The organism is Stenotrophomonas sp. STEN014 (assembly GCF_056760315.1).
In genome coordinates, this window is the sequence record NZ_JBRREN010000004.1 from 54418 (window position 1) to 111237 (window position 56820).

General features: G+C 66.0%; 50 protein-coding genes and 1 tRNA gene (2 of these 51 cut by a window edge). 31 read left to right on the top strand and 20 right to left on the bottom strand.

What is annotated here, in order from left to right; genetic code table 11:
- The 7 genes from leuS to ACVOMC_RS06945 form a co-directional block, all read left to right on the top strand.
- Window positions 1–2377: the 3' portion of a leucine--tRNA ligase gene (gene leuS / locus ACVOMC_RS06915; protein ID WP_481523377.1), read on the top strand. Its footprint begins 266 nt before the window's first position; only the last 2377 of its 2643 coding nucleotides appear in the window; its start codon lies off the left edge, out of view; its stop codon occupies window positions 2375–2377.
- An 88-nt stretch (window positions 2378–2465) separates the two neighbouring features.
- Window positions 2466–3041, top strand: coding sequence for an LPS-assembly lipoprotein LptE (locus tag ACVOMC_RS06920; RefSeq protein ID WP_481523378.1), 576 nt, complete (start codon window positions 2466–2468; stop codon window positions 3039–3041).
- A gap of 43 nt (window positions 3042–3084) precedes the next feature.
- Window positions 3085–4128, top strand: coding sequence for a DNA polymerase III subunit delta (holA, locus tag ACVOMC_RS06925; RefSeq protein ID WP_481523379.1), 1044 nt, complete (start codon window positions 3085–3087; stop codon window positions 4126–4128).
- Window position 4129: 1 nt separating this feature from the next.
- Window positions 4130–4819 (top strand): nicotinate-nucleotide adenylyltransferase, encoded by a 690-nt coding sequence (gene nadD / locus ACVOMC_RS06930; protein ID WP_481523380.1) that lies wholly within the window; start codon window positions 4130–4132, stop codon window positions 4817–4819.
- Window positions 4820–4877: 58 nt separating this feature from the next.
- On the top strand, window positions 4878–5300 hold the full coding sequence (gene rsfS, locus ACVOMC_RS06935) for a ribosome silencing factor (RefSeq protein ID WP_481523381.1): 423 nt from the start codon (window positions 4878–4880) through the stop codon (window positions 5298–5300).
- Window positions 5301–5386: 86 nt separating this feature from the next.
- On the top strand, window positions 5387–5857 hold the full coding sequence (gene rlmH, locus ACVOMC_RS06940; protein ID WP_481523382.1) for a 23S rRNA (pseudouridine(1915)-N(3))-methyltransferase RlmH: 471 nt from the start codon (window positions 5387–5389) through the stop codon (window positions 5855–5857).
- A gap of 24 nt (window positions 5858–5881) precedes the next feature.
- Window positions 5882–5958: transfer RNA gene (locus tag ACVOMC_RS06945), tRNA-Asn, on the top strand.
- A gap of 74 nt (window positions 5959–6032) precedes the next feature.
- On the opposite strand, the gene ACVOMC_RS06950 is transcribed toward ACVOMC_RS06945, so the two are convergent.
- Entirely contained in the window at window positions 6033–6704 is a 672-nt protein-coding gene (locus ACVOMC_RS06950; protein WP_481523383.1) for an energy transducer TonB, read from the bottom strand.
- A gap of 262 nt (window positions 6705–6966) precedes the next feature.
- Window positions 6967–7704, bottom strand: coding sequence for an SIMPL domain-containing protein (locus ACVOMC_RS06955; RefSeq protein ID WP_481523384.1), 738 nt, complete (start codon window positions 7702–7704; stop codon window positions 6967–6969).
- A gap of 132 nt (window positions 7705–7836) precedes the next feature.
- Between ACVOMC_RS06955 and ACVOMC_RS06960 the strand changes: the two genes are divergently transcribed.
- Genes ACVOMC_RS06960 through tldD form a run of 4 tightly spaced genes read left to right on the top strand, consistent with a single transcriptional unit; the run spans window position 7837 to window position 15275 of the window.
- A complete protein-coding gene (locus ACVOMC_RS06960; protein WP_481523571.1) occupies window positions 7837–8430 on the top strand; it encodes a Maf family nucleotide pyrophosphatase in 594 nt (197 codons plus the stop codon).
- Window positions 8431–8435: 5 nt separating this feature from the next.
- Window positions 8436–9926: a ribonuclease G gene (rng, locus tag ACVOMC_RS06965; protein ID WP_481523385.1), complete on the top strand. Its 1491-nt coding sequence runs from the start codon at window positions 8436–8438 to the stop codon at window positions 9924–9926.
- Window positions 9927–9965: 39 nt separating this feature from the next.
- Window positions 9966–13781 (top strand): YhdP family protein, encoded by a 3816-nt coding sequence (locus tag ACVOMC_RS06970; RefSeq protein WP_481523386.1) that lies wholly within the window; start codon window positions 9966–9968, stop codon window positions 13779–13781.
- A gap of 48 nt (window positions 13782–13829) precedes the next feature.
- Entirely contained in the window at window positions 13830–15275 is a 1446-nt protein-coding gene (gene tldD, locus ACVOMC_RS06975) for a metalloprotease TldD (protein WP_481523387.1), read from the top strand.
- Between the two features lie 71 nt (window positions 15276–15346).
- On the opposite strand, the gene yjgA is transcribed toward tldD, so the two are convergent.
- On the bottom strand, window positions 15347–15934 hold the full coding sequence (gene yjgA / locus ACVOMC_RS06980; protein ID WP_481523388.1) for a ribosome biogenesis factor YjgA: 588 nt from the start codon (window positions 15932–15934) through the stop codon (window positions 15347–15349).
- 65 nt (window positions 15935–15999) lie between these two features.
- Here yjgA and pmbA point away from each other — a divergent pair, with 65 nt between their 5' ends.
- Both pmbA and ACVOMC_RS06990 read left to right on the top strand, forming a co-directional pair.
- A complete protein-coding gene (gene pmbA, locus ACVOMC_RS06985; RefSeq protein ID WP_481523389.1) occupies window positions 16000–17367 on the top strand; it encodes a metalloprotease PmbA in 1368 nt (455 codons plus the stop codon).
- An 82-nt stretch (window positions 17368–17449) separates the two neighbouring features.
- Entirely contained in the window at window positions 17450–17827 is a 378-nt protein-coding gene (locus ACVOMC_RS06990; protein ID WP_054660612.1) for a DUF4870 domain-containing protein, read from the top strand.
- A gap of 65 nt (window positions 17828–17892) precedes the next feature.
- Here the strand turns inward: ACVOMC_RS06990 and ACVOMC_RS06995 are convergent, their stop codons facing one another.
- From ACVOMC_RS06995 to ACVOMC_RS07015, 5 genes are all read right to left on the bottom strand, one after another.
- Complete coding sequence (locus tag ACVOMC_RS06995) at window positions 17893–18771, bottom strand: polyprenyl synthetase family protein (protein ID WP_481523390.1); 879 nt, start codon at window positions 18769–18771, stop codon at window positions 17893–17895.
- Window positions 18761–19021 carry an exodeoxyribonuclease VII small subunit gene (locus ACVOMC_RS07000; RefSeq protein WP_054660940.1) on the bottom strand — a complete coding sequence of 87 codons (261 nt, stop codon included), beginning with the start codon at window positions 19019–19021 and terminating at the stop codon, window positions 18761–18763. Before ACVOMC_RS07000 ends, ACVOMC_RS06995 begins: the two co-directional genes overlap by 11 nt.
- Window positions 19022–19052: 31 nt before the next feature.
- Complete coding sequence (tilS, locus tag ACVOMC_RS07005; protein WP_481523391.1) at window positions 19053–20351, bottom strand: tRNA lysidine(34) synthetase TilS; 1299 nt, start codon at window positions 20349–20351, stop codon at window positions 19053–19055.
- A 66-nt stretch (window positions 20352–20417) separates the two neighbouring features.
- Window positions 20418–20747 carry a hypothetical protein gene (locus ACVOMC_RS07010; RefSeq protein WP_481523392.1) on the bottom strand — a complete coding sequence of 110 codons (330 nt, stop codon included), beginning with the start codon at window positions 20745–20747 and terminating at the stop codon, window positions 20418–20420.
- A gap of 126 nt (window positions 20748–20873) precedes the next feature.
- On the bottom strand, window positions 20874–22583 hold the full coding sequence (locus ACVOMC_RS07015; RefSeq protein WP_481523393.1) for an alkaline phosphatase: 1710 nt from the start codon (window positions 22581–22583) through the stop codon (window positions 20874–20876).
- A 150-nt stretch (window positions 22584–22733) separates the two neighbouring features.
- Between ACVOMC_RS07015 and ACVOMC_RS07020 the strand changes: the two genes are divergently transcribed.
- The 7 genes from ACVOMC_RS07020 (at window position 22734) to ACVOMC_RS07050 (ending at window position 30297) form a co-directional block, all read left to right on the top strand.
- Complete coding sequence (locus ACVOMC_RS07020; RefSeq protein WP_054659707.1) at window positions 22734–24062, top strand: dicarboxylate/amino acid:cation symporter; 1329 nt, start codon at window positions 22734–22736, stop codon at window positions 24060–24062.
- Window positions 24063–24887: 825 nt separating this feature from the next.
- The gene (locus ACVOMC_RS07025; protein ID WP_481523394.1) at window positions 24888–25415 is read left to right on the top strand and encodes a hypothetical protein; all 528 of its coding nucleotides are present in this window, start codon (window positions 24888–24890) and stop codon (window positions 25413–25415) included.
- A gap of 11 nt (window positions 25416–25426) precedes the next feature.
- On the top strand, window positions 25427–26059 hold the full coding sequence (locus ACVOMC_RS07030) for a hypothetical protein (RefSeq protein ID WP_481523572.1): 633 nt from the start codon (window positions 25427–25429) through the stop codon (window positions 26057–26059).
- Window positions 26060–26105: 46 nt separating this feature from the next.
- A complete protein-coding gene (locus tag ACVOMC_RS07035; protein ID WP_054658629.1) occupies window positions 26106–27317 on the top strand; it encodes a hypothetical protein in 1212 nt (403 codons plus the stop codon).
- Between the two features lie 137 nt (window positions 27318–27454).
- On the top strand, window positions 27455–28153 hold the full coding sequence (locus tag ACVOMC_RS07040) for a C39 family peptidase (RefSeq protein ID WP_054658631.1): 699 nt from the start codon (window positions 27455–27457) through the stop codon (window positions 28151–28153).
- A 12-nt stretch (window positions 28154–28165) separates the two neighbouring features.
- On the top strand, window positions 28166–28936 hold the full coding sequence (locus tag ACVOMC_RS07045) for a hypothetical protein (protein ID WP_481523395.1): 771 nt from the start codon (window positions 28166–28168) through the stop codon (window positions 28934–28936).
- 62 nt (window positions 28937–28998) lie between these two features.
- The gene (locus ACVOMC_RS07050) at window positions 28999–30297 is read left to right on the top strand and encodes a transporter (protein ID WP_481523396.1); all 1299 of its coding nucleotides are present in this window, start codon (window positions 28999–29001) and stop codon (window positions 30295–30297) included.
- Window positions 30298–30306: 9 nt separating this feature from the next.
- Here the strand turns inward: ACVOMC_RS07050 and ACVOMC_RS07055 are convergent, their stop codons facing one another.
- From ACVOMC_RS07055 to ACVOMC_RS07065, 3 genes are all read right to left on the bottom strand, one after another.
- Window positions 30307–31650, bottom strand: coding sequence for a sigma-54 interaction domain-containing protein (locus ACVOMC_RS07055; protein WP_481523397.1), 1344 nt, complete (start codon window positions 31648–31650; stop codon window positions 30307–30309).
- A gap of 189 nt (window positions 31651–31839) precedes the next feature.
- Window positions 31840–32586 carry a C40 family peptidase gene (locus tag ACVOMC_RS07060; RefSeq protein ID WP_083468449.1) on the bottom strand — a complete coding sequence of 249 codons (747 nt, stop codon included), beginning with the start codon at window positions 32584–32586 and terminating at the stop codon, window positions 31840–31842.
- Window positions 32587–32692: 106 nt separating this feature from the next.
- Window positions 32693–33223, bottom strand: coding sequence for a C40 family peptidase (locus ACVOMC_RS07065; protein ID WP_481523398.1), 531 nt, complete (start codon window positions 33221–33223; stop codon window positions 32693–32695).
- Window positions 33224–33333: 110 nt separating this feature from the next.
- Between ACVOMC_RS07065 and ACVOMC_RS07070 the strand changes: the two genes are divergently transcribed.
- The 6 genes from ACVOMC_RS07070 (at window position 33334) to ACVOMC_RS07095 (ending at window position 38997) form a co-directional block, all read left to right on the top strand.
- Window positions 33334–33813: an FKBP-type peptidyl-prolyl cis-trans isomerase gene (locus ACVOMC_RS07070; RefSeq protein WP_481523399.1), complete on the top strand. Its 480-nt coding sequence runs from the start codon at window positions 33334–33336 to the stop codon at window positions 33811–33813.
- 192 nt (window positions 33814–34005) lie between these two features.
- Window positions 34006–35241 carry a DUF418 domain-containing protein gene (locus ACVOMC_RS07075; RefSeq protein ID WP_481523400.1) on the top strand — a complete coding sequence of 412 codons (1236 nt, stop codon included), beginning with the start codon at window positions 34006–34008 and terminating at the stop codon, window positions 35239–35241.
- Between the two features lie 289 nt (window positions 35242–35530).
- On the top strand, window positions 35531–36883 hold the full coding sequence (gene gorA, locus ACVOMC_RS07080; RefSeq protein WP_481523401.1) for a glutathione-disulfide reductase: 1353 nt from the start codon (window positions 35531–35533) through the stop codon (window positions 36881–36883).
- 127 nt (window positions 36884–37010) lie between these two features.
- Window positions 37011–37940 carry a DMT family transporter gene (locus ACVOMC_RS07085; protein WP_481523402.1) on the top strand — a complete coding sequence of 310 codons (930 nt, stop codon included), beginning with the start codon at window positions 37011–37013 and terminating at the stop codon, window positions 37938–37940.
- The gene (locus tag ACVOMC_RS07090; protein WP_481523403.1) at window positions 37937–38281 is read left to right on the top strand and encodes an MGMT family protein; all 345 of its coding nucleotides are present in this window, start codon (window positions 37937–37939) and stop codon (window positions 38279–38281) included. The genes ACVOMC_RS07085 and ACVOMC_RS07090 overlap by 4 nt, the downstream gene beginning before the upstream one ends.
- Window positions 38282–38322: 41 nt before the next feature.
- Complete coding sequence (locus ACVOMC_RS07095; protein ID WP_481523404.1) at window positions 38323–38997, top strand: rhomboid family intramembrane serine protease; 675 nt, start codon at window positions 38323–38325, stop codon at window positions 38995–38997.
- Between the two features lie 67 nt (window positions 38998–39064).
- On the opposite strand, the gene ACVOMC_RS07100 is transcribed toward ACVOMC_RS07095, so the two are convergent.
- A complete protein-coding gene (locus ACVOMC_RS07100; protein WP_481523405.1) occupies window positions 39065–41071 on the bottom strand; it encodes a M13-type metalloendopeptidase in 2007 nt (668 codons plus the stop codon).
- A gap of 178 nt (window positions 41072–41249) precedes the next feature.
- Entirely contained in the window at window positions 41250–43343 is a 2094-nt protein-coding gene (locus ACVOMC_RS07105; RefSeq protein ID WP_199398878.1) for a M13 family metallopeptidase, read from the bottom strand.
- Window positions 43344–43502: 159 nt separating this feature from the next.
- Between ACVOMC_RS07105 and ACVOMC_RS07110 the strand changes: the two genes are divergently transcribed.
- On the top strand, window positions 43503–45110 hold the full coding sequence (locus ACVOMC_RS07110; RefSeq protein ID WP_481523406.1) for a phytoene desaturase family protein: 1608 nt from the start codon (window positions 43503–43505) through the stop codon (window positions 45108–45110).
- A gap of 31 nt (window positions 45111–45141) precedes the next feature.
- On the opposite strand, the gene ACVOMC_RS07115 is transcribed toward ACVOMC_RS07110, so the two are convergent.
- The 3 genes from ACVOMC_RS07115 to ACVOMC_RS07125 form a co-directional block, all read right to left on the bottom strand.
- Window positions 45142–45966, bottom strand: coding sequence for a hypothetical protein (locus ACVOMC_RS07115; RefSeq protein WP_481523407.1), 825 nt, complete (start codon window positions 45964–45966; stop codon window positions 45142–45144).
- Window positions 45967–46127: 161 nt separating this feature from the next.
- Window positions 46128–48131, bottom strand: a complete 2004-nt coding sequence (locus tag ACVOMC_RS07120) for an alpha/beta hydrolase family protein (RefSeq protein WP_481523408.1) — start codon at window positions 48129–48131, stop codon at window positions 46128–46130.
- 81 nt (window positions 48132–48212) lie between these two features.
- Window positions 48213–51062: a TonB-dependent receptor domain-containing protein gene (locus ACVOMC_RS07125; protein ID WP_054657681.1), complete on the bottom strand. Its 2850-nt coding sequence runs from the start codon at window positions 51060–51062 to the stop codon at window positions 48213–48215.
- 158 nt (window positions 51063–51220) lie between these two features.
- Here ACVOMC_RS07125 and apbC point away from each other — a divergent pair, with 158 nt between their 5' ends.
- Window positions 51221–52081, top strand: a complete 861-nt coding sequence (gene apbC, locus ACVOMC_RS07130) for an iron-sulfur cluster carrier protein ApbC (RefSeq protein ID WP_481523409.1) — start codon at window positions 51221–51223, stop codon at window positions 52079–52081.
- A 149-nt stretch (window positions 52082–52230) separates the two neighbouring features.
- A complete protein-coding gene (gene dcd, locus ACVOMC_RS07135; RefSeq protein ID WP_054657685.1) occupies window positions 52231–52803 on the top strand; it encodes a dCTP deaminase in 573 nt (190 codons plus the stop codon).
- A 72-nt stretch (window positions 52804–52875) separates the two neighbouring features.
- Here dcd and ACVOMC_RS07140 read toward each other — a convergent pair whose 3' ends face one another.
- The 3 genes from ACVOMC_RS07140 to ACVOMC_RS07150 are packed head-to-tail and all read right to left on the bottom strand — an operon-like array spanning window position 52876 to window position 54151.
- Complete coding sequence (locus tag ACVOMC_RS07140) at window positions 52876–53043, bottom strand: LiaI-LiaF-like domain-containing protein (protein ID WP_089153126.1); 168 nt, start codon at window positions 53041–53043, stop codon at window positions 52876–52878.
- Window positions 53044–53072: 29 nt separating this feature from the next.
- Window positions 53073–53495: an HIT family protein gene (locus ACVOMC_RS07145; protein ID WP_481523410.1), complete on the bottom strand. Its 423-nt coding sequence runs from the start codon at window positions 53493–53495 to the stop codon at window positions 53073–53075.
- Window positions 53492–54151, bottom strand: coding sequence for a dienelactone hydrolase family protein (locus ACVOMC_RS07150; protein WP_481523411.1), 660 nt, complete (start codon window positions 54149–54151; stop codon window positions 53492–53494). The genes ACVOMC_RS07145 and ACVOMC_RS07150 overlap by 4 nt, the downstream gene beginning before the upstream one ends.
- Before the next feature lie 141 nt (window positions 54152–54292).
- Between ACVOMC_RS07150 and rimO the strand changes: the two genes are divergently transcribed.
- Together rimO and ACVOMC_RS07160 are read left to right on the top strand one after the other, a co-directional pair.
- Window positions 54293–55654: a 30S ribosomal protein S12 methylthiotransferase RimO gene (gene rimO, locus ACVOMC_RS07155; protein WP_481523412.1), complete on the top strand. Its 1362-nt coding sequence runs from the start codon at window positions 54293–54295 to the stop codon at window positions 55652–55654.
- The gene (locus tag ACVOMC_RS07160; RefSeq protein ID WP_481523413.1) at window positions 55651–56484 is read left to right on the top strand and encodes a DUF3025 domain-containing protein; all 834 of its coding nucleotides are present in this window, start codon (window positions 55651–55653) and stop codon (window positions 56482–56484) included. The genes rimO and ACVOMC_RS07160 overlap by 4 nt, the downstream gene beginning before the upstream one ends.
- Before the next feature lie 100 nt (window positions 56485–56584).
- Here ACVOMC_RS07160 and ACVOMC_RS07165 read toward each other — a convergent pair whose 3' ends face one another.
- A protein-coding gene (locus ACVOMC_RS07165; protein WP_481523414.1) for a DegV family protein crosses the window boundary here: on the bottom strand, window positions 56585–56820 show its 3' end. The gene runs 775 nt beyond the window's last position; the window shows 236 of its 1011 coding nt (coding positions 776–1011); the start codon falls outside the window, past its right edge; it ends in the stop codon at window positions 56585–56587.

The window sequence follows — 56820 nt, forward strand, 5'->3', positions numbered from 1 at the left end:
GGCCGAGAACGCGGCGATCAAGAACAAGACCGCGCCGGCCAAGTGGACCTACAAGAACATCGACCACATGCGCAGCCAGCTCAAATCGCTGGGCTATGCGATCGACTGGTCGCGCGAGTTCGCCACCTGCACGCCGGAGTACTACGTCCACGAGCAGCGCATGTTCACCCGCCTGATGCGCAAGGGCCTGGCCTACCGCCGCAACTCGGTGGTGAATTGGGATCCGGTGGACAACACCGTGCTGGCCAACGAGCAGGTCATCGACGGCCGCGGCTGGCGTTCCGGCGCGCTGGTGGAAAAGCGCGAGATCCCGCAGTGGTTCCTGCGCATCACCGATTACGCCCAGGAACTGCTGGACGGCCTGGATGAACTGCCGGGCTGGCCGGAGTCGGTCAAGACCATGCAACGCAACTGGATTGGCCGTTCCGAAGGCCTGGAAATCCAGTTCGACGTGCGCGATGTCGACGGCAGCGCGCTGGACCCGCTGCGCGTGTTCACCACCCGTCCGGACACGGTAATGGGCGTGAGCTTCGTCTCCATTGCCGGCGAGCATCCGCTGGCCATGCATGCGGCCAAGAGCAACCCGCAGCTGGCCGCCCTGCTGGCCGAGCTGAAACAGGGCGGTGTCTCCGAGGCCGAGCTGGAAACCCAGGAAAAACGTGGCATGGACACCGGCCTGAAGGCCATCCATCCGGTCAGCGGCGAGCAGGTGCCGGTGTGGGTCGCCAACTTCGTGCTGATGGGCTACGGCACCGGCGCGGTGATGGCGGTGCCGGGCCATGACCAGCGCGATTTCGAATTCGCAAGCAAGTACAACCTGCCCAAGAAGCAGGTCATTGCGCTGAAGTCGCCCAGGAACGACGACGAGCGCACCTACGATGCGGACCGCTGGCAGGACTGGTACGGCGACAAGAGCCGCGAGACCGAGCTGGTCAATTCGGCCGAGTTCGACGGCCTGGACTTCCAGGGCGCGTTCGAGGCGCTGGCCGAGCGTTTCGAGCGCAAGGGCCAGGGGCAGCGCCGGGTGAACTACCGTCTGCGCGACTGGGGTGTGAGCCGCCAGCGCTACTGGGGCTGCCCGATCCCGGTGATCTACTGCGACAAGTGCGGCGCGGTGCCGGTGCCGGAAGACCAGCTGCCGGTGGTTCTGCCGGAGGACGTGACCCTGCTGGGCACCGGTTCGCCGATCAAGGCCGATCCGGAGTGGCGCAAGACCAGCTGTCCGGAGTGCGGCGGCGCGGCCGAGCGCGAGACCGACACCTTCGACACCTTCATGGAGTCCAGCTGGTATTACGCCCGTTACACCTCGCCCGGTGCCCGGGACGCGGTGGACAAGCGCGGCAACTACTGGCTGCCCGTGGACCAGTACATCGGCGGCATCGAGCACGCGATCCTGCACCTGATGTACTTCCGTTTCTTCCACAAACTGCTGCGCGACGCACGCATGGTGGACAGCAACGAGCCGGCGCAGAACCTGCTGTGCCAGGGCATGGTGATCGCCGATACCTATTACCGGCCGAATCCGGACGGTTCCAAGGACTGGATCAACCCGGCCGACGTCCACGTCGAGCGGGACGAGCGCGGCCGCATCATCGGCGCCACGCTGATCGCCGACGGCCAGCCGGTGGTGGTCGGCGGCTCGGAGAAGATGTCCAAGTCCAAGAACAACGGCGTCGATCCGCAGGCGATGGTGGGCAAGTACGGTGCCGATACGGTGCGTCTGTTCTCGATGTTCGCCGCACCGCCGGAGCAGTCGCTGGAATGGAACGAGGCCGGTGTCGATGGCATGGCGCGTTTCCTGCGCCGGCTGTGGGCGCAGGTGCACAAGCACGTGGCCGACGGCGCCGCACCGGTGCTGGACGTGGCCGCACTCACCGCCGAGCAGAAGGCGGTGCGCCGCAAGACCCACGAGACGATCGGCAAGGTCGGTGACGACTACGGTCGCCGCCACGCCTTCAACACCGCCATCGCCGCGGTGATGGAGCTGCTCAACTCGCTGTCCAAGTTCAACGACGACAGCGCACAGGGCCGCGCGGTACGCCAGGAAGCGCTACAGGCGACGGTGCTGATGCTCAATCCAATCACCCCGCATGCCTGCCATGCGATGTGGCAGCTGCTGGGCCATGCCGAAACGCTGCTGGAAGACCAGCCGTTCCCGCAGGTCGATCCGGCCGCGCTGGTCAAGGATGCGCTGACGCTGGCGGTACAGGTCAACGGCAAGTTGCGCGGCACCATCGAGGTGGCGGCCGACGCGGCGCGCGACCAGATTGAAGCCGCTGCCCTGGCCGAACCGAACGCGGCCAAGTTCCTGGAAGGGATGACGATCCGCAAGGTCATCATCGTCCCGGGCAAGATCGTCAACATCGTTGCCGGTTGAACCCGGCGGATCTCAAGTGCTGTTCACGCGGCATCAGGCAGGCTCCCTGCCTGTTGCCGCTCCCGGCCGGCTCCGCCAGACTGTGCCCATGACCCGATATCTGATCGCCCTGATTCTCGCCGCAAGTCTCTCTGGCTGCGGTTTCCATCTGCGCAACACGCTCACCTTGCCCGCCGATACGCCGGCGGTGAAAGTGGAGTCCTCGGTGCGCTACAGCGAGCTGGTGAAGCTGCTCAACCGTGGCCTGCGGGCGTCGGGCGCGACGGTTGTAGAAGAGGATCAGGCCACGCCCTCGGCCGACAGCAGCGGGGTTGCCCGTCTGCAGGTCCGCTCGGAGCGCTGGGGCGATCTTCCGATCGCCATCGATGCGCAGGGCCGTGCGCAGGAGTTCAGCCTGCGCTATGCGGTGATCTTCAGCTTCTCGCGTCCGGATGGCTCGGTGATCGTGCCCGAGCAGGCGATCGAACTGTCGCGTGACTATGTCTCGCCGCCGGAAGACGCCACCGGCACCACCACCGAACGTGAAATCCTGGCCGATGAACTGCGCCGGGAAATGGCTGCCTCGATCCTGCGCCGTATCGACAGCGTGGTCCGTGCCGATCTGGAAAAAGCGCGCGCCAAACCGGAAGCCAGCGGCGCCGATGACGCCAACGGGGCAGGCTGAGGCCGTGCTTCGCAGGGGCAACGCATCGGCCGGGTGCCACTAGATGGAACTGCGCCCTGAACAGTTGGCAAGCCAGGCGGCCTCGCAGCCGCTGGCGCCTGTCTACCTGATTGCCGGACCCGAATTGCTGCGCGTGCTGGAAGCGGCCGATGCGGTACGCGCACGGGCGCGCGCCGACGGCATTGGCGAGCGCGAGGTGTTCGATGCCGATGGGCGCGATTTCGACTGGGGCCAGCTGGCGTCCAGTTTCAATGCGCCGAGTCTGTTCAGCGCCCGCCGCCTGGTCGAGCTGCGCCTGCCTACCGGCAAGCCGGGCAAGGAGGGCGCCGAGGTCATCAGCGATTTCTGCGCGCAGCCGCCGGCCGATGTGGTGCTGCTGATCACCGCCGGCGAATGGAGCAAGGCGCATCAGGGCAAGTGGGCCGAGGCGGTCAGCAAGGCCGGTGTGCTGTCGGTGGCCTGGGCGATCAAGCCGCACGAGCTGGGTGACTGGATCGAGCGGCGTCTGCGCTCCAAGGGATTGCGTGCCGATGCTGCTGCCGTGCAACGCCTGAGTGAGCGGGTGGAAGGCAATCTGCTGGCGGCCGCGCAGGAGATCGACAAGCTGGCATTGCTAGCCGACGGGCAGGCGCTGGACGTGGCGAAGATGGAGTCGCTGGTGGCCGATGCGGCCCGCTACGACGTTTTCCGGCTCAGCGAGGCGGCGTTTTCCGGCCAGCCGCAGGCGGTGCTGCGCATGCTCGCCGGGCTGCGGGCCGAGGGCGAAGTGGTCGCGGCGCTGATGCCGATCCTGATCCGTGAGCTGCTGTTGACGGCAGGGCTGGCGCGGATCAATGCCGCCGGCGGCAACCTGGCCGCGGAGATGAAGAATAAGGGGATCTGGGATTCGCGGCAGGCGCCGTTCAAGCGCGCGTTGGGGCGGCACCCCGATCCGCGGCGCTGGGAGCGCTTCGTTGCCGAGGCCTCGCAGATCGATCGCATGGCCAAAGGCCGGGCCGAGGGCGATCCATGGCTGGGACTGGAGCGTCTGCTGCTGGCGCTGGCCGAGGCAAAAGCGGTGCGGCTGCTGGTCCGCGGATCCCGCTGAGATGCCTGCAACGGTGGAGCCTTCACGGCTGTGGGTTCTGTATGGCGGGACTTTTGACCCCGTCCACAACGGTCATCTGGCCATCGCCCGCTGCGCGCGTGATGAACTCGCAACAACTATATGGCTGATGCCGGCAGCTGATCCGCCGCACCGGGCGCCACCCGGCGCCGACGCGACGCAGCGTGCGGCGATGCTGGAACTGGCGCTCGCCGATGAGACCGGGTTGAGCGTAGACCTGCGTGAGCTGGTGCGGGCCAAAGAGCAGCCGGGTGTACCGTCATGGACGGTGGATACCCTGCGCCAGCTGCGCGCGCAGATCGGCGCCTCACGGCCGGTCGCGCTGCTGATCGGGGCCGACAGCCTGCTGGGCCTGCCGGAATGGCACGAATGGGAACGGCTGCTGGAGCTGGCACACCTGGTGGTGGCCGATCGCCCTGGCAGCCCCCTTGAGGGCGATCTGCCGCCGCTACTGGCCGATCGGCTGCAAGGCGCGTGGGCCGATTCGGTCGCGCAGTTGCGGACGGCGGCCGGTGGGCGGGTGCTGCGGCTGCGCCAGCCGCTGCAGGCCGAGTCGGCCACTGCGGTGCGCCGCCTGATCGCCGGCGGCGGCGCGTGGCGGGAACTGATGCCGGCGCGGGTGGCCGATTTCATCGTCGAAAACCGCCTGTACGAATGCCAGTCCGATTCGTGAATGCCGGCAGCGGCCGGGTTCTCTATAATCACCGCCTTATTCATCGAGTTATGCCGCTTTGACCACCGAAGCCCAAGTCATCAAAACCCAGTTGCCCAGCCCTCCGCCTTCCGTTCCGGCCCTGCTGGCCTGCGTGCATTCGGCGCTGGAGGAAATGAAAGCCCGGGATGCGGTCGAGATCGACGTCCGCGGCCGTTCCAGCGTCGCCGATTACCTGGTCGTTGTTTCCGGCACCTCCACCCGTCACGTCAAATCCATCGGCGATGAGGTCGTGCGTTTTGCCAAGAACCTGGGTGTGATGCCGCTGGGCGTGGAAGGCGAGCGCGAGGCGGAGTGGGTGCTGGTCGATCTGGGCGATGTGATTGTCCACGTCATGCTGCCGCGCGTGCGCGAGTTCTATGCACTGGAACGCCTGTGGACCGTGGGCGATCAGCCGCCGGTTGGCGGGCAGGATCAGGATGACGAATCCGCGGCGGGCTGAGCCGGCAGCGGAGGATTGTGCGACGGCGCCGCAGGGCGCCGTCCTTGTTTCAGGCAGTGCAATGTGATCCGGGAGGCCATCGCCCCATGAAAGCCAGATTGATCGCCACAGGTGAGCGCGCGCCGAGCTGGGTGGCGCAGGGATTTGCCGAATACCAGAAGCGGCTTTCGCATTGGCTGCCACTGGAGCTGGTGGAGATCGAGCCGGGTCTGCGCGGCAAGGGACGTGATCCGAAGCGGGCGATCGAGGAAGAAGGCAAGCGGGTGCTGGCCGCGCTGCCCAAGAATCCCTACGTCGTGGCGCTGGATGTGCCCGGACGCCAGCTCAGCTCAGAGCAGTTGGCGCAGCGGCTGGAGCATTGGCGCTCGCGGGGCCAGGATCTCGCATTTCTTATCGGTGGTCCGGAAGGACATGCCGCCGAGGTCTCGGCAACGGCCGATGAAACCTGGTCCATCGGTCCGCTGACTTTGCCGCACATGCTCGTTCGACTGGTGGTGGCCGAGCAGCTGTACCGCGCAGCGGCGATGATCGCAAATCACCCCTACCATCGCGCGTGATTACCCTATAGAATGCGCGTCCCCGCCCGAATAGCTCAGCCGGTTAGAGCACTTGACTGTTAATCAGGGGGTCGTTGGTTCGAGTCCAACTTCGGGCGCCAGGATTCAAAGAAAAAGCCGCGAGCGATCGCGGCTTTTTCTTTGGGCTTTTCCGGGTGCAGGCGCTGCCGTGTTTTCAACCCAGCTTGAAATCCACCGGGATCAGTCCGTAGGCCTTCACCGGATGGCCGCCATCGGTGGCCGGTTGAAACTTCCAGCGGCGCAGCACCTGGCTGCGGGCGGCGTTGTCGAGACTGCGATGGCCGCTGCTGCGTTCGATGCTTACCTCCAGCGGTACACCGTCCTCGCCGACCAGCACCCGTAGCACCACCGTGCCCTGTGCATTGGCCATCAGGGCATCGCGTGGATAGGCGGGCGCAGGCGCGTTCCGGTAGCGCAGCTGCACGCCTTCCAGTGGCATTCCGATGCCGGTCACCTCCGTCGCCGGAACGTTGGCGATGGGCGGTGCGATATCTGCCAGTGGTGCGATCACCGCCTCGGTGGCGAATACCGGCATCGGCGCGGTTTCCACGGGTGTGGGTAACGCCGGTTGACGTGGGGGCGCGGGTGACGAGGTGACCTTGACCAGCTTTTCCGGGGGCAGCGGCGGGGGCGGTGGTTGTACCGGTTTGGCTTCGGATATCTGCCAGCGCGGTTCCGGCACCGCAATGGTACGGATGGGTGCCTGTGACAGGGGGATCAGCAGCAATCCCAGGGCCAATCCATGCAATGCGATGGCGGTGCTGTAGGCGAGTATGCGTGACGGTTCGAAATGGACTGACGTGACGCGGTGCTGCGTGCGGACCATGTTCCACCTCCATGCGTGGGCGTGTGACGGATAACAACGCGCGGTGATGCAGGACGGAGCTGCAGGCTCCCTGCCTGCAGCTGCAGTGCGCCCGCAAATGCGCAAACCGGCAATAGGTGCCGCTGTTTGCGGTTAAGCGCCGGACAGCTTCGTCCTCGCATGCGGACGGGTGCCCGTGGCACATATACGCATGGCGCTTGCCGGCCTCGCACACAGCAACGGCGCCCGCAGGCGCCGTTGTCGGTGATGCGCCGGGTGCCGATCAGCGTCCCAGTTCGAACACCACATCTAGGTTGACCGAGACCGTGGTTTCACCCGGCGACACGGCGGTATCCATCTCGGCCTTGGCGCTGCGGCCAGCGGCCATGGCCATCATCGGCACCGGCCGGAAGCCGCCCTGGCTGCCCTCGGAGATGCTGACGATGCGGCGCACGCGCAGGCCCAGCGACTTGGCGTAGGTCTCGGCGCGGGCCTGTGCCTTTTTCAGGGCGGCCAGGCGGGCCTCGTCATAGACCGGCTCGGGCTGGTCGATCTCGAAGCTGGGGCCGTTGATCTGGTTTGCCCCCTGGGCGGCCAGGCTGTCGAGCACCTTGCCCAGTTTGGTGATGTCACGCACCTTCAGGCTGACCGTGTTGTTGGCCTGGTAACCGGTGATCTTCGGGGCTTCGTTCTCGGTGTAGCGGTACTGCGGGCTGAGGTTGATGCCGCTGGTCTGGATATCGCGCTCGGCGATGCCGGCCGCCTTGATCGCAGCCATCACCTTGTCCATCTGCAGCGCGTTCTCGCGCATGGCGGTGTTGCCGTCGGCGGCCTGGGTGACCACGCCGGCCGACAGCGTGGCCACGTCCGGCACCCGGCGTGCTTCGGCCTGGGCGGAGATGTTCAGCAAGGTGGCATCGCTGGCCACCACGGTGGGCACGGTTTGGGCATTGGCGGACATCGAAGCTCCCAGGGCAAGTGACAGGGACAGCAGCAGTGGCGCGAGGGCGGTGTGGCGCATGGTGATCCTCCTTGGATTGGACCGGAAAGGTGAACGCAGGGCGATGAACGGGTAGTGAGCCGTGTCGGGGTTTGGATGGCTTTCCTCGCTTCGCCGATCATTCAGTCAGGCCGCGCAGGTTATCCTTCTTCGATGCTCTATCTTGCCTCCCGCTCCCCCCGCAGAAACGAACTCCTGTCGCGGCTTGGCGTGCCTTTCCGGGCGCTGGATCTGGAGGTGCCGGAAGTCCGCGGCCCGGACGAGACCCCCGAAGCCTACGTGCGGCGGGTGGCGCTGGACAAGGCGCGCGCCGGTCTGGCGATGCTCGCGCAGGATCCGGATGCGGTCGTGCTGGGCTCGGACACCGAAGTGGTGCTGGGCGACCGGGTTTACGGCAAGCCGGTGGACACGGCCGATGCGGCAGCGATGCTGGAATCCTTGGCCGGGCGCACGCATGAGGTGATCACGGCCGTGGCGCTGGTCGCACGGGGGCGCGAGCAGGTGCAGCTGGTGTGTTCGCAGGTGACATTCGCGGCGATGAGCGCGGCGCAGATCGCCGGTTACGTGGCCAGTGGTGAACCGATGGGCAAAGCCGGTGGTTATGCCATCCAGGGCGGTGCGGAACGCTTCATCAGCCATCTGGCCGGCAGCTATTCCGGCGTGATGGGATTGCCATTGCAACAGACAGGGGAGCTGCTGCGCGAATTTGGCGTGGTGGCAGACGATTCCATGGACAAGGGGGAATGAAGGACGTGTCCGAAGAGATTCTGGTCAATGTCACCCCGCGCGAAACCCGCGTGGCCGTGATCGAAAACGGCATGCTGCAGGAACTGCACATCGAGCGTGGCTGGCGCCGTGGGGTAGTCGGCAATATCTACAAGGGCAAGGTGCAGCGGGTGATGCCCGGCATGCAGGCGGCCTTTGTCGAGGTAGGCCTGGAGCGCGCGGCGTTCCTGCACGCCAACGATGTGGTGCGGCCGGCACCGGTGGCGGCCGATACCGACGAAACCACGCCCAATCTGCCGTTGCCGTCCTCGGTGCCGATCGTCGAACTGCTGCGTGACGGCCAGGATGTCGTGGTGCAGGTGGTCAAGGACCCGATCGGCACCAAGGGTGCGCGGTTGACCACGCAGATCAGCATTCCCTCGCGCTACCTGGTGTTGCTGCCGCAGTCCAAGATGGTCGGCGTGTCCGCGCGTATCGAAGATGACGCCGAGCGTGCGCGCCTGAAATCGCTGGTCACCGAGATCTCCGCCCAGCACGGCGGCTACGGCTATATCGTGCGTACCAACGCCGAAGGGCAGCCGGCCGAAGCACTGGCCGAAGATATTTCCTATCTTTCGCGGGTATGGGCGGTGGTGGAGCGGCGCGGTCGCGAAGCCCCGTCCTGCAGCACCATTTATGAAGACCTGAGCCTGCCGCTGCGTTCGGTGCGCGACCTGATCCGCAAGGACGTGGACAAGGTCAAGGTCGATTCCAAGGAAACCTTCGCCCAGTTGCAGGCGTTCGTGGCCAAGTACATGCCGGTGCTCGGCGAGAAGCTGGAGCTGTACGCCGGCGATCGCCCGATCTTCGACATGTTCGGGGTGGAGGACGAGATCGGCCGCGCGCTGGACAAGCAGGTGCCGCTCAAATCCGGCGGCTATCTGGTGATCGACCAGACCGAGGCGATGACCACGATCGATGTGAACACCGGTTCCTTCGTCGGCCAGCGCAACCTGGAAGAAACCGTGTTCCGCACCAATCTGGAGGCGGCGCAGGCAGTGGCGCGACAGCTGCGGCTGCGCAATCTGGGCGGCATCATCATCATCGATTTCATCGACATGGATGACGCCGAGCACCGCCGCCAGGTGCTGCGTACGCTGGAAAAGGCGCTGGCCCGTGACCATGCCAAGACCACCGTCTACGACTTCTCGCCGCTGGGTCTGGTGGAAATGACCCGCAAGCGTACGGTGGAAAGCCTGGAGCGCCAGCTGTCGGAGACCTGTCCGCAGTGCAACGGCCGCGGCAGCATCAAGACCACCGAAACGGTGACCTACGAGATCTTCCGCGAGATCACCCGTGCCGTGCGCCTGTTCGAGGCCGCGCGACTGCTGGTGATCGCCTCCAGCAAAGTGGTGGCGCGCATCACCGATGAGGAGTCCGCGGCGGTGGCCGAGCTGGAGGAGTTCCTTGGCAAGAGCATCCGCTTCCAGGCCGATGACCAGTACCTGCAGGAACAGTTCGATGTCGTGTTGCTCTGACATCGCCCTGATCCCCGTCGAGGAGGACGGCGTGGCCTGATGACCACGCTGTTGCGCCACCGTCTGCGTCGGTTGCGACGCCATGTGCTGTACGCGCTGGCGCTGGCGCTGGTGTGCGTGGCGTTGCTGGTGGGCACCTTCAGCCAGTTGCTGCCGATGGTGCAGTCCCACCCGGACAAGGTCGCCGCATGGTTGAGCGCGCGCGCCGGGCAACCGGTGGCCTTCGAGCATCTGGACACCCGCTGGACCCGTCGCGGCCCGCTGCTGCGGCTTGACGGCCTGCGGATCGGCCAGGGCGAAGGGGTGCGGGTGGGCCAGGCCGAAGTGCTGGTGGCGCTGTATTCGGGTCTGCTGCCGGGTGCGCCGCTGACCGAGCTGCGGTTGCGCGGCCTTGCTTTGACCCTGCAGCGCGCCGAAGACGGCCGCTGGTCCGTGCAGGGGCTGCCCAGTGCACGCAACGGGGGCGACCCGCTGGAAACCCTGCGGCGGCTGGGCGAGTTGCAGGTGATCGGCGGCCGCCTGCGCGTGGATGCGCCATCGCTGGGCGTGGCGACCGAGATTCCGCGTATCGATCTGCGCCTGCGGGTGGACGGCCAGCGGCTGCGTGCCGGTGCCAAGGGCTGGATCGACACCGCGGCGCCGCCGGTGACCGCGGTGCTGGATTTCGACCGGCAGCAGGGCGATGGACAGGCGTGGCTGGCGGCCGCGCCGGCCGATCTGTCGGCCTGGTCATCGCTGCTGCGCTTTGCCGGGGTGAGTGTCCAGCAGGGGACAGGCGCGGCGCGGGGCTGGCTGCAGGTCCGTGACAACAAGGTCGTGTCGGTGACGGTTGATGCCGACCTCAACGGGCTGCTACTGGCCGGAGCGCCGTTCAGCGAAGGCACGAAGGCGCCTTCCACATTTCTGCACCGGGTGCAGGCACGCGCGCGCTGGAGGCAGATCGAGGGCGGCTGGCGGCTGGACGCGCCGCAATTGCGCATCGCCTCGGAAGGGCGCATGCAATCACTCGATGGTCTGCTGTTGGCCGGCGGCAATGATTTCGCCCTGCAGGGCAAGCAGATCGATGTGACGCCGCTGCTGCGCGTGGCCGCACTGGGTGAACAGCTCTCTCCGCCCCTGCGTCAGTGGCTGCATCGCGCCCGACCGGTGTTGCGGTTTTCGGATGTGAGCATCGCCGGCCACCGCGGTGGCGCGTTGCGCGGGCGCGGCGAGCTGGAAGAGGCGGCATTCGCCGCCATCGCTGACAGTCCGGGGCTCAGTGGTCTGCGCGGGCATTTCGAGGGCGACGGCCAGGCGGTGGCGTTGACGCTGCGGCCGGACCACACGGTCAAGTTCGACTGGCCTACCGGCTTTGCCACCACGCACGAGCTGAAGCTGCGCGGGCAGCTGGTGGGCTGGCGCGAAGGCGCCGGCTGGCAGGTGGGCACGCCGGCGTTGCGTGTGCAGGGCACCGATTATGCGGCCGATCTGCGGGGCGGACTGTGGTTCCAGGGTGACGGCACCCGTCCATGGATCAACCTGGCGGCCAAGCTGGACGATGTGCCGATGACCGTGGCCAAGCGCTTCTGGGTGCGCTCGCGTATGAGTGAGACGGCGGTGGCGTGGCTGGACGCGGCGCTGATCGACGGTCACCTGCGCGACGGCATCGCATTGGCGGTAGGTGACATGGACGACTGGCCGTTCAATGGCCACAACGGTCGCTTCGAGGCGCGTGGCCGGATCGATGAGGGAGCGATCCGCTTCGCTGGCGATTGGCCGCTCATCAACGGCGTGGATGGCGACATCGCCTTTATCGCCAACGGTTTCGCGTTGCAGGGCAAGGGCGAGCTGGCCGGGGTGAAGATCGACAGCTTCCAGGCCGGGATCGCCGATTTCCGCGAGTCGCGCCTGCATGTGGCCGCACGTACCGTCGATGACAGCAGCCACCTGCTGGCGATGCTGCGCAAGAGTCCGCTGCAGGCCAGCTACGGCGAAACCCTGGACAACCTGGCAGTGTCCGGACCGGCGAGTGTGACCTTCGATCTGCTGCAGCCACTGCGCGGCGGCGCGGGCCGGCTTGCCGGCGAGGTGGAACTGCGCGGAGCCAGTCTGGCTGACAAGCGGTGGGATCTGAAGTTCGACAATGTGCGCGGCACGGCCAGTTACGGCGGCAATGGCTTTGACGCGCCGGCGCTGGCGGTGCGCCACCGGGAGCGTGATGGCCTGCTGACGCTGCGCGCCGGCGCGCCGGTGCGCGATCCGGCCCATGCGTTCGAGGCCGAGCTGACGGCGGCGCTGAGCGCCAGCGATCTGCTTGACCGGGCGCCCGAGCTGGATTGGCTCCGGCCCTATATCCAGGGCACCTCGCAGTGGACGATCGGAGTCACCTTGCCGAAGGGGGCGCCCGGCAACCGTTCCGTGCCACCGACCCGGCTGACGTTGCGGTCGGCGCTGCAGGGCACGCGCCTGCAGTTCCCGGCACCGCTGGACAAGCCGGCGGCCGAAGCACTGGGCACCACGGTGTCGGCGGCGCTGCCGTTGGGCAGCGGCATCACTGAAGTCGCTTTCGGCCAGCGTCTGGCATTGGCCGCGCGCACCCACAATGGCAAGACCGGCGTGCAGGTCACGATGGGCAGCGACCGGGTGGACCGTGAGCCGCCGGCCGAGGGCCTGGTGGTCAGCGGGCGCACACCGGCGTTGGACGCGCTGGAGTGGATCGCCCTTGCGCGCGGCAGCAGCGGCGGCGACGCGGACAGCGCCGGGCTGGCGCTGAACCAGGTGGATGTGTTGGCCGAGCGGCTGCTGTTGATCGGTGGCCATTTCGACCAGACCCGGTTGCGGTTGCGGCCTGAGCCGGGCGTCATCGGCGTGCAGCTGGACGGGCCTGCACTGGCCGGCACGCTGACGGTGCCCGATGGCCGGGGCGGCACCGTGCGCGGGCAGTTGGCGCGGGTGCATTGGCAGGAAGCCGCGGGTATGGGCGAGGCTGGCGCGGCCGCCGATCCGCTCGATCCGGCCAATATCCCGCCGCTGGCATTGGATATCGAAGACCTGCGCGTCGGCAGGACCGCATTGGGCCGGACAGTGCTGCGGACCCGGCCGTTGGCCGATGGCCTGAAGGTCGAGCAATTGCAGTTCCGCGCACCCAAACAGGCGATCGATGTGGAAGGCCAGTGGCGCGGCGTCGGCGCCCAGGCGCACACGCACGTGGCGGTGCAGGTGGACAGCGACAATCTCGGCGGGCTGATGGACAACCTGGGCTACGGCGGGCAGCTGCGCGCCGGCCAGGGCCAGGTGCGGTTCGATGCCCGCTGGCCGGGCGCGCCACGGGCGTTCCAGCTGGCCGCGCTGGAGGGCTCGCTGAGTCTGGACGCCCGCAACGGCCAGCTGCTGGAAGTTGAACCGGGCGCCGGGCGGGTGCTGGGCCTGCTCAGCGTGGCGCAGCTGCCCCGCCGGCTGATGTTCGATTTCCGCGATTTCTATTCCAAGGGTCTGGCGTTCAACCGCGTCGAGGGCCAGGTGCGGTTCGGCGACGGTGTGGCGCGTACCGACAAGATCGTCATGGAAGGACCGGCGGCGGACATCACCATCCGGGGCCAGACCGACCTGCGCAGCCAGCAGTTCGACCAGACCATCGATGTGAATCCGCGTTCGGGCAACCTGCTGACCGTGGTCGGCGCAGTGGCGGCCGGGCCGATTGGCGCGGCGGTCGGTGCTGCGGCCAACGCGGTGCTCGGCAAGCCGCTGGGGACCATCGGTGCCAAGACCTACAAAGTCACCGGGCCATGGAAAGATCCCACCGTGGATGTGGTCGAGCGCGAGGCGCCGCGCGTACCGCCGCCGCTGGTCAGCCCCGACAACCGCGGCTCCCCGTGATCCTCGCATCGGCTTGCGAACCGCGCCCAAGCCCCCATCTGGAATGACATGACTGATAACGTAATGACGCTTGCCGAGTCCCGCCTGCTGCTGCCGGCCGGGCTGGACGCCAACCGCCTCGAGCGCACCTTCGGCACCCTGCTGGGGCCGGGCATCGATTTTGGTGACCTGTATTTCCAGCACTCGCGGCGTGAAAGCTGGAGCGTGGAAGACGGCATCGTCAAGGACGGCGCCCACTCCATCGAGCAGGGCGTGGGTGTGCGGGCCATTTCCGGCGAGAAGACCGGTTTCGCTTATTCCGACGATATCCAGCCGGCCGCCTTGCTGGCGGCGGCGCAGTCGGCCCGGGCGATCTCCCGCGAGGGCGGCGCGCAGAACGTGCGCCCGCTGGTAAGCGGCGGCGGTCGTGTGTTGTATCCGGCGCTGGACCCGGTGGACAGCATCGGCAACGAAGCCAAGGTCGAGGTGCTCAAGCGCCTGGACCAGTACCTGCGTGCGGCCGATCCGCGCGTGCAGCAGGTGATGGTGAGCCTGTCCGGCGGCGTGGACACGGTGCTGATCGCGCGCAGCGATGGCGTGCTGGCGGCCGATGTGCGCCCGCTGGTGCGGCTGAACGTGCAGGTCATCGTCGAGCAGAACGGGCGGCGCGAGTCCGGCTATGCCGGCGGTGGTGGCCGCTACAGCTATGAAGAACTGTTTGCCGGTGAGCGCCCGGAAGGCTTCGCCCGCGAGGCGCTGCGCCAGGCACTGGTGAACCTGGAGGCGATTCCGGCCCCGGCCGGGGTGATGCCGGTGGTGCTGGGCCCGGGCTGGCCGGGTGTGCTGTTGCACGAGGCGGTCGGCCACGGCCTGGAGGGCGACTTCAACCGCAAGGGCACCAGCGTCTATGCCGGCCGTATTGGCGAGCGGGTGGCTTCACCGGGGGTGACCATCGTCGATGATGGCACCCTGGACGGGCGTCGTGGTTCGTTGAACATCGACGACGAGGGCACGCCAACCCAGTGCACCACGCTGATCGAGGACGGCATCCTGGTCGGCTACATGCAGGACACGCTCAACGCGCGGCTGATGGGCGTGGCGCCGACCGGCAATGGCCGCCGCGAATCCTTCGCGCACATGACCATGCCGCGCATGACCAACACCTATATGCGCGCCGGCACCCACGACCCGCAGGAAATGATCCGCTCGGTGAAAAAGGGCCTGTACGCGGTCAACTTCGGCGGCGGCCAGGTCGACATCACCAGCGGCAAATACGTGTTCTCGGCGACCGAGGCCTACCTGATCGAAGACGGCAGGATCACCGCGCCGGTCAAGGGCGCCACGCTGATTGGCAACGGCCCGGAAACCATGCAGAAGGTACGCATGATCGGCAACGACCTGGCGCTGGATGAAGGCGTCGGCATCTGCGGCAAGGACGGCCAGAGCGTGCCGGTGGGTGTGGGCCAGCCATCGCTGCTGATCGAGGGCATCACCGTGGGCGGTACCCAGGCCTGAGCGGGACGCCGATGATGCCTGCGACGCTGAGCGCAGCGGCTGCCGGTGGATGCCGGCAGCCTGCGGCGGGCTCAGTCCTGCGCGTCGTCCTCGAGCTCGCCGTCATCGTCGCTGTCGGCCGCAGTCGCGCCGCCAATCACTGCCGGCAGCATCAGCCCGCGCAACACCTGGAAGATCTCGCGGAACGCGCGCGGCGGCTTGTTCTTGGCTTTTTCCGCCTGCGCATTGCGCAGCAGCGTGCGCAGTTGCTGGCGGTCGGCCTGCGGGTATTCGTCCAGCAGCTGGCCCAGCGCGCTGTCGCCCTCGGCCAGCAGGCGCTCACGCCAGCGCTCGATGCGATGCATCATCGCCACTTCCCGGCGCGAGGTCTCGCTGTTGGCGCTGAGCGCGTCACGGATGGCCTGCAGCGTGGCTTCATCCTCGCGGCGCATGTGCTTGGCCAGGAACGCCAGCTGGCGCTTGCGCGCGCCATGGGCGGTGATGCGCTTGCTGTATTCGATATGCGGCAGCAGGTCTTCGGGGATCGGCAGCCGCGCCAGCTGTGCCGGCGTCAGGTCCACCAGGGTTTCGCCCAGGGCAAGTATCTCCAGGGCCTCACGGCGGTTCTGGCTGCGGCTTTCGCCCAGGAATTCACCGGTTTCTTCGTCGCGTCCGCGCATCGTCTTCCACATCCTTACATTCGCCCCGCCTCGCGCAGGGCCATAACTATCGACAGGATAAAGCATTGAACGCCATTACCACCGATGCCGCCGGCATCGACGACAGCCTGCCCCGCCTGGAACAGCTGGCCGCTATCTCCCAGCGCCTGCTGGAAAAGGCCCGCGCCATGGGCGCCAGCCAGGCCGAGGTCAGCTGCAGCGAGGAACGCGGGCTGGATGTGAATGTGCGCCTGGGCGAGGTGGAGACCGTCGAGTCCACCCATGACCGCGGCATCGCGGTGACGGTGTACTTCGGCCAGCGCAAGGGCAGCGCCAGCACCGCCGACCTGCAGGACTCCAGTCTGGAGGCCACCGTGGCGCAGGCCTGCGCGATCGCCCGCCATACCGAGGACGACCCGGCCGCCGGCCTGGCCGATGCCGGGCTGATGGCGACGGCGTTCCCGGACCTGGACGGCTGGCACCCGTGGGCACTCAGCGCCGAGGAAGCGGTGGATCTGGCGCTGGCCTGCGAGGCGGCCGGGCGCCAGGCCGATGGCCGGATCAGCAATTCCGACGGCGCTTCGGCGGCGACCGCGCAGAGCCTGTCGGTTTACGCCAACTCGCACGGTTTCATTGGCCACGAGCGCAGCAGCCACCATTCCATCGGCTGCGCGCTGATTGCCGGGCAGGGCGATGGCATGCAGCGTGACGGCTGGTACACCAGTGCTATCGCCCGGGAAGACCTGGAAGATCCTGCGGCTGTGGGCCGGCGGGCCGCCGAGCGCACCGTCGCCCGGCTGCAGCCGCGTTCGCTGCCGACCGGCGAGGTGCCGGTGCTGTTCAGTGCGGAAATGGCGCGCTCGCTGATCGGCCACCTGCTCAGTGCGGTTTCCGGTGGCGCGCTGTATCGCCGTGCCAGCTTCCTGCTCGACAGCGCCGGCACCTCGCTGTTCCCGGACTGGTTCGCCATCGACGAGCGGCCGCTGCTGCGTCGCGGCCTGCGCTCGTGTGCCTTCGACGGCGAAGGCGTGGCCACCCGCGATTCGGCGCTGGTCAGCGGCGGCGTATTGCAGCGCTACATCCTGAGCAGCTACTCGGCGCGCAAGCTGGGGCTGACCACCACCGCCAACGCCGGCGGCGTGCACAATCTCAAGGTCGCCGCCAACGCCGGTGACCGGGCTTCCCTGCTGGCGGGGATGGGTACCGGCCTGCTGGTGACCGAGCTGATGGGGCAGGGCGTCAACGGCGTGACCGGCGACTACTCGCGCGGCGCGGGCGGTTTCTGGGTGGAGAACGGCCAGATCGCCTATCCGGTGGACGGCATCACCATCGCCGGCAACCTCAAGCAGATGTTCGCCAGCATCGAGGCGGTGGGCAGCGACATCGACCCGCGCTCGCATGTCTCCACCGGCTCGATCCTGGTGGGGAAAATGACGGTTGCCGGTAACGATTGACGTATCCTGTCGGTGAGCGGCGTGGACCGACTCCGGTCTGCCGCCGGACACAACAATCCAACAAAGGAATAAGGGGAACGCAATGAGCGACTTCGACAACATCACCACTCCGCCGCCGCCGCCGTCGAGCCCTGCGCAGGGCGATGACAACACGCTTGCCATGCTGGTGCATCTGTCGGGCATCGTGCTGTGGTTCATCGTGCCACTGATCGTGTGGCTGGTGAACAAGGACAAGCCGGAGAAGGCGTTCCTCACCGACCAGTCCAAGGAAGCGCTCAACTTCCAGATCACGCTGACCGGCGTGTACATCATCGGCACGATCCTGACGGTCATCCTGATCGGCATGCTGATCAACTTCGCCGCGTGGGTCGCCTGCATCGTGCTGAGCATCCTGGCCGGTCTGGCCGCCAACCGGGGCGAAGCCTACCGCTACCCGTTCGCCATCCGCCTGATCAAGTAACCGGCGCAAGGTGAAACGAAAAGGCCCGGAAATTCCGGGCCTTTTTTGTGGGGCGATCTGTGGGGTCAGTGGGTGCGCTGCACCGTCAGCCGTGCCAATGCGGCCAGCGCGCGGGCGCTTTCGCCGTAGCCCTGCAGGCATTCGTCCATCTGCAAGGAAAGCGTCTGCAGGCGGGCCTTGGCGCCGTCCATGCCCAGCAGCGCCGGGAAGGTGGATTTGTCCTGGGCCTGGTCCTTGCCGGCGGTCTTGCCCAGCTGCTCGGAACTGGCTTCCACATCGAGGATGTCATCGCGCACCTGGAACGCCAGTCCCAGGGCGTTGGCAAACGTGTCGAGCGTGGTCAGGTCGGGTTGGCCGGCACCGCCGCACAACGCGCCCATGCGCACGGCCGCGCGGATCAGCGCGCCGGTCTTTAGCGCATGCATGCGCTCCAGCTCGGCCACCGATTGCAGTTGGCCGGTGGCGTCGATATCCAGCGCTTGGCCGCCACACATGCCGGCCGCACCGGAGGCGGTGGCCAGGGTGCGCAGGCAATCCACCGCCAGCGCGGGGGCCAAGGGCGCACGGGCCAGCAGCTCGAAGGCGCGGGTCTGCAAGGCGTCGCCGGCCAGGATGGCGGTGGCCTCGTCGAAGGCGATATGGGTGGTCGGGCGGCCGCGGCGCAGGTCGTCATCGTCCATCGCCGGCAGATCGTCATGCACCAGTGAATAGGCGTGGATCAGCTCCACCGCCGCGGCCGGCGCATCCAGCAGGGCTTCGTCGGCATCGAACAGCTGGCCGGCGGCGTAGACCAGCAGCGGCCGCATGCGCTTGCCGCCGCCCAGTGCCGCATAGCGCATGGCGCGATGCAGCCCGTACGGGGTGGTGTCCGGATCGGGGAGCGCGGTGTCGAGTTGCTGTTCGGTACGGGCCAGCCAGCGGGTGAACAGGGCCTCAGTCGTCATTGCCGGCGGTATCGAAAGGTTCGGACTTTTCCGGCTGGGCCGGATCGCTCAACAGGCGCACGCGCAGCTCGGCCTGTTCCAGCGCCTGCTGGCACTGGCGGTAGAGGCCGACGCCGCGCTCGTAGGCACCGAGCGACTGTTCCAGGCTCAGGTCGCCGGCTTCCATTTTTTCGACCAGCTGCTCCAGTTCTTCCAGCGACTGCTCGAAGTGGGCGACCGGGGAGATTTCGTTGGGGGACTTCTTGGGCATGGCCAAAGTGTGAGCGGCACGGCCGGTGGGGTCAATTCGATCCGCCGGCCGGTTGCCAGCGCAAGGTGGCCTGGTTCACCTCCAGCCAGTGCTGCAGGGTGTCGGAGATCAGGCGGTCACCGGCGGCGAGCACTTCATCGTCGGTGCACAGCAGCGGCAGGTACGGGCGTTGCCACGGAGGCAGTGTCGACTCCTGCAGCAACTGTTTGAGTGCATGGGAATGTGTGCGGCCGGGCAGCCGGATGCGTTCGCCGCCCTGGCGCGTCCGTACCGTCAGCGGTGTGGCGAAACCCGGCGCGCCATGCAGGTGCAAGGTTCCACCATCAGGCAGGGACAACGGCGCGGCGCCATCCCACGGCATCTGCCAGCCGGCCGGCCATGGCGTGGCGGGGCGGCGGAGATGCAGCTGCTCACGCCAGCGGATGATCTGCACGTTCTGCCAGGCGAAGCTGGCCTGTGCGTCCGCCCGCGCCGACAGCAGCTGCTGTTCGATCGTCCGCACCCCGTTGCCGGGCAGCGGCGGGAGGTTCTGCTGTGCAACCCAGGCGCGCAGCACCCGCGCACGTTGCGCTGCCGACAGGTCCCACAGCCGGGCCAGCGACAGGCTGCCGTCTTCCCTCTGGCAGGTCCGCAGTTCGTGCCGGTCCTGTGCGGCCAGCAGGCCTTCGGCCTCGGCGGCGAGGGCGGCGCTGCGGGCCAACGCTGTGGCCACGTGCGGCCAGCGTTGGGCCAGCAGCGGCAATACCTGCAGCCGCAGGAAATTGCGGTCGAAGCGGTCGCTGGCGTTGCTCGGATCTTCGATCCAGCGCAGGCCATGCTGCCGGGCATAGCTTTTTAGCGCGCTGCGCGGTGCATGCAGCAACGGCCGCCACAGTTGTCCTTTGCCGAAATCGCGGCGCTCACGCATTGCCGCCAGTCCGTCCACGCTGGAGCCGCGCAGCGCGCGCAGCAGGAAGGTTTCGGCCTGGTCGTCCTGATGATGGCCCAGCGCCAGCCATTCGCCCGGCGCCATCAGTCGTTCGAACGCGGCATGGCGTGCCTTGCGTGCGGCCGCTTCCAGCCCTTCACCCCCGTCACGGGGAACCTCGACGTGGGCGACCTGCAGCGGGATGTTCCATTGCGCGCAGATCCGCCGGCAGTGCGCGTCCCAGTCGTCGGCCGTGGCCTGTAGCCCATGGTGCACATGCACCGCGCGCAGGCTGCCGGGCCCACGGCCGGGGGCGTGGGCGAGCAGGTGCAGCAATACGGTGGAGTCCAGCCCGCCGCTGAAACCGACCAGCACCGGAACATCGGCGGCGGCATCGAGCAGGGAGGAGGAGAGCGGATTCATGACGGTGCCGAGTATCGGCGCGAGGTGCGGCGATCGCAATTCGTATGACGGCGCCGTGCGCGCGGACTAGCGCAGGCTCGTCAGGCGCTTGCCCTGCCGGTCGATACGGAAACGCTGCCCATCAACCCGGGCGCGGTGGCCGTTGGCATCCGGCCCATTGTCGCGGCAGCCGTTGCAGACTTCGGCAACACCGCTGTTGAACGGAAAACCCCGGTCGGAACGTGCAGCCAACGCCGGTTGCAATCGCACGCTGTAGTAGCCCAGCTTGCCGCCGACCACCGCGCGGACAAGGTCTTCCTCGACGTAGTCCGGGCCGTTGTCGCCGGTGATGACCGGCAGAAAACGGCCGTCGCGGCGCACGTAGTGGTGCTGCCGGCCGGCCATCAGGACGGCCAAGCCGTTGTCGTCGTAATCCAGCCGGGCCAGTGCCGCAGGCGGCCAGCCCGATGGGGCAAAACAGCACCGCCAGCAGCCCGCTGGCGGTGAGGGCGCGGCGGTGGGGAAAACACCGCCGCGCGGGAGTCACTTGGCGGAGGCCCGGCGCTCGAACTTCTTGGGCTGCGGCAGCTGCACCGGTACGCCCTGCGCATCGCAGGTGCCGGCCGCGCACAGGCGTTCACGCAGACGCGGGGTGGCCTGCACGATCAGGTGGTAGAGGGTGTTCTGCTCCAGCGTGCCGCGCACCGCCTTGCTGCCGGGGCCGCGCGCCCAGATGCCGACATCCTCGCCGCCGTGCGATTCGCTCTTGGACGGGACCAGCGCCTCCTGCATGTAGTCCACGTGCTCGGTATCGACGTGGGTCAGGTCCGGGCGGCCATGGGCGGCTTCGAAGCTGCTGGGCGAGTGCGGGAACTTCTTCGGCCCGGCCGGCTGCTGGTTGCTGGCGCCGGTATAGCCCGGGCCGTTGGCGTAGGTGAGCGTGGTGTAGGGCAGGCCCAGGCCGTCACGGGCCAGGTCCAGCCCGCCGGTGCCGTCTTCACCGCCCTTGTCCTTGACCTTGCCCAGGATCGCGTTGCCGCGCGCCGGGTAGCCGACGAAGTTCAGCGTGTGCGAGTGGTCGGCAGTGACGATGATCAGGGTGTCCTCGGCCGAGGTGGCGGCCACCGCGGCCTTGACCGCATCGGACAGGGCGATGGTGTCGCCCAGTGCGCGGGCGGCATTGCCGCTGTGGTTGGCGTGGTCGATGCGCGCGCCTTCCACCATCAGCACGAAACCTTCCTGGTGCTGGGAAAGATTGGCGATGGCGGCGCGGGTCAACTCGGCCAGCGACGGCTCGCCGCCACGGTCCTTGGCGCGGTCGTCCTCGTACTGCATGTGGTCCGGTTCGAACAGCCCAAGCAGCGCCGGCGCACGGGCCGCGGCCTTGAGCTGGTCGGCGTTCCATACATAGGCGCCCTGCGGGTGCGTGGCCTGCCATTCGGCTACCAGGTTGCGGCCGTCCAGGCGCAGGCCGACCTTGTCGGCGTACTCCGGATCCTGTTCGTTGACGGTGGTGAACTGGCCACGGCCGCCGCCCAATGCCACCAGCGGACCGCGTCCGTAGCGGGCGGTGGCGATCAGCTGCTGGGCGATATCCGTGCAGCCGGCCGCCTTGGCGGTTTCGGGCAGGTGGGTGTCGTTCTCCCAGTTGCGGTCGGGCGAATGGGCGTAGGTGGCCGCCGGGGTGGCGTGGGTCAGGCGGGCGGTGGAGACAATGCCGGTGGCCATGCCGGCGCTGTCGGCCAGCTGCAACCAGGTCAGCAGTTCCTTGTCCAGGCTGTCGGCACAGTCGTTGCGGCTGCCGGCGCTGACGCCGATCGCGCCCATGTGGCTCTTCACGCCGGTGGTGATGGCGGTCATGGTGCCGGCCGAATCGGGGGTCTGCGAATCGGTGTTGTAGGTCTTGCTGAACGCCGTGGCCGGGAACTGCTCCCAGGACAGCAGGTTCTCCTCGCCCGGCTGGCCGTTGCGCTGGCCTTCCAGGATGCGCGCGGCGGCGACGGTGGTCAGGCTCATGCCATCGCCCAGAAACAGGATCACATTCTTGGCCTTGCCAGCCATCGCGCCGTTGGCGGCGGCCCGGGCGGCGCCGCTGCGGTACCACCACTGCGGGGTCTCGCCGGTCGGATGGGCAATGGCGGGGACGTCCACCGACACCGCGGCCGGGCTGGCCGGAGTGGAAGGCGACAGGCTGGTGCAGGCGCCCAGCAGCAGGGTCGAGACGGCGCAAAACAGAGGCGTGACACGTGACATGGCGATGATCGGGACTCACATGAACAAGCGCCCATTATGACGGCTGTGAAAAGTCGCGCCGATGACACGCAGCTTTTCCGTCAGGGCATCGTTCCTGGCGGCCGCCTGCGTTATGGTGCCACTCCCTGAAACAGCACCCGGATCTACGATATGAAGCTGGTCTCTGCCTGGTTGCGGATTCCGTTCTGGCAACGCGTGGTGGCAGGCTTCGCACTCGGCGCGCTGGCGGGCTGGCTGATGGGGCCGGCAGCGGAAACCTGGTTCGGACCGCTGGGCGAGCTGTACGTCACCCTGATCAAGATGATCGCCGTACCGCTGGTGTTCTTCGCGGTGATCAACGCCATCGGTTCGCTGCACGGGCAGAAGTCGGTCGCCGCGCTGGGCGGGCGTACCTTCCTGTGGTTCATCGTCACCGCCGCGCTGGCGGTCTGCGTCGGGCTGGCGGTGGGCACGATCATGCAGCCGGGTACCGGCGGGCTGAAGCTGGCCGTGGACAGCGCCTACACCCCGCGCGATGTGCCGTCGGTGGCCAAGGTGCTGATGGATGTCGTGCCTTCGAACGTGTTCTACGCGCTGGCCGGCATCGGTACGCGGGTCAATGCGGCCGGCGAGACGGTGCTGGCCGCCGGGCGTGGCTCGATCCTGCCGGTGATCTTCTTCGCCGGCCTGCTCGGCTTTGCGATGGTGAAACTCGGCGAGAAGGTGACCGAGGCGCGCAAGCTGGTCGGACAGATGAGCGACATCATGATCCAGGTCACCCGCTTCGTGCTGGAAATGACGCCGCTGGGCACCTTCGGCCTGATCGCCGGGCTGGTGGGCAGCTACGGCTTCGAGAAGCTGCTGCCCCTGGGTAATTTCGTGCTGGCGCTGTACGTGGCCTGCGCGCTGCACATCCTCATCGTCTACAGCAGCCTGCTGCTGGCCCACGGGCTCAACCCGCTGAAGTTCTTCAAGGGCGCGGCGCCGGGCATGCAGGTGGCATTCGTGGCTTCCTCAAGCTTTGCGGCGATGCCGGTGGCGATGCGTTCGATCACCGACAACCTCGGCGTCAACAAGGACTACGCGTCCTTCGCGGTGCCGCTGGGCGCCAGCATCAAGATGGACGGTTGCGGCGCGATCTACCCGGCACTGTGCGCGGTGTTCATCGCCCAGTACACGGGCGTGCCGCTGACCCCGGAGCAGTACGTGGTGGTGATGATCGCCTCGGTGCTGGGCAGCTTCGGCACCGCCGGCGTACCTGGTACGGCGGTGGTGATGGCCACGGTGGTGCTGAGTGCGGCCAACCTGCCGCTGGAGGCGATCGGCTACCTGTACGCGATCGACCGCATCCTGGACATGATGCGCACCATGACCAACGTCACCGGACAGATGGTGGTGCCGGTGATCGTGGCCAAGGAAACCGGGTTGCTGGACCAGAAGGTCTATGACGCCGCGCTCAATCCGGTGGCATCCGATGCCGGTGGCAAGCCGCACGGCTGAGTGTGGCCGGGTCTCGCGGCCCTGTTGCTGCCCCTGACGATGCGCCGCGGTGAACGGCACCGGTGCCATCCTGCCGCGGCGCAGCCTGCGTTCCCCCGGCGGCTGATCGTCCAGCGCCGGAGCCGGGCGGCGTAGCACCTTCGGCTGGGCTTCGGGCCATCGCCGCCACCGGACCGGATGGGTTCCCAGGGCAAGTGGCAGGCGCGGTGCCGGGCAGTGGCACCAGCAGCCGGCTCACCTTGAAACGGCGAGGAGAAGGGATGCGCCTGTGTCATTGCGGGGGCGCGCTGCCGCCCGATGTGCGCAATGACGTCCCCGGTGTGACGCTGCAGGCATTGCTGCCCGAGCTCCGCCGTCCCGGCAACAAGCCCATAGCGCCGTTATGTTGCCGCGGCTATCAGATCAGCAACCGATGTTGCATGGCGTGTTTTCGTGTCGCTGGCCGGTAGCCGGCTGGCGCGATGGCGGGGGGAGGTGCTCGGACATGACGCGGACATACGATCCGTGCGCGGGAGGCCGCCCAGGTGCCACATGTAGCGGGCGGTTCTACGCCCGGCCTCTCCCTGGCTGCCTGCGCAGGCGGATTGGGATGTAACAGGGTGTAGCACAACGGTGTATCACTCCTGATACACCCCTCAAGCCCGCGTCCTGCCGTCATCGCGCGCCTGAATGATCGTCGAACCGGCGCCTGAAGCTGAAAACGGTGTTACAGGAAGGTAAGTTTCCCGTTTGCCCGATTCTCCGCAAGTTGCTGTTTTTATTGCCAAAATAAAGTTGGCACGGTTGCTGCGTAGTCCTGTCCGCAGATGAGATGTGGACGAGGAAATGGACAGCAACGTACATCGCTATCAGTGCATCGCCGCTTTCGCCTTGCTGGTCGCCATGCCGGTAACCGTCATGGCCTCGGGCGCCCGCCAGGGGGTCAAGGCACAGCCCGGCGAAATGGTGCTGCTGCGGGATGTCTCCGCACGGATGGCCTATCGCCCCGCGCCGCCGGGGATGGCGCTGATCGCCGAACCCTCGCCGAAGCGTGAAGTGGGAACCGCCCTGGGTGTCTCCATCGGGATGGATGAGCTTTCCGATGATGAATATGCGGCGATGGGCTCGGGCCTGACCCAGGCAGCGCCGCACCAGACCACGGTGGAACGGGTGACCTCGACGGCGGTGACCGGCACGCTCGGACGGGCGACCGGTGACGGCGGCGTGCTTTCCGGCAATCAGCTTGGCCAGGCCATCGGTGGGCCGATGGGGGCTGTCAGCGGTGCCACGCGCGGCATTGGTGACCAGGTGCGCAGTGCATTTGCGCAGTTCCCGCTGGGTCAGCCGGCCGGCAGTGGTCCGGGCGGCAAGTGAGAGCGATGACCATGAACCGACTCGGATTTCTGCTGTTGGCGGGTGCATCGCTGGGGTTGGTCGCCCAGGCACAGGCGCAGTCCCAGGATGACTATGCCGGAATGCTGACGTACCTGGCCAACAGCCGCATCGACGGCAATGTGCTGTCCGGCAGCAGCGGCGCGGTCGCGGTCAACATGGCCGCAGGCGATCTCAATCTGCAGGCCAATCTGCACAGCATGGCGATAGGCAAGACCGCCTTGGCGAGCGTCAGCGCCATCCAGAAACAACGGGGCAACCAGTTCGACATGCCACTGCACGCCAGCGCCACCCTGGGTGGCCAGGCGCTGGTTGGCGCGAACGGGATTGCCTCGATCAATCAGGCCAGTGGCAGCGGCAATACGGAACTCAACTCCGTGGTTGCTGTCTTGGCCGACCAGGGCATACGCGAAACGACCAATGAAGCGATGGCTTCGGCAGGCTCGTTCGCGTCGGCAGGGGGGCAGGGTACCGCCGGCGGACTGGCGTCCCCGGGAACCCGCAAGGTCGGAGTGGAAGCCTCCGCACTGCGTGGGTTCGAGGGTGTGCTGCAACTCAATCAGATCGCGGGATCGAGCAATGCCACGGAAAACCAATTGAGTATTTCCGTGCAGCCGACTCCGTGAAGCAAGGCTCCACCCACCCGTTGCAGAACCAGAAGAAGAGGGCACCATGAAAGCGAATATGAAATGGACGGTACTCGCCATGGCAGTTGCAGCACTGACCAGCAGTGCTGCGGCTTTCGCGCAGAGCGACCGCAACAACAACGACTATCCTCGTGGCGATCGGAACAGCCACAACGTCGAGGTGAGTCTGGACAAGGACATCAGTCTGAGCTCCGACATCGAATTCTGGGGCGATCCGGAAATCTGGGGCGATATCTATATCGACTCGGCCGCCATCGCGTTGATCGACAACCGCCAGTCGGTGACCAACAACTCGGGTGAGAACACCCTGCTGACCAACGATGCCACCATCGCCGACGATGTCGCGATGGATGCCTCGGGCAACCTGGGCTTCAACGTTGCCGCCGGCGACAACAACACCCAGGACAACGCGGCCTCGCTGTCGGCGGCCGACGCCTCGTTCGCATTCGGCATGGCCGATGCGGAGGTCTTTGTCCACCAGAATGGTGCCAACAACGAGACCATGAACTACGGTGTGATCAACAATGCCGGCGTTGGTGGCAACGCGTTCAGTGGCGCCAGCGGCAACATCGGCGTGAACGTCACCTCGGGCAACAACAACGAGCAGAAGAACGCGCTCGCCGCCTCGGTGGCGACCAGCCGTTACGCGCAGTCCACCATCAGCTCCAACCAGGTGTCGATGGGCAACAGCGTCAGCAACGCCGGTTATGAGGAAGAACGCACCAATACCACCCAGGTCAGCCTGTCCGGCCCGGTCGCGGGTATGACGGTCGCGGTCGGTGGCGGTTCCTATAGCGGCACCGGCTCGGCGTATCAGAAAGACAACTACTATCTGGATACGTGGGATGGCGCATTGCCTCATCCGGATGGCAACGATACCGGTCATATCGACCTCGACAACGCCATCCAGAACGCCACTGCAAACCCGAACCGTCCGGGCGTGGGCGGCATCGCCTTCGATACGGAAGAAGAAGGCGAGCTGGGCTTCCTTGAGCTGGGCGCGGCGTACCTGTACGCCAACCTGAGCGGCACCGTGAACAACTCGTACACGGTCGCGGTCAATGCCACCAATACGGCAGCCCTGTCCGGCAGTGCGTTCTCCAGTGCGTCGGGCAACATCGGCGTGAACGTGTCGGCGGGTACCGGCAACCTGCAGGCCAACAGCCTCGCTCTGGCCGTGGCGCAACCGTCGACCGGCGGTGGTGGTGGCGGTGGTGGCAATCCCGGCGGCGAGTAACCCTGTCCGGTTCGCCGGTAGTAGATGGTGAGAGCAACAAACCCGGCCATCCGCCAATGGCCGGGCTACCCCGGGAGCCCCTGTCCCTCCTCCCCCTTGGGGCAGGGGCTCCTTCCTGCCATGGAGACGGTACCGGCATGATCCGCACGACAGTCGTTCTGCTGTTTGCCCTGCTGCTGCATGTCACGCCGGTACGTGCCGGCGAGGTGGGGTTCAGTGGCGTCCTGCCCAATGGCGCGCTGTATACCCAATCCATCGAGAGCATGAAGGAGCGCCGCTTCCGTTATCTGGTACGGCAACACACCGATTACAGCTGCGGTGCAGCCGCATTGGCGACCATTCTCAAGTACGCCTATCACCTGGACGCCGATGAGGCGACGGTGATCGAAGGAATGATGGGAGTCTCCGATCCGGAACTGGTGCAGCAGCGCGGTTTTTCGATGCTGGACGTGAAGCGTTACGTGGAGTCCCTGGGAATGCGGGGGCGCGGTTACCGGGTCAGCGAGGAGCGGCTGCGCACCTTGCGCGTGCCCAGTCTGGTGCTGATGGATGTGCGGGGTTTCCGCCACTTCGTGGTGCTCAAGCAGGTGCTGGGCGACATGGTGGAAATCGGCGATCCGATCCTCGGCAACCGTGTGGTGCCGGTGGCCGACTTCCTGGAGGCATGGCCTTCGCGGACGGTGTTCGTGGTGGTTGGTAGTGACTTTGACCGCAACACGGTGCTGTTGCTCCCCAGTGAGAAGGCGAGCGCGCGCGCGCTTTACGCGCGACAGGGAAAGCCGATCACCGATGCCGAACTGGTGGATTTCGGCTTCACCCATGCCGACCTGTTTTGAAGGAGTAGGTTCATGAAAATTTGCAATCCATGCTGTGTGGGCCTGGCGCTGGTGCTTGCGACATCCGCCCATGCGGCTGAATCCAAAAGCGTTGCCGGCAAAGGCCTGCAGGAGGTTCCGGATGCGGAGCTGGGTCTGATGCGCGGCCGTTACACGGTTGGAGGCAATGCGGTGGCCTGGTTCGGCGTGACGATGATATCCACCTGGCAGACGCAGACCGGCCAGACCCTGCAAGGGGCGATGAGGCTGGGTATGGATTTCACCAAGGGCAACACTCCGAAAGTCAGCTTCACCCCCACGGTGAGCATCACCGATGCCAACGCACCGTTGCCGGATACCAGTGGTCGCAGTATCGATGCGAGCGGACTGCAGAATGTCGCCGGTCTTACCCAGAGCATTCAGGTGGCCGGCGACGGCAACCGCGCCAGCAATGTCACCCACCTCAATGTCCGCAACGGCACCACCGCGCCGGATGGCTCGGGCGTGATCAATACCAGTGCGATCGCGCAGAACGGCAATGCGACCGCGCAGGTGCAGTTCGATGGCAATGCGGCCAAGTTGCTGCTGCAGGTCGACGGGCTGGGTGCGGTGGAGCAGTGGGTGCGTAGCGGCAGTGTCGGCCAGACCATCCAGTTGATGGGGGATGGGCAACTGGCGGGCAACCGGCTGCAGATCGATCTGGTCAGAAGCGCGTTGGCCGACAACGTGCCGCTCACCCAGAACGTCGCGCAGGCCATCACGCTGGCCCGCGGTTTGAACGGCGCCGGTGCATTTGGCCCGTGATTCCACTTCCAGCGTGATCGACGCTGGCAACCGAAAACCTTTCCAGGCAAGGGAGTTCACCGATGAAACGACTGGCGATGGCGGCGCTGGTGGGGGGGCTTGCACTAGGCTCGACGGAGGCTGGCGCGCAGGACGCGGCCAAGGCCAGCAACGAGGCCGATCTGAAAGCCCTGATGGGTCAGCTTGAAGCACTGAAGGCCAGTTATGCCCAGGAGGTGCGCAGGCTGCGTGAGCTGGATATGCAGGTGCAGGCGATGCAGGCGCGGATCAGCGGCAAGGCGGGCGGCATGACGGCACCCGCGGCGCCAGCAACCGACGCTGCGCCGGTCGCCGGCGCTTCTGCACCGACCGAGGGGTATGCCAGTTCGGCGGCCGAAGCGCAGGCCGCCAAAGACGCGGCCCGGCGCAGTGTCAATGACGTCAAACAGCAGCAGTCGGCGTTGTTCAACCAGAAGCTGACGCTGGAAAACAGCCTCACCTACGCACGCTATGACCGCAAACAGCTGACCTTGAACGGCTTCCTCGCGCTGGATGCGATTTTCCTGGGCAATATCGCGATCGAGAATGTCGAGTCCGATTCGCTGACCTACAATTTCGCCGCGCGCTGGGGGGTCAATCCCAAGCTCACGCTGAATCTGGATGTGCCCTACATCGCGCGTAAAACCATCTACCAGAAGGGCGGTGCGGGCGGCTCGGCTGGAGCGATCGCGCAGGAAGAAACCCATGGCGATGGCATCGGCGACGTGACCGTCAGTGCCAATTACAAGCTGTTCCCGGAAGGCCGGCGGCGTCCGGAAACCGTATTGAGTGTGGGCGTCACCGCCCCCACCGGCCGTGAACCCTATGGCCTGGACTGGAAGGTGCTGGAGCGCGACGATGATGACTTCATCCGCTTCGCGGTACCTGCGCAGCAGCCTACCGGCAACGGTGTGTGGCAGGCCAACGTGGGTCTATCGGCGGTGAAGACGGCTGATCCGGCGATCCTGTTCGGCAACATCGGCTACATCCACTCCTTCGAGCGCGGCTTCGACGACATCGACGGAAACCCCGATACGGTCAACCCGGGCGACGTGAAGCTGGGCGGCTCCTATTACTTCGGCGCGGGTGTCGCATTCGCCTTCAACGAACGTACCAGTCTGAGCATTTCCTTCAGTGATCGCATGAGCGCGCGTGCCTCGACGCGGTTCAAGGGCGGTCAATGGGTGAAAGTCATTGGCAGTGACGCCAACGCCGGGACCTTGAATCTGGGGGTTACCTACGCGCTCACCCCGCATGCGACGTTCGTCAGCATCCTGGGGATCGGCCTGACCCCGGATGCACCGGACTTCAGCCTGGCCTTCAAAGTCCCTTACATGTTGTAACCGCCGGCATCAGCGCATCGTTTCCAGCGGCAGCTGGTGTTTGCGGCACAGACGGTAGATGGTGACCCGCGAGACCTTCATCAGTCTCGCGCAGGCACTGACGTTGTAGCGGCTCTGCTCGAGGCAGGACAGCAGCGTGTCCCGTTCGGCCGCGGCGCGGGCCAGATCCAGTTGCGCTCCCTCCGCTTCGGCACCCGTGGCGGTGAGTTCCAGGTCGGCACAGCTGATCAGCTCGCCCTCGGCGGTGATCGCGGCACGCTGCACGCGGTTGAGCAGTTCGCGTACGTTGCCTGGCCAGCTGAAATGGGCCATCGCATGGCGGGCGGCAGCGGTGTAGCCGCGCGCACGGATCGGATGCCGCGCGCGGAAGGCTTGCAGGAAGTGCCCGGCGAGCAATTCGATATCGCCTTCGCGCTTTCGCAAGGGAGGGATGACCAGGCGCAGGACATTGAGGCGGTAGTACAGATCGCTGCGGAATTGGCCGCGCGCCACCGCCTGCTCCAGATCCACGTGGGTGGCCGCCAGGATACGGACGTCGACGTTGATGGGCTGGTTGCTGCCGACCCGCTCGATGGTGCCCTCCTGCAGCACCCGCAACAGACTGGTCTGGGCGTCCAGCGGCAGGTCGCCCACTTCATCAAGGAACACGGTACCGGTGTGTGCGGTTTCAAACAGCCCCTGACGGCGCGAGGTGGCACCGGTGAACGCGCCACGCTCGTGGCCGAACAGTTCCGATTGCACCAGCGTGGCGGGAATGGCGCCGCAATTGATCGCATTGAAGGGTCTATCGCTGCGTTCGGACAGACGGTGCAGCGCATGCGCGGCCACCTCTTTGCCGGTACCGGTTTCGCCGGTGATCAGCACCGGCAGGTTGACGGGCGCGAATTTGCGCAAGGTCGCGCGCATGGCCAGCATCGAGGTGCTTTCGCCCAGCAGGCTGTCCAGCACGTTTTCAGCACTCTGGGAGACGGGGCTGTTACCCAGGATCTGCAGGTGCTGGACCAGCTCCTTCAGGTCCGGTGGATGCGGGAAGTGCCGTTGGCAGGCGGCCAGCAACCGGGCGGTGCAAGGTTCGCTGCCGGGAATGCCGCCGGAAGTGATGGCCAACAGCGGCATGTGCCGGTGTTCGCTGGTGATTTTCTCGATGCGTTCCAGCTCTGACGCCGTTGTCTTGCGGAAATCGATCAGGCCGACAAGCGTGTCGCCGCCGCGCATGCCGATGTTCGCAGGTTGCTGGGGCAGTACCTCGCGGATCTGCCAGCCATCGGCAGCCAGTGCCATCCGTTCACGCATCCCCGGATGTCCGAACCAGATCACGCAGCGTTTTGGGGTAGAGACAGGTGTTGCAGCCATGCGTGGTCACCTTGCTTCTCAGGCCCACCTTATACCCCACCTGAAAACGGGCGCAATCACATTGCAGGCCTGAATAGGCGCGGTGAATTGCATGTCGCGCATTTATTTCTACCGGCCGCGCATTCACTTTTTTGCACAAAAAAAGCCGCAGGGTGAGCTGCGGCCTTCAGAAGATGCGGCTGGAACGGCTTACAGTTCGACGCGGCGTGCCTGCATGAACTTGCCGCTCCAGTAACCGGTGAGCAGCGAATCGGTCCGCACGTCCTTGCCGGTGCTGGGGGCGTGCAGAAAACGGCCTTCACCGACATAGATGCCGACGTGGTCGATCCGGCCCTTGCGGCCGAAGAACACCAGGTCGCCGGCAACCAGGGCGGCGCGGTCCTTGATCATTTCCGAACTGGCCTGGCTGGCCATTTCACGGGACACGCGCGGCAGCTCGATGCCCAGCGCGGTGCGGAAGACATAGCCGACCAGTCCACTGCAATCGAAGCCGGCGTCCGGCGAGGTGCCACCCCAGCGGTAGGGCGTGCCCAGCAGGGTCATCGCGCGGCGCAGGATCGACTGGACCTTGCCGTCCTCGTCGCGGGCCAACGCGGCATCAGTGGCGGTGGCGACACTCTTGGAGGCGTCATAAGTGGAAAGCAGGCGGCTCAGGTCGCCGGCGAACATCGCCGAGCGGTCCATCAGCGGAATGGTGTCGTTGGCGGCCAGGTGGGGCAGCAGGGCCGCCAGTGTAGCCGTAGCCGCAGCATCGGCCTTGCTGCGCGGGGTTTCGTTCTTCGCGGCCGGCTTGGCGGCGGCGGGTTCTGCTTCGGCAGCGCTCTGGGCGAGGGCGGGAAGCGAGGTCAGGGCCAGTGCCGCGGCGCAAAACAGCCGGCGGAGCAGTGGATTCGAGTACTTGGGCTGGCTCGAGTAGGACGTGTTTTTATTCGTCACGCGGCAGTCACAGAAAAAATCGATGGGCGATCATGCCCTGCCTGAGGATGCTTTTGGTACAAATTCCGTTAAATTTTCGTTTTTTCTATGTTGAATTTGTTCATATTCAGTGTAGAACCCGCTTTGCGCCGCTGTAGTGGTCCCGCCAGTAGGGACCCTCCAGGGAGTCCAGCCGTACCGTGCCGCCGGTGCTGGGGGCATGCACGAACCGGCCTTCACCGACATAGATGCCGACATGCCAGACGTTGCCGCGGTCGCCGAAGAACACCAGATCGCCATTGGCCAGTTGCCGCGGATCGATCTTCGGTCCCTGGATGGCGGCCAGTTCCCGGGACGTGCGCGGCAGGTTCAATGCCAGCATGTCGCGATAGACATAGGTGACCAGGCCGCTGCAGTCGAAGCCCGATTCAGGCGTGTTGCCGCCGTAGCGGTAGGGCGTGCCGACCAGTCCCAGCGCCCGCATCAGTACCGCCGAGGTTGCGGCCGGATCGGTCGGGCGCACCGGGGAATAGCGGGATGCTGCCGGCGCCGCGTCCGGCCTGGGCGGGCTGTGGCCGCAGGCCGCCAGGGCGGTGATCGCAAGCAACAGCGCCGGCAGGCGCCACGTGTGAAAGCGGAAAACTGGCGTGATGTGCATGGAGCCTTGATAATGCGCCACCTCAGAAGGCCGTCATCATGGCGGCGCCCCCGGCGGCCGGCAAGGCCGTTCCAACACCTGCCTCGGGCAGCCAGCAGACAGAGTTAGGCATGAAGATCGAAAAAGACCGCGTTGTCCGTTTCCACTACACCGTCTCGGAAGTCGGCCAGGAGCCGATCGAGAGCTCCAAGGACCGTGATCCGCTGGCGATCCTGATCGGCCACGGCAACATCATTCCGGGCCTGGAAGCGGCGATGATGGACAAGGAAGCCGGCGAGAGCTTCGGCGTGGATGTGAAGTCGGCCGATGCCTACGGCGAGCGTCGCGAGGGCCTGACCCAGCGCGTGCCCAAGAAGCACTTCGGCAATACCCGTCTGGTGCCGGGTGCGCAGGTGATCCTGCAGACCAACTTCGGTCCGCGTGCGGTCACCGTGCAGAAGATCGGCCTGACCGTGGTCGACGTCGACCTGAACCATCCGATGGCCGGCAAGGACCTGCACTTCGACGTGGAGATCGTGGAAGTGCGCGAAGCGGCCGAGGAAGAAGTGCAGCACGGCCACGTGCATGGCGACGGTGGTCACCAGCACTGAGTGCAGCTGCCAGTGTCATGAGATAAGGAACGGCCCGCCAACGCGGGCCGTTTTCCTGTGTGACGGGCAGGCTGCCGGCGCAACTTTCCCGCCCGCGGTCACCGGCGCCTCGACGGCGCCTGGGCGTTCTCCGCGGTTGATACCGGTTTGACGTCCCCAGCTGTTGCCCGGGTCGCACGATGCCGCCCACGTATGCCAGAAGGAGTCCTGAGCTTGTCCGATCTCACCTACCACCCTGTTGCACCGAACGAACGTATCGGCACGCTGGATGTGCTGCGTGGCCTGGCGCTGTTTGGCATCCTGCTGATGAACATCGAGGCCTTCAGCGGGCCGATGGATCTGTCCTTCACCGGTATCGACCAGCACTGGCAGGGGATCGACCGCTGGGCCGATGGCTTCGTCTACCTCTTCGTGCAGGGCAAATTCTTCACCCTGTTCTCGCTGCTGTTCGGTGTGGGCTTTGCGGTGATGGCGCAACGCGCCGAGACGGCAGGACGCGACTTCGCCTGGTTCTACCTGCGCCGCAGCCTGGGGCTGCTGGTGATCGGCGTGCTGCATGCGGTGCTGCTGTGGTCTGGCGACATTCTGATCGTCTATGCGTTGCTGTCCTTCCTGCTGCTGGCGTTCCGGCAGGTGCCGGCGCGCTGGCTGCCGTTGCTGGGGGTTGCCAGCTATCTGGCCGCCGTGGCGTTGCTGCTGCTGATCGGGCTGGTGATGCAGTTCGTGCCCGATGACGCCAGGGCGGCAATGACCAGCGAGGCACTGGCCAGTATCGAGCGCCAGCGCCAGGCCTATGCGCACGGCGGCTATCTGGACGCGCTGCGGCAGCGTCTGCGCGATATCGGGGTGGCGATGAGCGTGTTGATGCTGGTTGGGCCCCAGGTGCTGGGCATGTTCCTGATCGGCAGCTGGTTCGCGCGCAGCGGCGCGATCATCCGCCCGGACCAGCATGCCCGCCTGTGGGCAGGCCTGCGCTGGCTGGCGCTGCCGGCCGGGCTGGCGGTGATGCTGCTGAGCGTCTACATCCTGGACTATATCGCTCCTGGCCGGTTCGACCTGCGCGTCGGAATCGCCTCGGCGCTGACCGCGATCGCCGGATTGCTGATGTGCCTGGGCTATCTGGGCTGGGGCGTGCGGCTGAGCGGGGCGTTGCACTGGCTGGCACCGGCCGGGCGCATGGCACTGAGCAACTACCTGCTGCAATCGCTGGTGTGCACGCTGGTGTTCTACGGCTACGGGCTGGGCTGGTTCGAGCAGACGGGTCGTGCCTGGCAGCTGCTGTTTGCTGTGCTGCTGTTCGGTGTGCAGGTCATCGTCAGCCACTGGTGGCTGCGGTACTTCCGCTTCGGGCCTGCGGAATGGCTGTGGCGTGCGTTCACCTATCTGCAGGTGCCGCCGCTGCGCCGGCCCCGCGACGCGGCGCAGTAGGTCGGCTGGCCCGTTGGTTCAAGCGGATGCGCTGATGACAACGGCGGCGCCAGCGGACTTGCCGCGACGTCGGTGTTGGTCGAGCTCGCGCGATCGGGATGCGTGCCGAATGCAGGTCGTGTTGATGGTGCCAGACACGCGCGTCGCGGCATGCTCACGCCTGGCTCGCGGCCGCTCATGGCATGCTCCGGACCGGTGTGTGGAGTGGGAGCTGACAACCGATGACTGACCTGACGACTGGCCGCGTGCCCGTAATCGCCCTGATCTTCCCTCACGGCGGGGGCGTGCAATGAGCGCACGCGATTTCGATGTGGTGGTGATCGGGGGTGGCTCGGGCGGATTGGCCGCCGCGTTCCGCGCCGCGTCCTATGGCGCGCGCGTGGCGATGCTCGAGCCAGCCGAGCTGGGCGGCACCTGCGTCAATGTCGGCTGCGTGCCGAAAAAAGCCATGTGGCTGGCGGCGGAGCTGGCTGAGCGCATTGCGCTGGCGTCGCGGCTGGGCTTCGACGTGCCGCAGAGACCGCAGGTGGACTGGCCCGAACTGTTGCGGCAGCGCCAGCAGTACATCGCCAATATCCACGCCAGCTACCAGCGCCGCCTGGACGAAACCGGCGTCACCCGCGTGCACCAGCGCGGACGGGTGATCGATGCGCACACGGTCGAATGTGCCGATGGCACCCGGCTGCGTACGCAGTACATCGTCATCGCCACCGGCGCCCAGCCGGTGCGCCCGCGTTTCCCCGGCGCGGAGCTGGGGGGGGTATCCGATGATTTCTTCGCACTGCGCCGGTGTCCGTCCCGAGTTGGAATCGTCGGTGGCGGCTATATCGCGGTGGAGCTGGCCGGCGTATTGCGCGCGCTGGGCGCCGAGGTGGTGATGCTGGTGCGCGGGCAGCGTCTGCTGGAACGCTTCGACGCCGAGCTGGCCGATCAGCTGATTGAGAACCTGCGCCTGCAGGGGGTGGAGCTGCACTTCGGCTGCCAGATCCAGCGGCTGGAGCAGTACGGTGGGCAGATCCGCGCCACCCTGGACAACGGAACGGAGCAGGCGGTGTTCGAGCAGGTGATCTTCGCCACCGGGCGGGCGCCCAACACCCGGGATATGGGGCTGGAGCAGGCCGGTGTGGTGCTGGGCGAGAAGGGCCAGGTGGTGGTGGACGCATTCCAGACCAGTGCGGTGCCGAGCATCCACGCGGTCGGCGATGTGGCCGGGCACGTGACCTTGACGCCCGTGGCGGTGGCCGCCGCGCGCCGCTTGATGGACCGCCTGTTCGGTGGCCAGCCGCAGGCGCGGCTGGACTACGACAACGTGCCCAGCGTGGTGTTCTCGCATCCGCCGTTGGGCAGCGTGGGTCTGAGCGAGGAGGAAGCGCGCAAGCGCTTTGACAGGGTGAGCACCTACCACAGCCGGTTCCGGCCGATGCTGCAGGCGCTGGGCGAGGGCGAGCTGCGCACCGTGTTCAAAATGGTCTGCGCGGGCGAAGAGGAGAAAGTCGTCGGCATCCACCTGCTGGGTGAGAGCGCCGACGAGATCCTGCAGGGCTTTGCGGTGTCGCTGAAGGCCGGCGTCACCCGGGCGCAGATGAACGACACGGTGGCCATCCACCCGACCTCGGCCGAGGAAGTGGTGCTGATGCGCTGACCGCGGAGCGCTGGCCGGTTTCATGCTGCTGGACGCGGCCGGATAATGGGCCGCCCATCTCCCCTTGCGATGCTGTCGTCCCGTGACTCCTTCTTTCCCGCCCGTGACCGGATCGCCGGTTGCGGGCTTGCCATCTGCTTCCTCGCCGCTGCCAAGCAGTTCCCGTCGCGTGCTGGTCAGCGGCCTGCTGATGGCCGGCGCCGGCGCCATCATGGCCTCGGGCAAGGCGGTGATCGTCAAGCTGGCCTACCGGCATGGCGTGGATGCCACCGCATTGCTGGCGTTGCGCATGCTGGTGGCGTTTCCATTTTTCCTGGCGATGGGGATCTGGGCCGCGCGCCGGGCGTCGCCGTTGGCGCGCGGTGATCTGTGGCGGGTGGCGGTGCTGGGTTTTACCGGTTACTACTTGTCCAGCTATCTGGATTTCCTGGGCCTGAAGTACATCACCGCGACGTTGGAGCGACTGATCCTGTACTTGAGCCCGACGCTGGTGGTGCTGATCGCGCTGGTGGTGCTCAAGCAGCGGCCGACGTGGCGGCAGGTGACGGCGCTGGCGGTGAGCTATCTGGGCGTGTTGCTGGCCTTCGGCCATGACATCCGGCTTGATGGGGCGCGCACCTTGCTCGGTTCGGCGCTGGTGTTCGCCAGTGCACTGAGTTACGCCGTCTATCTGTTCGGCAGCGGCCAGGCGGTGGCGCGGATCGGCGCGGTACGGCTGACGGCCTATGCCAGTACGGTGGCCTGCGTGCTGTGCATCGGCCAGTACCTGCTGTTCCAGCCGGTGGCGGCGCTGTGGACGTATGCGCCGCCGGTGTATGGGCTGTCGCTGCTCAACGGCACCGTGTGCACGGTGCTGCCGGTGCTGGCGATCATGGTCGGGGTCAAGCGCATCGGGTCATCGCTGGCCGCGCAGGTGAGTATGCTGGGTCCGGTTTCCACCATTGTGCTGAGTGTATGGCTGCTCGACGAACCGATGGGCCCGTGGCAGAGCGCCGGCACCTTGCTGGTGCTGGGCGGGGTGCTGCTGGTGGGCAGCGGCGTGGCGAAGAAACAATGAGTGCGGGGCCGGCTCCGGCAGTGGGTCACGCACGGATCTACCAGGTGATCCGGCAGATTCCGCATGGGCAGGTGCTGGGCTATGGCGAGGTCGCGGCCAGGGCCGGCTTGCCGGGGCGGGCGCGGCTGGTTGCCCGTCTGCTGGGCATGAACGACGATCCGGCGCTGCCCTGGCACCGGGTGCTGCGCTCGGACGGCCGCATCGCGATGGCCGAAGGCTCGGCCGGCTGGCACGAACAGAGCCAGCGCCTGCGTGCCGAGGGTGTGGTGGTCGAGAACGGGCGGGTCAGGCGGCCGCGGCCCGCGCGCGATCTGGATGCGGCGGTCTGGGGGCCGGGCTAGACGCTGCGGCTATCATGTCGGCAATTCCAATGGATGCCGACATGTTTTCCCGACTGCCTACCATTACCCGGGCGCTGCTGATCGCCAATGTGGTGCTGTTCCTCCTGCAGCAGCCGTTCCTGCTGGGGAACGACACCTTCGCTCCGTTCATGCTGTGGCCGCTCAGCGAGCACGGCTTTGATGCGTTCTCGCCGGGGCAGAACTTCCAGCCGTGGCAGCTGCTGACCTACGGCTTCCTGCACGGCAGCTTCGGCCATCTGTTCTTCAACATGCTCGCGCTTTTCATGTTCGGTGCGCCGCTGGAGCAGACCTGGGGCGAAAAGCGCTTCCTGACCTATTACCTGGTGACGGTGGCCGGTGCCGGTGTCTGCCAGCTGCTGGTGGCCGCGCTGATGGGCGAGGGCGCTCCGGTGCTGGGCGCCTCGGGCGGGGTGTTCGGGCTGCTGCTGGCATTCGGCATGCTGTTCCCGAACCAGCGGGTGATGCTGCTGTTCCCGCCGATTCCGATGAAGGCGCGGACCTTCGTGATCGTGTTCGGCGCCATGGAGCTGATGCTGGGCTTCACCGGCTGGCAGCCGGGCGTGGCCCACTTCGCGCATCTGGGCGGCATGCTGTTCGGCTGGCTGCTGATCCGCTACTGGCGCGGGCAGCCGCCGTTCAAGCCGCGCGGGGGCGGCGGCAGCGGGCGGCCGAACCACCTGCGGCGGGTGAAGTAGGTCCGATCGAGGGCAAAGAAAAAGGCGCGGATTCCGCGCCTTTTCCATGTCCCGCATCAGCCGGCGGTCAACGCCAGATCCTGATCTGCTCGGCGTCGGTGCGCTGCATCGGCTGGCCCGGCTTGCAGCTGAAGCTGGCGCCGAAGGCCGGCAGGTTCGACAGCGGCGCGTTGCTGCGCCAGCGGCCCGGCGCATGCACATCGCTGGCCAGACGCTGCACCGCCTCGTTGGGCGAGAGCTGCGCCGGCCACAGGCCCGCCCACGCCTTGAAGAAGGCCTGCCTGTCGGCCGGCTTGGCATCGGGCTGCGCGGCGCTGAAGGCTTCCCAGGCGATCTCCACCCCCGAGATGTCGGCCATGTTCTCGTCACGGGTCAGCTGGCCGTTGACCTTGGCATCCTTCACGCCCGGGAACGGATAGGCGCTGTACTGGGCGGCGACGCGGTTGCCGATCAGTGTCCAGGCGGTCTTGTCGGACGGCGTCCACCAGCTGCGCAGCTCGCCCCGGGCATCGATCAGCGCGCCCTTGGCATCGACGGCACGGCTGATCTCGTGGGCCACCAGCGCACCGTAGGCGCCGAACTTCTCCGCGGTGCTGGCCTTGTCGACGAAGATCGGCCCCTGCAGCGCGGCGGCGGTGACGATCAGGCGGTTCTGCGCCAGGTCGTAGTTGATCGCCGGCTGCTGCGGCAGCACGTCCCAGCGACGGTCGGCGTTGCCCTTGCCGATACGCTTCATTTCCTGGCCGTGGCGCCAGGTCGAGGCGATCAGCATGTTGCCGCCGAAGCTGCCGCGGCCCATCGGCTGCACGGTGTAGTCCAGATCGCGCAGCGGGGTGCCGATCTCGATCTTCAGTGCGGCCAGCTTGGCTTCGGCTTCGGCCTTGGCTTCAGCGCTGAGCCAGGTGCTGCGCTTGACGGCGGCCAGCTGCGCCTCGCGGATCTGGTCGACCATCACCCCGGCCTGGCGGCGGGCATCACGGCTGAGGTAGGTGGCGGCGTACTCGTGGCCGAGCATCGGGCCGGCGGCCACGTTGATGGCGTCCAGCACCGCATCGGCGCGTGCCGGGGCGATGGTCTGGCCACGCAGGACCCGGCCACGGAATTCGAAGGAGGCATCGCGGAAGCCCTTGGACAGGTACGGCGCCATCGCATCGCCCACGCGCCAGCGCAGGTAGGCCTTCCACTGCGCGGCCGGCAGCCGCGCGACCATGCCGTTGAGCTGCTGGAACAGGGCCGGATCGGCCATCGACACCAGGTCGTCGTTGACGCCCTGCGCCTTGAGGAATGCGTCCAGCTGCAGGTTGCGGTAGCGGCCCAGGTCCTTGGTCGGGACCGGCGCGTAGTTGTTGAACGGGTTGTTGATGTCGGCTACCGGCTGCGCGCTGCGCGCCAGCTCGGTTTCCAGCGCGATGACCTGCGCCGACTCGGCGTCGAGCTGGTTGGCCGGGGTGCCGGTCAGCGCCAGGATCTGCTTCACATAGGCACGGTAGCGGCCCATCAGCGCGACGGTGTCGGCATCGGTGCGGGTGTAGAACGCCGGGTCCGGCAGACCCATGCCGCCCTGCATGAAGTAGCCGATGTGGCGGTCCAGCGCCTTCAGGTCCACGTCCGGGGCGAAATTGAAGGCCACCGGAATGCCGACCTGGTGCAGCGCGGCGATCGAGGCCGGCACATCCTTGGCCTTCTTGATGGCATTGATGCGGGTCAGCAGCGGCGCGATCGGCTTGGAGCCGTCGGCTTCTACCGCCGCCTCATCCAGGCCGCTGGCCCAGAAATCGCCCAGCAGTTTCTGCACGTTGCCCTGCGGGGCATTCATCGCGCGATCAAGCAGCTGGCGCTGCTGGAGACGGGTGTTGCCGGCCAGTTGGCCCAGCGCGGTGACCGCGCCGGTCTGCGGCACCGGATTGGCCTTGAGCCAGTCGGCATTGGCCATTTCGTAGAAATCGGTACAGGCGGCACTGGTCGCCTGCGCCCGGGCGGGAGCTTTCTTGCGGGCGGCCTCGGCATCGGAGCTGGACAGCACGGTGACCAGGCTCAAGGCCAGGGCAAGCGAAAGCGGGCGAACGTTGGGCATGTGATGCATATCCGCGGAAGGACAAAGTGGGCGGAGTTTAGCAAGCCGTGGCAAGGCCGAGGGAGCGCCATCGCCGCGTTGTGCGACCCGCGTCCTGAAGCGGCGGCGTGGCGATCGGAGATAAAAGAAGGCCCGGCAATGCCGGGCCTTCGGGTGTCACCTCACGGCGTGGCCGCGATTACCAGATCACCACCTGCTTGTCGCCGGTGCGGACCATCGGCGAACCGGCCTTGCACTGGAACGCCGCGGCGAAGGTCGGCAGGTTCGATGGCGCGCCCATCGCGCGGAACTGCGCCGGGGCGTGCGGATCGGTAGCCAGACGGACCTTGGCGTTCTCCGGGGTGTACTTGGTACGCCACACGGTGGCCCAGTTGGCGAAGAAGCGCTGATCGCGGGTCAGCCCCTCCACCTTCGGATCCTCCTTGCCGGCCGTGGCCTTCTGCAGGGCGTCGTAGGCCGTGGCCAGACCGCCGAGATCGGCGATGTTCTCGCCCAGGGTCAGCTTGCCGTTGACGTTCTGCTCGCCCACCTTGTACTCGTTGAACTGGTTGACCAGCTTGCCGGTGCGGCTGGAGAAACCCTTGGCGTCGGCCGGGGTCCACCAGTTCTCGAAGTTGCCGGTCGGCCCGAAGCGGCTGCCCTGGTCGTCGTAGCCGTGGGTCATCTCGTGGCCGATCACCGCACCGATGCCGCCGTAGTTCAGTGCATCGTCGGCGTTCGGATCGAAGAACGGCGGCTGCAGGATGGCGGCCGGGAACACGATCTCGTTCTGCAGCGGGTTGTAGTAGGCGTTGACCATCTGCGGGGTCATGCCCCACTCGGTCTTGTCCACCGGCTGGCCGATCTTGCCCAGCGCCCACTTGTAGTTGAAGGCGTTGGCCGCGCGCACGTTGCCCAGGTAATCGTCGTGGGTGGTGTTCAGGCCCGACCAGTCACGCCACTTGTCCGGGTAGCCGATCTTCGGGGTGAAGGTTTCCCACTTGGCGATGGCCTTGGCCTTGGTCTCGTCGCTCATCCACGCCAGATTCTGGATGCGGTCCTTCAGCGCGTCGGCCAGGTTCTTCACCAGCACTTCCATCTTGGCCTTGGCTTCGGGCGAGAAGGCGACCTTGACGTACATCTGGCCGAAGGCTTCACCGGCGTTGTTTTCCAGCGTACCCAGCACCTGCTTCCAGCGCGGCTTGATTTCCTTCTGGCCGTTGAGTTCCTTGCCGTAGAACGCGTAGTTCTGCTGCACGAAATCGTTGCTCAGGTAGGGCGATGCGCTGTCCACGGTGTGGAAGCGCAGGTAGGCGCGCCACACGGCCGGATCGGTATCGCCGAGCATCTTGCTCACTTCCTGGTGGAAGGCCGGCATGGCCAGCGAGAACGTCGCCGGCGCGGCGATGCCCTGGGCCTGGAAGAACGCGCTCCAGCTGAAGTTCGGGGTCAGCTTGTCGGCGTCGGCCACGGTGACCGGGTTGTAATACAGCGACACGTCACGCGACAGCTCGACGCTGGACTTGGACGCCTTGGCCAGCCGGGTCTCGAACTTGATCACGTCCTCGGCCTGCTTGGCGGCGTCGGCCGCCGGCACGCCGGCCAGCTCCAGCACCTTGGCCACGTGGTCCTGGTAGGCCTTGAGCTTGTCGGCCTTGCCGGCCTCGGTGTAGTAGGTGGTATCCGGCAGGCCCAGGCCGCCCTGGCTGGCGTAGGCCATGTTCATGGTCGAATTCTTGAAGTCCGCCTCCGGGCCGAAGCCGAACAGCATGTTCTCGCCCTTGGCCGCGCTGCTGCGCAGGTAGTTGGCGATGGCGGCGGTATCGGTCAACGCATCGATCGCGGCCAGGTCGGCCTTCAGCGGGGTGATGCCCAGCGCATTGATCTTGGCTTCGTCCATGCCCGAGGCCCAGAAGTCACCGACGATCTTTTCGATGCCGGTGGCGTTCTTCATCGCCGCGGCCTGCTCGGCCAACTGGTGCTGCACGGCCACCGAGCGCTCGTCCAGGATGGTGAAGGCGCCCCAGCTGGTGCGGTCGGCCGGAATCTCGTTGGCATTGAGCCACTTGTCATTCACGTAGCCGCCGAAATCGGTGCAGGCGTCCTTGCTGGGATCCAGATCCGCGGCGCTGAAGGCGTTGTAGGCCGGCAGCTTGGATTCGTCCAGCTTCAGTTCGGTGGCGGCAGCGGCCGGCGCGGCGGCCGGAGCAACCGGGGTTTCTTCTTTCTTGCAGCCGACCAGCACGGCCGACACGGCCAGGGTCAGCAGTAGGATCTGCGGTTTGCGAGCGATCACGGGATAGGCCTCCAGGCCGGTTTCGGAGCACAGATGGGGCCGCGGGAGCCGGGGCCAACGCAGGAAGATACGCCTGAAACCGATGAGGAAAGGGTGTAGAAGGTCATGGGCCGCGAATGCGTTCGCCCGGGCCGCCGGTAGTGCTATACAGCGGCCATGACCAAGACAGCGAATCGTCCGTGGGACGCGATTGTGATCGGCGGCGGCCACAACGGCCTGGTCTGCGCCGCCTACCTGGGCAAGGCCGGCAGACGCGTGCTGGTGCTGGAGCGGCGCGACGTGGTTGGCGGTGCGGCGGTGACCGAGGAGTTCCACCCGGGTTTCCGCAATTCGGTGGCCGCTTATACCGTGTCGCTGCTGCAGCCCAAGGTGATCGCCGAGCTGGCGCTGGAGCGGCATGGCCTGCGGGTGGTGCCGCGGCGGATCAACAATTTCCTGCCCTTGCCGCAGGGCCGGTACCTGCTGGCCGGTGGCGGGCGCACGCAGGCCGAAGTGGCCAAATTCTCGGCGCGGGATGCCGAGCGGCTGCCGGCCTACGAGCGGCGTCTGGAGATTTTTGCCGATGTGCTGCGCGCACTTGCGCTGCAGGCGCCGCCCAACGTGACCGATGGCCGCTGGCTGCAGGCGCTGCCGGAACTGTGGAAGGCCGGTCGACTCGGACTGCAGCTGCACTCGCTGGATGCGGCGCTGAAGCAGGAACTGCTGGACCTATTTACCCTGTCGGCGGCCGAGTATCTGGATCGCTGGTTCGAGAGCGCTCCGATCAAGGCACTGTTTGGTTTCGACGGCATTGTCGGCAACTATGCCAGTCCGTATACGCCTGGCACCGCCTACGTGCTGTTGCACCACGTGTTCGGCCAGAGCAATGGCGTCAAAGGGGCCTGGGGGCATGCCGTCGGCGGCATGGGCGCGATCACCCAGGCGATGGCGCGCGCGGCCTTGGCGGCGGGGGTGGAGATCCGTACCGGAATGGGCGTTGCGAAGGTGCTGGTCGAACAGGGCAGGGCGGTCGGCGTGGTCACCGGCAGCGGCGAAGAACTGCGCGCCAAAGCTGTCGTCGCCAACGTCAATCCGAAGCTGCTGTACGAGCAACTGTGTGATCCGGTCGATGTGCCCGTCGCCACGCGGGAGCGCATGCACAACTGGCGCTGCGGATCGGGCACATTCCGCATGAACGTGGCGTTGTCGCGGCTGCCAGACTTCCGCGCGCTGCCCGGGCCGGGCGACCATCTCACCGCCGGCATCATCCTTGCCCCGAGCCTGGACTACATGGATCGCGCGTACCTGGACGCACGCCAGTACGGCTGGTCGCGCGAGCCGGTGGTGGAAATGCTGATCCCCAGTACCCTGGACGACTCGCTGGCACCGCCGGGGCAGCACGTGGCCAGCCTGTTCTGCCAGCACGTCGCGCCGCAACTGCCCGAGGGGCGCAGCTGGGACGATCACCGCGAGGAAGTGGCCGACCTGATGGTCGCCACGGTCGACAAGTACGCCCCGGGTTTTGCCGATTCCGTATTGGGCCGGCAGATCCTGAGTCCGCTGGATCTGGAGCGAACCTTCGGCCTGATCGGAGGCGATATCTTCCATGGCGCGTTGAGCCTCAACCAGCTGTTCAGTGCCAGGCCGATGATCGGCCAGGCCAACTATCGCGGTGCGATCCCGGGCCTGTATCTGTGCGGCTCCGGCACCCATCCCGGCGGCGGCGTCACTGGAGCGCCGGGGCACAATGCGGCGCGGGAGATACTGAAAGACAACGGCCGCTGATGCGGCCGTTGGGGATGGTTCCGGAACGTGTTCAGCGCTTTCCTGCGCCCTCGTTCAGCTTTGGCATTGCGTCCTCCGTGACCGGTTCTGGAGCATCCACCTGTGGCGCCACCTGGGGAATGCGCGAGTGCTTGTCAGGCGCGGCCGGCACCTGCTCCACACCGCCGATATCCACCCGCGCCACTCGCGGCTTCATCCAGATCGCGTCATGCCAGGCCTGGTACTGCTTCGGATCCCAATAGCGGTCGTCGTAGAACTTTGTTGCGTCGATCTCCTCCATGCTGCCGGCAGGACCGGGCACGTAGATCTTCAAGTTGCCGGCGAAGCCCGTACGGCTGCCTGTCACGGCTTTTCGCTCCTTGCGGATCTCGTTGGCGATTCGTGGGAGTGCCGCCTCGTCTCCATAACGCGCGTAGATATCCTGCCCCAGACTGATCGCGCGCTCCCGCTGTGCTTCGTCGAGAGCCGCCCAGTAACGTTCGCGGAGCTCGAGAAATCCCTCGTAACCGCGCTCTGCGGCCATATCCATCCAAGCGTAAGCGGCTGACTTGTCCTGTGGGGTACCCGTACCATTCCACAGCATCTCAGCCACCATGCCCTGCGAGGGCTTGTCTGCGTAATACGCAGCCCGCTGAAAAAACTTGAAGGCGTCATCGAGCTTTCCGGCTTGGCGCTTTTCCAGCGCCAGCAGCCTGAAGCGCAGATCCGGATGGCCATTGAGGAAGCCGGCGCTGATCATCAGCGCATCCTGGGTTGGGTCCTCAGTCAGGGGGGCAGTGTTCTTTCCGGCCCAGGCCAGGTCGGTGCTGGCCATTGCCAACAGTAGAACGGTGAGGGTGGCGGCGCTTCTACGCATCTGTGGTTTCCTTGGTGCTGTCCATGTCGTCGGGGGATATTGGGTGGTCGAAACGTTGGGCGAAATTGCCGAAAGTCACTCTCTCCGGCGGAACGAAGGGGCGTGAACGCCCCTTCGTTGCCCTCTGCCAGGACGTATCTGGCGCGCGGATGTGACGGCGTTCAGGTGCCGTCGATCGCCGGGGCGGGGCCTCCCACGCTGACCTTGCCTTCGCCGATGTGGCGATTGAAGAAGTTCAGCATTTCCGTGTAGACCTTCACCCGGGCTTCTTCGCCGTAGAAACCATGCATTTCACCTGGCTGGATGATGATCCCCTCCGGTTTGTTGCCCGCTTCGGTCAGGGCTTTGGCCATCAGTTCAGTCTGTTCCGGCGGTGTCCGCACATCACGTGCGCCAGCAGCGAGGTAAACAGGAATCTTCACCTCGGCGGCGCGGCGCGCCGGTGAGTTCTGCGCCCAGATGCTCGCATCAGTACCGTGGGTGCGGCGCAGGAAGCGCTGGCCATTCGCGCTATCGGGAATGTCGCCACGCTTGAACATCATGTCGATGTCGTACACGCCGACGTAACCGAAGGTGCATTTGAACAACCCGGGCTCGCGGATCGGTGCCATTAGTGATGAATAGCCGCCGAAACTGCCGCCGTATATACAGATCCGGTTGCGATCCGCATGGCCGTTGTCGATCGCCCAATGTGTGGCATCGAGGATGTCATTCTGGATACCTTGGCCCCATTGCTGATGGCCCGCGTTCTCGAACGCCTTGCCGTATCCACCAGATCCGCGGAAATTGACTTGCAGCGTGGCGTAACCGCGGCTGGCGAACAATTGGGCTTCGGGGTTGTAGCCCCAGTTGTCGCGGGGGCCGATCGGTCCGCCATGCGGATTTACGATCAGTGGCAGATTCTTGCCGTCGCTGCCGTTGGGGATGGTCAGATAGCCATAGATGGCGCGGCCATCACGCGCAGTGAAAGAAAAGGGGCGCGTGGTTGCCAGCTTCTTCGGATCCAGATGCGCTTGGCGCGTCATCAGAAAGCGGGCTTTGCCGCTGTCGCGGTCGTACAGGTAAAGCTCGCCTGGATTGGCGTCGCTGTAGACCGACACCAGAATTTTCCGGCCATCTTCGGTATAGCTGGAAAAATCCACCATCTGCCCATCGAAAGCGGCTGCCAGCGATGCATACAACTCCGCATCCGGGTGCGATTCATTGAGCATCGTCACTTTCGGGGCGCCGGCCTCGGTCACCACGGCCAGGGGTGTATTGCGGTCGGTAGACCATATCACTCGGGAAACCTCGGCCACCGGATCGGCAAACAGCTGGCGGAATTCGCCGGTAGTGGTGTCCAGGGTGCCCATGGCCGCTGGCGCCTTGCCGTCGTCTTGGCTGGCGTACACGATTCCATCGTCCGTGGTGCGGTCCACCCAGAGATGCTTGCCATCGGTCTTGGAGGCGTTCACCAGGGTCCAGTTCTGGCCGTCGCGGCGATACAGCTCAGTGCGCTCGTCGTATTCGCCGGATTCGTCACGGCTGGAGGAACACACCGCAAAGCGCGGTTCCTTGGCGGCGTCCAGGGCGATGGAACAATTGGACTTCGGCGCGCGGCCAAGCGAGGTGCGGCGGCCGCTGACGGTATCCACCCGGTACACCTCCGTGCCCGCGCCTTCCGTTGAGCGCGGATATCGGGCCTGCATTATCACATTGCGGTCGTCGCCCTTGAGCGAGTCAAGCAGGGAGTAGCTCTCGGCCCCCACCGTCTTGCCGCGCTGGGTGGCGTCACGGGTGCCGTAGAAGATGACAGGCACAGGCTGCGTGCCATCGGCGTTCACCGCAAACCATTCGCCGGTATTGAACGGCTGGGCGAAGCCGCCCATCTTCTTTACCGCGTTGAACATCAGCCTGTCAGGCGAGATCCACTGGAAGGAGCCGACGCTCTTCTTGTCCGGCAGCTGGTTGACCTTCAGTACCTTCAGGTCCGAGGTCCGCAACACGGTGAGGACATCCTGATCACCATGATCGACGGTGACCGCGAGGTATTCACCGTTCGGGGATATGCGTGCATTGCCATAGGCGGCATGCCCCATGAAATCCTTGACCGAGTACTGCTGCGCGTGTGCGCTACCGGCGCCGGCCAGTGCGATCGCCAGCATCAGAGGGGTGAGGTACTTCAAATCCATACTCCTTGGATGACGGGTGTAGGAAAACGGAGCCCGGCATTTAGCCGGGCTCCGTGTGTCACGAAAGTGGCCCTATCAGAAACGGTAGGACACGGTCAGGTTGTAGCGGCGGCCCAGCGGATCCGCGCCGATGTACTGCTGGAAGTACGGGTAGGCGGTATAGGTCGGATCTTCGCGGAACTGGTTGTTGGTCAGGTTGATGACCGTGAACTCGGCGCGTACGTTCGGGGTGAACTTCTTGCCGACCTGCAGGTTGTAGACCATCCACGGTGCCAGGCGCTTGTCCCACGCATTGTTCCAATTGGAACCGATACGGGTACCGAACAGGGTCACCGCCCAGTCGTCGCGGCTCCAGCCCAGGGTGCCGCGGGCACGGCTGCGCTGGCTGTAGTCGAACAGCGGCAGGTCACGGTAGTCGGTCAGCGTATCGTCGTCGTTCTCCTGGTACTTGTTGGTCAACACCAGCGAGTAGCCCAGGTCCAGCTTGAAGGTGCCCAGACGGTCGGTGTCGTAGGAGTACTTGAACGAGGCGTCAATGCCGCTGGTTTCCTGCAGCGCTGCATTGATATAGGCGGTGTTGATCTTCTGGATGCGGCCATCCAGCGTCGTGCCCGGTGCGCTGGTGCGCGTGACCAGCGAGGTGAGGTTCTGGCAGTACGCCGAATCCATGCTGTACTCAAACGCCGAGCCGTCAGGACGCGTGCCCAGGCGGCAGTTCGCTTCGTTCTGCAGCAGATAGGTAGAGCTGAGCTGCGTGGAAGCATCCTGCAGGCGGATCTTGTAGTAGTCCACCGTGAGCGACATGTTGTCGACGATGTCCCACACGAAGCCGGCACCCCAGGACTTCCCTTCCTCTTCCTTCAGCAGCGGATTGCCGGCAATCAACGACTGTGCCTGGTAGAGCGTGATGTCATTGGTGGTATTGCACTGAGCGCGGGTACGCCCCGGCGTGCCCGCTGCCTGGCCCAGACCGGTGCCCGAACGGCAGCTGTATTCGTCCAGGATGGTCGAGAAGGACGCGGCACCCTGGGCATAGACCAGCTGCATGTCCGGAGCGCGGAAGCTGGTGGCATACGAGCCGCGGAGCAGCAGGTTGTCGAACGGACGGAATTCCAGGCCGATGTTGTAGGTCTTGGCGTCGTCTACCGCGGTGATGTCGTCGTATTTGTCCCAGCGGCCGGCGAGGTTCATCGACAGGTTGCTGAAGATCGGCACGCGGAATTCGGCGCCGACGGCATAGCGGTCACGCGAGCCGTGGGTTTCGCCAGAGCTGGTCAGGTTGTAGATCGTGTTCTCGTCGATCGGACGGGTCTGATCGGTGCGGTAGTCGCTGACCAGGTCGGTCGTCTGGCGGGTGGCTTCAAGCACTGCGGCAAAGCCCAGCGGACCCGCCGGCAACTCGAACAGGTCGCCGCTGACGTTGAAGTTGGCCGTACCGGAGGTGGATTCGGCTTTGTTCTTGACCCGCGTGGCGAACGAGCGGTAGATCTCTGGGGTGATCGGCGCGTTCCAGCGGTCCAGATTCAGATTGTAGACAGGGTAATTGCCGTTGTAGCCCAGCTGCGGGCCCAGGAAGTAATCGTGGACAGCCTTGGCCAGCAGGCGCGGGCGATCGGCTTCGTACTCGTACTTGCCGTAGTTGACGCTGGCTTCCCAGTCGAAGCGGTCGGCGATGGTGCCGGTCACGCCCAAGGTGATGTCGTAGGTCTGCTCGTCGTACAGCGTCGACGCAGCTTCGTTGCCGCCGAGTTCGGACGGCATGAATACGCGCTGCAGCTGAATCAGGTCCTTGAGCGTGGCATCGTAGTAGGCACTGGTGGCCGCACCGGTCGGGCTCTTGGTGAAACGGTCGCCCGACGTGCCCCAGAATTCGGTACCGCCGGACGCCTTGGCGTCGGTGGTGTAGTAGCTGACGTTGCCGAAGCCCTGGATGTTGTCGGTGAAATCGAACGTGCCCGAGAAATAGCCGCTGTAGGAGTTGTTCTTGTTCGAGATCGAGCGGCTGGCACTGCTGTCGTAGCTACCGCAGTAGGTGCCGCGCGCGGGCGTAGTCACCGTGGTGAAGCCCAGCGCATCACAGGCTGCGGCGTCATACACCACGTTGTGGTTCCGGATGTGGCCGTTGAGGCCGGCGGCGCTCAGTGCCACCAGGCTCAGGCCCGGGTTGACCGCGATGCCATACGGATTGTTGCGGGTGTCAGCCAGTACATCGCGCTGGCTGGCGAACACCGGTTCATTGGCGTTGTACTGGAAGGCATACATCGCCGTCCAGCGGTCGCCGGTGGTGCCACCGGTGTATTCGAGCTTGAAGCTGTCGCCGCCACCTTCCTCGGTGGTGCCGGCGCTCAGGCGGATTTCGTTGCCGTCATAGTTCTTGCGGGTGACGATGTTGACCACACCGGCAACCGCGTCAGAGCCGTAGATCGCCGAGGCGCCGCCCGTCAGCACTTCCACGCGCTCGACGATCGCGCTCGGGATTGCCTTGATGTTGACCACGTTGTTGTCGCGGTTGTAAGGCTGCGGGTACTGCGCCGGGCGGCGGCCGTTGATGAGGGTCAGGGTGTAGCCCGGGCCCAGGTTGCGCAGGTTCACTACCTGGGCGTTCGGCGTGAAGCCGGTGACGGCCAGGTCGCCGGTGAACGAACTGGTGGTGTTCTGGGTCAGCGTCTGCAGCATGTCGCCGACGGTCTGGAAACCCTCGCGGTCGATATCTGCACGGGTGATGACCGTGACCGGAGCCGGACCTTCTACGTCCACGCGCTTGATGCGCGAACCGACGACCGAGACACGATCAAGGTTGGTTGCCTTCTCGCCACTGGCAGCGGCTTGGTCTTGGGCAAAAGCGGCGCCCGGCAAAATGATCGCTGTCAGTAGAGCGCTGCTCAGCACATTGCGCTTGAATGAATTGGTCTTGCTGCTCTGCACGTGTATCTCTCCCTTGGAGTCTAGAATCGGCGGTACATGCTTAGTGGCCAAGTTGGCAATGAAGTCGCCTTGGTCGCCTTCATGAACGTAACCTGACATTAACGAATAATTCATGGAAATGCACTAATTTTGAAAATGTTTCATAGGAAACCTGTGGTATGAAATCAGCCTCTCCATTTGCCTCGTTGGCCTCCCATCGCGTCCAGAAGGGCCTCTCCCCCCATCCGCGCATCCGCAATGTCATTGCGGTGGGCTCGGGCAAGGGCGGGGTGGGCAAATCCACCACGTCGGTCAACCTGGCGTTGGCACTGAAGGCGTTGGGTGCACGGGTCGGGGTGCTGGATGCGGACATCTATGGTCCAAGCGTGCCGGCGATGCTGGGCTTGAGCGGTCGTCCGGAAAGCCCGGACAACAAGACCATCGAGCCGTTGCGGGCGTTCGGTGTGGAGGCGATGTCGATCGGCTTCCTGATCGAGGAGGACTCGCCGATGATCTGGCGTGGACCGATGGCGACCACGGCGCTGACCCAGCTGTTCAACGACACGCTGTGGGACGACCTGGACGTCCTGCTGATCGACCTGCCGCCGGGCACCGGTGACATCCAGCTGACGCTGTCGCAGAAGATTCCCGTGGCCGGTGCGGTGATCGTGACCACGCCGCAGGACATCGCTACACTGGACGCGCGCAAGGCGCTGAAAATGTTCGAAAAAGTCGAAGTGCCGGTGCTGGGCGTCGTCGAGAACATGGCCGTGCACACCTGTTCGAACTGTGGCCATGTCGAGCATCTGTTCGGCGAAGGCGGCGGCCAGCGCATCGCCGAGCAGTACGGGGTGCCGTTGCTGGGCTCGCTGCCGCTGGATATCGGCATCCGCGAGCAGGGGGATGCCGGCACGCCGATTGTCGCGGCGGCACCGGAATCGGGGGCGGCGCAGGCCTACCTAGCTGCGGCGCGACGGATGGTGGAGGAACTGGACAAGCGTCCGCGCGCCAGCATTCCGATCAGCGCCTCGTTGCTCTGAAGGCGCTCTGCGCAAGGGGCCGGCATCCGGCCCCTTCCTATATATAGGTGATGAGGATTCGCGGCTGTGGTCTGGTGCCGGGCCTGGGCTAGAATCGACCACCCCAGCCGCAGGCATGTTGCGGCGCAACGAAACCAGGATCACACTGAATGAGCATCAAGAGCGACCGCTGGATCCGCCGCATGTCCGAGCAGCACGGCATGATCGCGCCGTACGAGGCCGGCCAGGTGAAGCAGGTGGATGGCCAGCGGATCGTCAGCTACGGCACCTCCAGCTACGGCTATGACGTGCGTTGCTCGCGCGAGTTCAAGGTGTTCACCAACATCAACTCCACCATCGTCGATCCGAAGCATTTCGATCCGAAGAGCTTTGTCGATATCGAGGCCGACGAGTGCATCATCCCGCCGAACAGCTTCGCGCTGGCCCGCACCGTGGAGTATTTCCGCATTCCGCGTGACACGCTGGTGGTGTGCCTGGGCAAGAGCACCTACGCGCGCTGCGGGATCATCGTCAACGTGACCCCGCTGGAACCGGAGTGGGAAGGGCACGTGACGCTGGAGTTCTCCAATACCACGCCACTGCCGGCGCGCATCTATGCCAATGAAGGCGTGGCGCAGATGCTGTTCTTCCAGGCGGACCGGGACGACATCTGCGAAACCTCGTACAAGGATCGCGGCGGCAAGTACCAGGGCCAGACCGGGGTGACCCTGCCGCGCACCTGATGGTGGCCGTGGGGCGATACGAAAAAGGGCGCGGAATTCCGTGCCCTTCTGCTTTCCGGTCGTTGCGGCGGCTTACTTGCCGCGGCCGAACAGCATGCCGATGCCCACCGCCACCAGGATCGCCGGCCACCAGGTGGCCAGCATCGAGCCGATGTTGCCGTTGATCCAGCCCAGGTTTTTGGCCAGGAAAAACAGGCCGACGATGATCAGGATCAGGGCGGCGATCAGGTTGGAGCGCATCGGCTGGTGTGTCCGTCGGTGAAGGTGGCCTATCGTAGCCGCTGCCGCCAGATTTCGACACGCTGGGTCAGCACATCGGCATCAAAGCGCTGCGCCTTGCCGCTGCCCCACACCGGCCCCGGCCAGGCGGCATCGTTCTCGTTGCGCCCGATCAGGTGGATATGCAGCTGGCGCACGATATTGCCCAACGCGCCGATATTGATCTTGGTGACGTTGGGCTTCTGCCTCAGGTGCTGCGAGATCTGGTTGATCTCGGCCAGCAGCAGGCGCTGCTGACCGCCATCCAGATCGATCCACTCGCTGGCGTTGGCCACGCGCGGGACCAGCACGATCCAGGGAAAACGGTCGTCGTTCATCAGCCGGATCTGGGACAGTAGGCCGTCAGCGATCAATACGCTGTCGGTCGCCAGGCGGGAATCTAGTTCGAAATCGGACGTCACAGCTTCGGTCATCGCAGGTTCTCGCTGAAGAAGGCCAAGGTACGTTCGCGCGCCAGTGTTGCGCTGGGGGCGTGGTAATGCGGGCCGGCCTCGCGGTTGAAGGCGTGGCCGGCCGGGTACACATATACCGGCATTGCCGGTTGCTTTTCACGGTGCGCTGCAACGGCGGTGGCAGGGATCGAGGGGTCCTGGTCGCCAAAGTGGAAGATGGCCGGGGCTTTGAAGGGCGTGTCGAGAAACGGCACATTGCGCGCCCCGTAGTAGCTGGCCGAAGGCAGGCCCAGCCGTTGCGCGGCCAGCAGCGCGATGGTGCCCCCCCAGCAATAGCCGACCGTGCCGACCTTGCCGTAGGGCGCCAATGCCGCAGCGGCGGCGTGGACCACGGTCACGGCGCGGTCCACCCCCAGCGCGTCCACCAGTGCCTTGCCGCGTGCGGTGCCGGCGGCGTCGTAGTCCAGCTTCAGGCCGGGTTCGAGCAGGTCGAAGAAGGCCGGGGCCAGCACCGCATAGCCGTCGGCGGCGTACTGCCCGGCGACATCGCGGATATGGGCGTTGGCGCCGAAGATCTCCTGGATCACCACCAGGCCGGCGCGCGGCGTGGTGGCGGGCAGGGCTTGCCAGGCCCGGACCGGGCCGGCGGCGCTGGGAAGATCGATCCACTGGGACATGGGCGGGACTCCTTTGCGGGGCTGCCTATTAACGCATGCCCTTGTTCAGCGTGGTGCCGGATGTGCCGGCTGGCGACCGGTATAATCGCCGCCTTTCCGGCCCTGCGGCCCTCCGGCTCCGGCCCCCAGAATTCTGTGAACATGTCCCAGCTGAACCCCAAAGTCGGCTTCGTCAGCCTTGGCTGCCCGAAAGCCCTCGTCGATTCCGAGCGCATCCTCACCCAGCTGCGGGTGGAGGGCTACGACATCGTCCCGTCCTATGACGCGGCCGACGTGGTGGTGGTCAATACCTGCGGCTTCATCGACTCGGCCGTGGCCGAATCGCTGGACGCCATTGGCGAGGCGATGAACGAGAACGGCAAGGTCATCGTCACCGGCTGCCTGGGCAAGAAGGGCGACATGATCCGCGAGCATTACCCGGACGTGCTGTCGGTCTCCGGTCCGCAGGACTACACCACGGTGATGGAGGCGGTGCATGCCGCGCTGCCGCCCAAGCACAACCCGTTCGTGGATCTGGTGCCCGATTACGGCATCAAGCTGACTCCGCGCCACTACGCCTATCTGAAGATTTCCGAAGGCTGCAACCACCGTTGCAGCTTCTGCATCATTCCCTCGATGCGCGGCGATCTGGTCTCGCGTCCGGTCGACGAGGTGCTGCGCGAGGCCGAGCGTCTGGTCAAGGGCGGCGTACGCGAGCTGCTGGTGGTGTCGCAGGACACCTCGGCCTACGGCGTGGACCGCAAATACGCGCCGGGAAGCTGGCGCGGCAAGGAATACGCCACGCGGATGAAGGCGCTGTGCGAAGGCTTGTCCGAGCTCGATGCCTGGACCCGCCTGCACTACGTCTACCCGTACCCGCACGTGGACGAGGTGGTGCCGCTGATGGCCGAGGGCAAGATCCTTCCCTATCTGGACATCCCGTTCCAGCACGCCTCCCCGCGCATCCTCAAGCTGATGAAGCGCCCGGGCGCGGTCGACAAGACCCTGGAGCGCGTGCTGCGCTGGCGCCAGATCGCGCCGGACATCACCGTGCGTTCGACCTTCATCGTCGGCTTCCCGGGCGAGACCGATGCCGAGTTCGAGCAATTGCTGGATTTCCTCGATACCGCCCAGCTCGACCGCGTGGGCGCGTTCGCCTACTCGCCGGTGGAAGGCGCCACCGCCAATGACCTCCCGGACCCGGTGCCGGAGGACGTGAAGCAGGAACGTCTGGCCCGTTTCATGGAGAAGCAGGCCGCCATTTCCGCCGCCAAACTCGAAGCCAAGATCGGCAGCGTGCAGCAGTGCCTGATCGACGGTATCGAAGACGGTATCGCGGTGGCCCGCTCCAAGGCCGATGCCCCGGAAATCGATGGCCTGGTGCATATCCAGAACGCCGATGAAGCCAAGCTGCACGTGGGCCAGTTCGTCAATGTCCAGATCACCGACAGCGACGAGCATGACCTGTTCGGTGACGCGGTCATCGAGCACGCCAAGCCGGCGTTCGACCTCAAGGTGCTGTGACCGGATCGGTCCCGGCTCTAGGCGCTGGCAACGGCCGGCGCCGCTTCATCGCCCCGCTCCGCGGGGAGATGGCGCCAGCGTGTTTCACGCATCCGCTATTCGCCGACTTTGGCGCCTGTCGCGACTGGATGACGGCCCCGGCGTGGCCCACTATCGCCGCGCTCAACGCGCGCATGTCACCGTCGGGCAAACGGTTCGTGGAGCAGGACGGTGCGCTGCTGGCCGACGGCCTGCATTACGAGACCCGTATCGCGCAGGGATACATCGCCACGCGTCCGCAGAACTGGCATGACCTGTTCAATGCGATGGTCTGGGTGCGTCATCCCGCCATCAAGCATGCTCTCAACCTGCAGCAGTGCCGGCACATCGCGCAGATGGGGCCGGGCGAGCGCAATCGGGCGCAGCAGGCGCTGACCCAGTTCGACGAGACCGGGGTCATCGTGCGGGTACGCGACAGCCGTCTACTCGATGCCTGGGACAAGCACGAGTGGCGCCGGCTGTTCCACATCCATGCCGCGCAGTGGCGCAATGGCGATATCGCGGTTGCCGCTGTCATCGGTCATGCGCTGATGGAGCAGATGCTGGTGCCGGGGCGTTTGCTGGTTGGCAAGTGCGTGGTGGTGCAGGGGGGAGAGGATCTTGCCTGCGTTGCGCGTGTCGCGGCGGCCATTGCCGATGGCGCTGTTCTTGCCACGCCCGCCGAACTGCGGCCCTTGCCCTTGGCCGGCATTCCCGGCTGGCATCCCCGGCAGGATCCGGATTTCTATGCGCAGGCCGACTACTTCCGGCCGCTGCGCGACGGACGCGCCTATCCTCCGGCACTGCGCTGAGGTCGCAACGTCGCTGCGCAGGCCGGGTTGACGCACTGGTGCTGCCAGCGGCGCGTGACCGTGTGGCAGTGCGCGCGGACGCAACCGCTCCGCGCGCTTGTCAGAACGCGATGTCGCGGCTCTCGCCTGCGAAGGCCAAGGTCAGTCCGCCCGGACCGATGTTCATCATCCCGGTGATGCTCATCGGCAGCAGATGCAGGCTGACATTCTCCTGCGCGCAGGCGGCGCGCAGCTGTTCCAGCGCGGGCGAACCGTGCAGATCCTGCAGGGGGCCGGCGTAGGAGATGATCACGTGCGGTGCGTACAGGCCGCGTTGCACCTGGCGGGCGGCAACCG

What these genes read in the sequence shown, in the direction of transcription:
- ACVOMC_RS06920 (WP_481523378.1), top strand. Translation starts at nt 2,466, where the DNA reads ATGACCCGATATCTGATCGCCCTGATTCTCGCCGCAAGTCTCTCTGGC.
- holA (WP_481523379.1), top strand. Translation starts at nt 3,085, where the DNA reads ATGGAACTGCGCCCTGAACAGTTGGCAAGCCAGGCGGCCTCGCAGCCG.
- nadD (WP_481523380.1), top strand. Translation starts at nt 4,130, where the DNA reads ATGCCTGCAACGGTGGAGCCTTCACGGCTGTGGGTTCTGTATGGCGGG.
- rlmH (WP_481523382.1), top strand. Translation starts at nt 5,387, where the DNA reads ATGAAAGCCAGATTGATCGCCACAGGTGAGCGCGCGCCGAGCTGGGTG.
- ACVOMC_RS06950 (WP_481523383.1), bottom strand. Translation starts at nt 6,704, where the DNA reads ATGGTCCGCACGCAGCACCGCGTCACGTCAGTCCATTTCGAACCGTCA.
- ACVOMC_RS06955 (WP_481523384.1), bottom strand. Translation starts at nt 7,704, where the DNA reads ATGCGCCACACCGCCCTCGCGCCACTGCTGCTGTCCCTGTCACTTGCC.
- ACVOMC_RS06960 (WP_481523571.1), top strand. Translation starts at nt 7,837, where the DNA reads ATGCTCTATCTTGCCTCCCGCTCCCCCCGCAGAAACGAACTCCTGTCG.
- ACVOMC_RS06970 (WP_481523386.1), top strand. Translation starts at nt 9,966, where the DNA reads ATGACCACGCTGTTGCGCCACCGTCTGCGTCGGTTGCGACGCCATGTG.
- tldD (WP_481523387.1), top strand. Translation starts at nt 13,830, where the DNA reads ATGACTGATAACGTAATGACGCTTGCCGAGTCCCGCCTGCTGCTGCCG.
- yjgA (WP_481523388.1), bottom strand. Translation starts at nt 15,934, where the DNA reads ATGCGCGGACGCGACGAAGAAACCGGTGAATTCCTGGGCGAAAGCCGC.
- ACVOMC_RS06990 (WP_054660612.1), top strand. Translation starts at nt 17,450, where the DNA reads ATGAGCGACTTCGACAACATCACCACTCCGCCGCCGCCGCCGTCGAGC.
- ACVOMC_RS06995 (WP_481523390.1), bottom strand. Translation starts at nt 18,771, where the DNA reads ATGACGACTGAGGCCCTGTTCACCCGCTGGCTGGCCCGTACCGAACAG.
- ACVOMC_RS07000 (WP_054660940.1), bottom strand. Translation starts at nt 19,021, where the DNA reads ATGCCCAAGAAGTCCCCCAACGAAATCTCCCCGGTCGCCCACTTCGAG.
- tilS (WP_481523391.1), bottom strand. Translation starts at nt 20,351, where the DNA reads ATGAATCCGCTCTCCTCCTCCCTGCTCGATGCCGCCGCCGATGTTCCG.
- ACVOMC_RS07015 (WP_481523393.1), bottom strand. Translation starts at nt 22,583, where the DNA reads ATGTCACGTGTCACGCCTCTGTTTTGCGCCGTCTCGACCCTGCTGCTG.
- ACVOMC_RS07020 (WP_054659707.1), top strand. Translation starts at nt 22,734, where the DNA reads ATGAAGCTGGTCTCTGCCTGGTTGCGGATTCCGTTCTGGCAACGCGTG.
- ACVOMC_RS07025 (WP_481523394.1), top strand. Translation starts at nt 24,888, where the DNA reads ATGGACAGCAACGTACATCGCTATCAGTGCATCGCCGCTTTCGCCTTG.
- ACVOMC_RS07030 (WP_481523572.1), top strand. Translation starts at nt 25,427, where the DNA reads ATGAACCGACTCGGATTTCTGCTGTTGGCGGGTGCATCGCTGGGGTTG.
- ACVOMC_RS07035 (WP_054658629.1), top strand. Translation starts at nt 26,106, where the DNA reads ATGAAAGCGAATATGAAATGGACGGTACTCGCCATGGCAGTTGCAGCA.
- ACVOMC_RS07040 (WP_054658631.1), top strand. Translation starts at nt 27,455, where the DNA reads ATGATCCGCACGACAGTCGTTCTGCTGTTTGCCCTGCTGCTGCATGTC.
- ACVOMC_RS07045 (WP_481523395.1), top strand. Translation starts at nt 28,166, where the DNA reads ATGAAAATTTGCAATCCATGCTGTGTGGGCCTGGCGCTGGTGCTTGCG.
- ACVOMC_RS07050 (WP_481523396.1), top strand. Translation starts at nt 28,999, where the DNA reads ATGAAACGACTGGCGATGGCGGCGCTGGTGGGGGGGCTTGCACTAGGC.
- ACVOMC_RS07055 (WP_481523397.1), bottom strand. Translation starts at nt 31,650, where the DNA reads ATGGCTGCAACACCTGTCTCTACCCCAAAACGCTGCGTGATCTGGTTC.
- ACVOMC_RS07065 (WP_481523398.1), bottom strand. Translation starts at nt 33,223, where the DNA reads ATGCACATCACGCCAGTTTTCCGCTTTCACACGTGGCGCCTGCCGGCG.
- ACVOMC_RS07070 (WP_481523399.1), top strand. Translation starts at nt 33,334, where the DNA reads ATGAAGATCGAAAAAGACCGCGTTGTCCGTTTCCACTACACCGTCTCG.
- ACVOMC_RS07075 (WP_481523400.1), top strand. Translation starts at nt 34,006, where the DNA reads ATGCCAGAAGGAGTCCTGAGCTTGTCCGATCTCACCTACCACCCTGTT.
- gorA (WP_481523401.1), top strand. Translation starts at nt 35,531, where the DNA reads ATGAGCGCACGCGATTTCGATGTGGTGGTGATCGGGGGTGGCTCGGGC.
- ACVOMC_RS07090 (WP_481523403.1), top strand. Translation starts at nt 37,937, where the DNA reads ATGAGTGCGGGGCCGGCTCCGGCAGTGGGTCACGCACGGATCTACCAG.
- ACVOMC_RS07095 (WP_481523404.1), top strand. Translation starts at nt 38,323, where the DNA reads ATGTTTTCCCGACTGCCTACCATTACCCGGGCGCTGCTGATCGCCAAT.
- ACVOMC_RS07100 (WP_481523405.1), bottom strand. Translation starts at nt 41,071, where the DNA reads ATGCCCAACGTTCGCCCGCTTTCGCTTGCCCTGGCCTTGAGCCTGGTC.
- ACVOMC_RS07110 (WP_481523406.1), top strand. Translation starts at nt 43,503, where the DNA reads ATGACCAAGACAGCGAATCGTCCGTGGGACGCGATTGTGATCGGCGGC.
- ACVOMC_RS07115 (WP_481523407.1), bottom strand. Translation starts at nt 45,966, where the DNA reads ATGCGTAGAAGCGCCGCCACCCTCACCGTTCTACTGTTGGCAATGGCC.
- apbC (WP_481523409.1), top strand. Translation starts at nt 51,221, where the DNA reads ATGAAATCAGCCTCTCCATTTGCCTCGTTGGCCTCCCATCGCGTCCAG.
- dcd (WP_054657685.1), top strand. Translation starts at nt 52,231, where the DNA reads ATGAGCATCAAGAGCGACCGCTGGATCCGCCGCATGTCCGAGCAGCAC.
- ACVOMC_RS07140 (WP_089153126.1), bottom strand. Translation starts at nt 53,043, where the DNA reads ATGCGCTCCAACCTGATCGCCGCCCTGATCCTGATCATCGTCGGCCTG.
- ACVOMC_RS07145 (WP_481523410.1), bottom strand. Translation starts at nt 53,495, where the DNA reads ATGACCGAAGCTGTGACGTCCGATTTCGAACTAGATTCCCGCCTGGCG.
- ACVOMC_RS07150 (WP_481523411.1), bottom strand. Translation starts at nt 54,151, where the DNA reads ATGTCCCAGTGGATCGATCTTCCCAGCGCCGCCGGCCCGGTCCGGGCC.
- rimO (WP_481523412.1), top strand. Translation starts at nt 54,293, where the DNA reads ATGTCCCAGCTGAACCCCAAAGTCGGCTTCGTCAGCCTTGGCTGCCCG.